Below are 57,034 nucleotides of genomic sequence, written 5' to 3' on the forward strand. Positions count from 1 at the left end.
AGCGCCAGATCGGCGTGGTCCGCCAGCAGATCGCCACGGCCCTGGCCGACCTGGGCGGCTCGCCCGACGCCCCGACCGAGCGCCAGCCCAAGGTGCTGGAAGCCCAGGCCCGCCTCGAGCGCGCCAGGCTCGACCGCTCCTACGCCGCCGTGGTCGCCCCCGCCGACGGCGTGGTGGCCAAGGTCGAGCAGCTGCAGGTCGGCGCCCGCGTCACCGCCTCGCAGCCGGTGTTCTGGCTGATCTCGGGCAAGCCCTGGGTCGAGGCCAACTTCAAGGAAGACCAGCTGGCCCACATGCGCGTCGGCCAGCCGGCCAGCATCAAGGTCGACGCCTACGACCATCCGCTGAAGGCCCACGTGGCCAGCTTCAGCCCCGGCACCGGCTCCAGCTTCGCCCTGCTGCCGGCAGAGAACGCCAGCGGCAATTGGGTCAAGGTGGTGCAGCGCGTGCCTGTGCGCCTGATCCTCGACGAGGCCGTTCCGGGCAACCTGGGCGCGGGCCTCAGCGCCAAGGCGACGGTGGACGTCCGCTCGGGCCGCCAGGGATGAACGCCGCGCGGGCCCTTTCCGGCCACGATCGCGACGTCGCCAACCGAGGACCCATCACCGTCTCGGTGATGCTGGCGACGATCATGATCTCGCTGGACACGACGATCGCCAACGTCGCCCTGCCGCACATCCAGGGCAGCGTCTCGGCCTCGGCCGACCAGATCACCTGGGTGCTGACCTCCTACATCGTGGCCGCCACGATCATGACGCCGCTGACCGGCTTCATGACCGAGCGCCTGGGCCGCAAGATGGTGCTGAACGTCTGCATCGTCGGCTTCACCATCGCCTCGATGCTGTGCGGCGTGGCCAACAGCCTGGTCGAGATCGTGCTGTTCCGGCTGTTGCAGGGCCTGTTCGGCGCGGCGCTGATCCCGCTGTCGCAGGCGGTGCTGCTCGACATCAACCCGCCCGAGCGCCACGGCCAGGCCATGGCCGTGTGGGGCGCCGGCGCGGTGCTGGGGCCTATCCTGGGCCCGGCCCTGGGCGGCTGGCTGACGGACAATCTCGACTGGCGCTGGGTGTTCTTCATCAATCTGCCGGTCGGGGTGCTGGCCTTCTGCGGCGTGTTCTTCTTCCTGTCCGAGAAGAAGGGGACCGAGAAGAAGCGTTTCGACATCCTGGGCTTCGCCAGCCTGGCCATCGCCATCGGCGCCTTCCAGCTGATGCTGGATCGCGGGCCGGGCCAGGACTGGCTGGGCTCGGCCGAGATCTGGACCTACCTGATCGTCTGCGGGATCTCGCTGTGGGTGTTCGCCGTGCAGCTGGCGACGGCGGAAAAACCGTTCGTCTCGCGCGCCCTGCTGGCCGACGCCAACTTCCTGACCTGCTGCTTCTTCGGCTTCTTCATCGGCATACTGCTCTACAGCACCCTGGCCCTGCTGCCGCCGATGATGCAGACCCTGCTGGGCTATCCGGTGGCCTTCACGGGCCTGGTCTCCATGCCCCGGGGCCTGGGCTCCTTCATCGCCATGTTCGCCGTCGGCCAGCTGGTCGGGCGGATGAACATCAAGCTGATCCTGGCGATCGGCATGGCCGTCAGCGTCGTGTCGCTGTGGCAGATGAGCCATTTCAGCCTGGGCATGGACACCCACCTGATCATCATCTCCGGCTTCCTGTCGGGGGCGGGAACCGGCCTGATCTTCGTGCCGCTCAGCACCATCGCCTTCGCCACGGTGAAGCCGGAGCTGCGGGCCGAGGGCGCGGGCCTCTTCACCCTGGTGCGCAACATCGGCTCGGCGGCCGGCATCTCGATCATGCAGGCCCTGTTCGTCAGCGGCATCGAGAAGCACCACGCCGTGCTGGTCGAGCACGCCCGGCCCGACAATCCGCTCTACCAGGCCTACGCCAAGAGCGTGTTCCTGAGCCAGAACGCCATGGCGGCGTTCAACGGCGTCATCAACCGCCAGGCCTCGATGCTGGCCTATCTCGACGACTTCCGCCTGATGCTGGTCATCACCGTGGCCTGCTCACCGCTCATCCTGCTCATGCGAACCCCGAAAGCCAAAGGGGGCGAGACCGTTCATGTCGCCGACCACTAAGACCTCCCGCCTGGCCGCCCTCGCGGGCGTCGTCAGCCTCGCCGCGCTTGCATCGGCTTGCACCACTGTCGGCCCGAACTTCCAGGCGCCGCAGGCCCCGAAGACGGCCGGCTACCTGGCCAGGGACGAGGCCGCTCCGGCCGCCGCCACGCTGGACCAGGCCGGCCTCGGCCCCTGGTGGACCGCGCTTGGCTCGCCCGAGCTGGACGCGGTGATCCGCCAGGCCCTGGCCGACAACCCGACGCTGGTCGAGGCCGACGCCACCCTGGCCCAGGCGCGGTCGGCCCTGGCGGCCGTTCACGGCCAGGCCGGGCCGCAGGTCAGCGCCAACGCCGGGATCGACCGCGAACGCGCCAATCTGCAGGCCTTCGGCTTCACCAGCTTCGGCGACGTCACGCTCAGCAACCCGACCTTCAGCCTCTATTCGGTCGGCGCCGGGGTCGGTTACGACCTCGACCTCTGGGGCGGCCAGAAGCGCCGGATCGAGGGCGCGACGGCCCGGACCGAGGCGCAAGGCCGGCGCGCCGAGGCGGCCTATCTCAGCCTGACGGCCAATATCGCCTTGCAGGCGGCGACCATCGCTGCGCTCCAGGCCCAGATCGCCAGCGTCGAACAGATGATCGCCGACGACGAGGCCAACATCGTCCTGGTGCGCCGCGCCGACGCCCTGGGCGGGGCGACCCGCCAGGCCGGCGTCTCGGCCCAGGCCCAACTCGAGCAGGACCGCGCGCAGCTGCCGCCGCTGCAAGGCGAACTGGCGGCCGCCCGCCACGCCCTGGCCATGCTGGTCGGCAAGGCCCCGGCCGACTGGACGCCGCCGGCCTTCACGCTCGACACCCTGAAGCTGTCGGCCCCCGTGCCGGTCGTCCTGCCATCGGCCCTGGTGCGCAGGCGTCCGGACATCCTGGCCGCCGAGGCCGAACTGCACGCCGCCACCGCCGATATCGGCGTGGCGACGGCCGACCTCTATCCGAACCTCAAGCTCAGCGCCTCGCTGACCCAGGGCGCGCTGAAGCCGAAGGACATCTTCAGCTACGACGCCAGCGGCTGGGATGTGGGCGCGGGCCTGACCGCCCCGCTGTTTGACGGCGGAACGCTGAAGGCGCGGCGCGAGCAGGCGAGGGCGGCCGCCCGCGTCGCCTCGGCCCGCTACCAGCAGACGGTGCTGAGCGCCTTCGGCCAGGTGGCCGATGCGCTGGCGGCCCTGTCGGCCGACGAGGCGAGCCTGGCGGCGCAGGACCGCGTCGAGGTCCAGGCCAGCGAACGCCTGCGGCTGGCGCGCTTGGCCGTAGATCGCGGCGGCGGCACGATGCTGGAGGTGATCGACGCCCAGCGGGCGCTGAACGGGGCGCGGTCGGGACGGGCCCGCGCCGAAGGGCGCCGGCTGGCCGACGCGATCCGGCTGTTCGCCGCGACCGGCGCCGACTGGCGGCTCAGCCGGCCGTCTTGAGGATGTCGGCGATCCGCGCGGCGTCGGCCGCGTCGAGGTCCATGTAGAACGGCAGGCCCAGCGTCGATTGCGCCAGGCGCTCGGTGTTGGGCAGGTCGGTGCGCGGGCAGTCGGCGAAGGCGGGCGAGGCGTGGCAGCCGTCGCCCCACCATTGGCGGGTGTCGATCTGGGCGGCGCGCAGGGCGGCGGCCAGCCGCGGCGCGGCGCCGTCCGGCGTGCCGACCACGCAGACGCTGGTCGTCCAGTCGTGGCCCCAGCCCGGCTGGAAGCCCAGGTCGGACGAGAACAGGGCCTGCCGCAGGGTCTGGGCGGCGGTGAACCAGCGCAGCCGGTCGCCCGGCCAGGCGTCGAGCGCGGCCAGGCCCACCGCCGCGGCGTACTCGCTGATCTTGGCGTTGGTGGCGGCGTGCTGCGACAGGCGCGAGCCTTCGAAGCCGAAGCCCGTCAGGCGGCGCAGCCGGCTGGCCATGGCCGGGTCGTCGGTGACGACATAGCCGCCTTCGCCCATGCCCAGGACCTTGGTGGCGTGCAGGCTGACGACCGTCGGCAGGCGCGCGTCGCCGGCGGCGTCGAAGGCGGCGGCCGCGTCGAGGATCACCTTGACGCCGGTGCGGTCCTGGAAGGCCAGCCAGGCGGCGACGTCGGGCATGCGTCCGAACGGGGCGACGATGATCACGGCGCTGACCGGGCCGGGCGCGCGCGGCAGGGCCGCCTCCAGCGTCTCCGGGGTCAGCATCCAGCTGTCGTGGTCGGCGTCAAGGAACCAGGGCATCAGCCCGGCCTGCACGGCCGCGTGGGCGGTGGCCACGAACGTCCAGGACGGCATGGCGCACAGGGTTCCGGGCGTCGCGCCCAGCGCCTTGAGGACCAGGGTCAGGCCCTGGGTGGCGTTGCTGCAGGTGACGGCCAGGGCGCTGGGACCGAATCGATGGGCCAGGCGCTCTTCCAGTTCCTGCACCAGCGGACCGAAATTGGAGTACCAGCGGGCCGTGTCGATGCGGCGAAGATAGGGAAGGATCGCATCGGCCTGGGGCAGACGAGGCTTGGCGACCGCGATCGGCGTAATGATGTCGGCGCGCGGATTGCGGGCGGTCTTGGCCATTGAGAATCCCCGAATGCGGTACGTAGCCTGCGCGTCACATGGTTAACGGACGCTAACCGGAGCCGTGTACGGGTTGCGACGGATTGCCTCGTCGCCCAGAAGCGGTATTGGGTGGCGGTATTCATCTCATCCGTCGCCGTCCCGTTCGGCGGACATGGAGAAGCTTTCGATGTCGGCTACGTCGCCCGGCCCCGTGCGGGATCTGATCGAGCGCGGCTATCACGTGCTTCCCGGCGGCCTGGACGCCGATGCGGCGGGCCGACTGCTCGCCCGCATCCGTGATCTGCGCAGCTTCGGTGAAGAGCTGTTCCTCAGCGAAGAGGAATTCGACGCCAACCCGCAGTATGTCGGCGTCAATCCGGCCCCCGGCCGCAACCTGCTGGAGCGCTTCGACGAGGAGCTGGCCTTCGTCGAGAAGGACGCCGGCCTGACCGGCGCCGTGGCCGGCCTGCTGGGCGACGACTACGAGATCCTGCTCAAGAAGCTGATCTGCGGCGTGCCGGCCTCGGCCGTGCCCCAGTGGCTGAAGACACGGATCCACGGCAACCCGGTCAACAACCTGGGCCCCTACGTGAAGCCGCAGTACCGGGACGTGACCTATTTCTACGGCATCGACTTCCACCAGGACCTGATCGACTACAAGGACCGGGAAGCCGACTTCATCACCCTCTATGTCTACCTGCACGACGTGGGCGAGCGCGATGCGCCGCTGTTCCTGCTGGAGAACAGCCAGACCCTGGGCGGCACGCTGTTTCCGCACGACCTGACCAAGGACGAGACCGGCTGGACCTACAGCGACCGCAAGGGCGGGCAGGTGCACTGCCCGCAGCACCTGCTGGTCGGCCCGGCCGGCTATGCCGCCATGTGGCACGCCTGCACCCTGCACGGCACCCAGCCCGACGCCGCCGATCACGAGCGCCTGTCGCTGCGCTACCTGATCGCCCGCAAGGCCTCGCGCAAGGACACCGGCATCGACGCGGTCAACGCCACGCTGAAGGGCCCGCTGAGCCTGACGGCGACGCGCAACGATCTCGACGAGGCCGGCGCGGCCAAGGTGAAGTCCAACAGCGTCAACGAGGCGTAGGGGCGTCTCCAACTCCGGAGCCTCCCCTCAGCGAAGGGTCGCGCAGCGGACCGCAGACCCGGGACCCAGGGGCGGCCGTACGGCGATGGCCAACGCTTACGAGGCTGAGTTTGACCGACACGCCCAGTCCACTGGGTCCCGGCTCTCCGCTTCGCTACGGCCGGGATGACGAGGAGTTCGGGGCTGAGTTCGTCGAAGGACGAGGATCACGCACGGCGCCGGCCATTCGCGTCACCACCACCCCGAACAGCGCCGCCAGGGGGAAGGCGGCCACGCCGTAGACGGCGGCCGGGAGGCTGACCTCGGGGCGTTGCAGCACCGACTGGGCGATGACGATGGCCAGGGCGGCGTTGTGCAGGCCGACCTCGAAGGCGCTGGCGATGGCCTGGGCGCGGGGCACGCGCAGCAGGCGCGGCACGACGAAGCCGAGGGTCAGGCTGGCCAGGCAGAAGACGACGGTGACGCCGGCCAGGGCCAGGATTTCGTCGCGCAGTTCGGCCAGGTTCGAGGCCACGGCGCCGATCACCAGCATGGCCAGGAACAGGCTGGAGGCGATGCGCACCGGCTTGTCCATGGCGCGGGCGAAGCGCGGCTTGAGATGTCTGGTCAGCATGCCCAGCGCCACGGGGACCAGCACCACCAGGAACACCTCGACCGTCTTGTCCAGCCGCAGGCCGACCCGGGCGTCGCCGGGCTCGAACCCGGCTATGGCCAGGTTGACGACCAGCGGCAGGGTGACGACGGCCAGCACCGAGTTGATCGCCGTCAGGCTGACGTTCAGCGCCACGTCGCCGCGGAAGAGGTGGCTGTAGAGATTGGCCGCCGTGCCGCCGGGCGAGGCCGCCAGCAGCATCAGCCCGACCGCCATGGCCGGCGGCAGGTCGAACAGCAGCGCCAGGGCGAAAGCGACGAGCGGCAGGATCAGCACCTGGCAGGCCAGGGCGACCACGGCCGCGCGCGGCTGGCGGGCCACGCGGGTGAAGTCGGCCGGGGTCAGGTCGAGCCCCAGCCCGAACATGATGATCCCCAGCGCCGCCGGCAGGCCGGTGGTGATCAGGGGCGAGGCCAGGCCCTCCAAGGCTCAGACCCCGCCGGCCAGGGCCAGGCCCGCCGCCCGTCCCGAGAAGATGCAGCCGCCCAGGAAGGTGCCCTCCAGGGCGTTGTAGCCGTGCAGGCCGCCGCCGCCGAAACCCGCCGCCTCGCCGGCCGCATAGAGTCCCTCCAGCACCTGGCCGTCGGGGGTCAGCACGCGGCTGGAAAGGTCGGTCTGCAGCCCGCCCAGCGACTTGCGGGTCAGGACGTGCAGCTTGACCCCGATCAGCGGTCCGGCGGCCGGGTCGAGGATCCGGTGCGGCGCGGCCGTGCGGGCCAAACGGTCGCCCAGCGACCGGCGGCTGTTGTGGATGCCCATGACCTGCAGGTCCTTGGCGAATGGGTTGGCGATCTGGGCGTCGCGATCCTCGATCTGGCGGCGGACCAGGGCGGCGTCGAGCAGGGGCGTCTTCGTCAGCCCGTTCATCTTGGCCACCAGATCCTCCAGCCGCTCGGCGACCACGAAGTCGGCGCCGTTGCGCTTGAAGGCGTCGACCTCGGGCGGCGCGCCCTTGCCCAGGCGGGACTTCAGGAGAGCCAGGCGCCGGCGGTTGGTGATGTCGCCGTTCTGCTCGGAACCGGAGAGGGCGAACTCCTTCTCGAGGATCTTCTGGGTGACGATGAACCAGCTGTGGTCGTGCTGCGCCAGGTCCGGCGTCGTGCGCAGGTGGCGCAGGGTGGCGACGGTGTCGTAGCCGGGCAGGGCGGGGAAGGGCAGGCGCCGGCCCAGGGCGTCGAACCACATCGACGAAGGGCCGGGCAGGATACGGATGGCGTGGCTGGGCCAGATCGGCGCCCAGTTCCGCACGCCTTCCACGTAGTGCCACATGCGGTCGCGGTTCACGAGGCGGGCCCCGGCGTCGCCGGCGATGTCGAGCATGCGGCCGTCCACATAGGCCGGCACGCCGGTGATCATGCTGGCGGGCGCGGTTCCCAGGCGCTCGGGCCAGTAGCGGCGGACGAGATCATGGTTGCCGCCGATGCCGCCGGTGGCTAGGACGACGGCGTGGGCCTTCAGCGTGAAGTCGCCCACGACCTCGCGATTGGACGGCGCGCCGCGCGGGGCGTCGTCGGGCGCAAGCACCGCGCCGGAGACGCCCGTGACCCGGCCGCCCTCGACCAGCAGGTGGTCGACCCGGTGGCGGTGATGGAAGCTCAACTTGCCGTCGGACGCCGCCTGGCGGGCGCTGTCGGCGAAGGGCTCGGAGACGCCCGTGCCGGTGCCCCAGGCGACGTGGAAGCGGGGCACGGAGTTGCCGTGGCCCCTGGCCTGGCCGGCGCCGCGCTCGGCCCAGCCGACCATCGGCGTCAGCGAGATTCCGTGGCGGCGCAGCCAGTGGCGCTTCTCGCCGGCGGCGAACTCGACATAGGCCCGGCCCCAGCGAACCGACCATTCGTCCTGCGGCAGGGGTCCGTCCAGCCGGTCCCAGCCGGCGCTGCCGGTCCAGTCGCGCCAGGCCAGGTCGAGGCTGTCGCGGATGCCCATGCGCCGCTGCTCGGGCGAGTTCACGAGGAACAGCCCGCCGAACGACCAGAAGGCCTGGCCGCCCAGGTTGGCGGGGTTCTCCTGGTCGAGCAGGGCGACCCGCTTGCCGGCCCGGACCAGCTCGTCGGCAGCCACCAGTCCGGCCAGCCCGCCCCCCACGACGATGACGTCCGCGTCCATGTTTTCGCCCCTCCGTTTCGGCGCCGAACCTTGGATATTTTTACAGTGATGTAAATATTAATTCGAGGTCAGGAAGCGACCCGATCATCCGACCGCGGAAGGTCGGCGAACGCGGCTTTCGACGCGCGAGGCCTTGCCCGAAAAGGCGTGTCGCCAGGCTGCCGTAGCGTAACTGAACATCGATGTAAGTAATGTATTGACATGCTAGTGAATAGGTAGATCGTACAACCCAGCCGTGGGGCGGAGCCGCCATGCCGCGCGGAGATTGATGAGGGGCGGGGGAAACGTTCACCGGGCCAGACGCAGAGCTGGCCGGGGCAGGGGAGGATAGGGCATGGCTGCAAAAGCCTGCGTACGCGCGCGTCTGGCCGTCACCGCATCCGCCATGGCGCTCGCCGTGGCGGCGGGACCGGCCTTGGCGCAGGAAGCGACCCAAGTCGAAGACATCGTCGTCACCGCGCAGAAGCGCGAAGAGTCCATCCAGCAGGTGCCGATCGCCGTAACGGCCCTGTCTTCGGAAGCGCTCAACGAACGCAAGATCGAAGGCGGCTCCGAGCTGATGCGCGCCGTGCCGAACGTCTCCTTCTCGAAGGCGAACTTCAGCATGTACAACTTCTCGATCCGCGGGGTCGGGACCAAGGCGATCTCGGCCAGCAGCGATCCCGCCGTGGCCGTCAGCTTCAACTCCGCGCCGCTGATCCGCAACCGGCTGTTCGAGCAGGAATACCTGGACGTCGCGCGCGTCGAGGTGCTGCGCGGGCCGCAGGGCACCCTCTACGGCCGCAACGCCACGGGCGGCGTGGTCAACATGATCCCGAACCTGCCGGGCCGGGAATTCGAGGGCTTCATCAAGGGCGAAGCAGGCAACTACGACAGCCGGCGGATGCAGGCCGTGCTCAACGTGCCGATCGGCGAGACCTTCGCCCTGCGCCTGGCCGGCTCGTCCACCAAGCGCGACGGCTTCGACTACAACAGCTTCAACGACACCAAGGTGAACGACCGCGACCTGTGGTCCACCCGCCTGTCGGCGGCCTGGGAGCCGACCAGCCGCCTGCGCACCAACGCGATCTGGGAGCACTTCGAGGAAGACGACAACCGCTCGCGGACGGGCAAGCAGCTCTGCACCACCGATCCGGGCCCGACCAAGGTCGGGGCCGTGACGATCACCTCGGCGCTGATCCGCAACCGCCTGAGCCAGGGCTGCCTGCCGGGCTCGCTGTACGAGGACTCGGCCTACGGCGTGCCCAACGGCGGCGCCTTCGCCCACATCTTCCTGGCCTCGGTGTCGCTGGGCCAGAACGGGGCCGGCCAGACCGTATTCGCCGTGCCGCTGGGCACCGATCCCTATGCCGGCCTGACCCAGTCGCGCGACCTGCGCGAGATCGCCACCAGCTACGACCCGGTCTTCCGGGTGAAGAACGACGTCTTCCAGTTCAATGTCGAGTTCGACCTGACCGACAAGCTGAAGCTGATCTCGCAGACCTCCTACGCCAAGGACGACTACTACTCGACCCAGGACTACAACCGCTTCGTCTCGAACCCGATCTTCAGCAGCACGGACGGGCTGTTCGACGTGCTGGGCCAGCCGATCGTCGGCAAGTCGGCGCTGCCGGGCGGCTACTACACCGATCCGCAGCTGGGCACGTCGAACCGGATGATCTCGGCCGACCTCAGCCGCTCCGACAATCGCCAGTGGACCCAGGAACTGCGGCTGCAGTCGGCCTTCGACGGGCCGTTCAACTTCAGCCTCGGGGCCAACTACATCGACTTCAAGTCGGCCGACGACTACTTCGTGTTCAACAACGTGTTCACGTTCCTGGCCGAGTACTACTACAACGTCGACGTCACCCTGCCGAGCAACCAGGGTCGCCAGACTTCGCTGTGCACGCCGACGACGGCCAAGGAATGCGTCTATGTCGACTATTCGTCGCTGGATAACCTGGCGGGCGACGGCCACAACTACTTCCGCAGCAAGAACGCCATCCACACCCGTTCGTGGGGCGTGTTCGGCGAGGCCTATTACGACCTCTCGCCCACGTGGCGGCTGACCGCGGGCCTGCGCTACACCGACGACCGCAAGGTCAGCACGCCCTATCCGAGCCAGCTGCTGCTGGGCGCCGACCGCGGCACGCCGGGCACCTCGTCGGGCGGCTATGTCAGCCGCGGCTATCCGGCCCTGCCGGACATCGACCAGCAGTGGGACGCTCTGACCGGCCGCCTGGTCGTCGACTGGAAGCCGGAGTTCAGCTTCACCGACGCCACCCTGATCTACGCGTCCTATTCGCGCGGCTACAAGGGCGGCGGCGCCAACCCGCCGCGGGTCGACATCAACCCGACGGTGATCCAGTACCAGCCGCTGGCCGAGACCTTCGATCCCGAATACGTCAACGCCTTCGAGATCGGGACCAAGAACACCCTGGCCGGCGGCATGATCCGCCTCAACGCCACCGCCTTCTACTACGACTACAAAGACTACCAGGTGTCGCAGATCGTCGACCGGATCTCGCTGAACGAGAACTTCGACGCCCGCACCTGGGGCGTGGAACTGGAGACGGTGTTCCGGCCCACCCGCGACTTCCGCCTGGACGCCAACCTCGGCTACCTGAACACGCGGATCGCCGACGGCGAGGGCTCCATCGACGTCATGAACCGCACCCAGGGCAACGCCGACTGGATGGTGCTGCGGCCCTGGCTGCAGGTGCCGTCCAACTGCGTGGCCCCGACCAAGTACGTCGAGACCGTGCTGTCGCGGCCGTTCCCGGTGGAACTGCAGACCCTGGCGCTGCAGGCCCTCTGCGGCGGCTCGCTACGGACGGGGACGTTCAATCCGAACTTCACCTCGTCGCTGCCGTTCTGGAGGCTGTTCGGCTTCACCTACGACCCGTTGACCGAGGCTCCCAACGGCGGCCGCGGCTTCGAGGCCGATCTCAGCGGCAACGAGTTGCCCAACGCCCCCAACTGGACCGCCAACATCGGCGCCCAGTACACGTTCCACAAGGACGACTGGGCCCTGACGCTGCGCGGCGACTACTACTACCAGGGCAGCAGCTACGCCCGCGTCTACAACACCGAATACGACCGGCTGAAGTCGTGGAACAACGTGAACGTCTCGGTGACGCTGGAGAAGCCCTCCGACGGGCTGGTCTTCCAGGCCTACGTCAAGAACCTGTTCGACAAGACCCCCATCACCGACAGCTTCACCAACAGCGACGACACCGGCCTGACGGCCAACGTCTTCACCCTCGATCCAAGGCTCATCGCGGTCAGCGTGTCCAAGCGCTTCTAGGCCCTCTCGGTGACTCGCCGCCCCGGCGTTCGGGGCGGCGATTTTTTAGCCCGACGCTCTTGGGAGAGAGCGCCGGGCGCTGGCGCGACTCTCTATATAAGCCATTGAAAATGCTGTATTATTTTGTTTGACTCCCTGCGCGTTTGAGGGTTGCATCACCCCGCCGCCCCAATGCGGGGTTGCAATAAAAAAACATCGGAGGAAGACGTCATGTTGAAGACCGCTTCTGTTCTCGCCGCCGCCGCCCTGGGCCTCGCCGGCCTGGCCGGCGCCAGCTCCGCCTCGGCCGCGACCATCGCCCCGGCCGGCGCCAGCTTCACGCTCGGCGGCACCCTGACCCTGAGCCAGACCACGACCGTCAACTGCGTCGTCACCCTGAGCGGCACCGTCGATCCGTCGGGCAACTTCGCCACCATCACCGGCGGCTCGTTCGCGCCGGGCAGCTGGCAGTGCGGCTGGCTGGTGGTGCCCTCGGGCTTCCCGTGGACCGTGACCCCGAACTCGACCACCCAGATCACCGTGTCGGGGATCGCGGCCAGCTCGATCGCGGGCAGCTGCTCGGGCACCATCGCCCTGGACTGGAGCAACGCTTCGCCGGGCAGCGCGACCTTCAAGGCCGCCCCGAACAACCAGATCGGCGGCAGCCCCAGCGTCTGTACGCTGGCCGGCACCCTGAAGGTCACCAGCAGCACGCCGCTGGTCATCTCCTAAGCCTCGGCTTGGGAAACTGGTTGGAAAGTCCCATCCACCCCTCGACTCGCCGGGAGCCTTCGGGTTCCCGGCGTTTCTTGTTCAAGAGAGCGGCGGCTCCGCTCCAGCGACAGGTCATGCGGGAGAAGACATCATGTCGAAGAGCGTTCGCCTGGCGGTCGCCGCCAGCCTTGCAGTCGCCAGTCTTGTAGTCACAGGCCTCGCATCACCCGCCGCGGCCGCGACGATCCTGCCCAACAATCCCACCACCACCGTTCCGATCAGCTTTTCGGGCAACCTGACCCTCAGCGGCGGGATGACGGTGACCTGCGCGGTCAGCCTGAACGGGGTGGTCAATCCGGGCGGAGCCAGCGCCAGCATCACCGGGGCGTCGTTCGCGCCGGGCGACTGGCAGTGCGGCTGGCTGGCCGTGCCGCAGGGCCTGACCTGGACCATCACGCCGATCTCCTCGACCGTCGTCACGCTGTCCTCGTTCGGGTTCGTGGACGGGATCCACGACTGCCTTGGCACGGTGGTCGTCCAGTGGTCCAACCCCGGCCGGCTGGTCTTCTCGTCGACCTACGTTCCAGCCAACGCCGGCTCCCCCGGACCTTGCTACGTCACCGGCACGCTCAGCAGCGCTCCGACGCTGTCGATCTACTGACCCTCTGGTCGTAGAGATCGACCATGTTCGATAGCGCCTCGAAGGCCGCCATCAACTGACGGCCAAGCGAACGCTTGACGCCGCGGCCCGTCCGACCGACCGTTGAAGCGAGGCGGCCCGGCGCGGCCGCCAGGGTCGGGGGAGGTCGCCGTGTCGTTCTTCAAGTGGGGCCTCGCCGCCTTGGCGATGCTGATGCTGTCGTCGGCGACCCTGGCTCTGGCTCAAGCGCCAGGCCCCGACATCTTCGGCGTCTGGCGCAATCCCAAGGACAGCGTCCATGTCGAGATCAAGCCGTGCGGCGGCGAGGTCTGCGGCTATGTGGTCTGGGCCAATGACGAGGCGCGGACGGACGCCCGCAAGGGGTCGGGCGGCGAACTGCTGGGCCGTCAGCTGCTCAGCGACTTCTCGCGCGGCGACAAGGGCGAGTGGCGCGGCAAGGTCTTCGCGCCGGACGTCAACATGACCTTCTCGGGCCGGGTGCTGGTGCTCGACGCCGGCAAGCTCAAGGCCCGCGGCTGCGTGCTCGGCAACTTCCTCTGCAAGACCCAGGTCTGGACGCGGGTGGCCTGAGGGTTTGGGCCCTTAGTTCAGTCGAATAAGTTGTCGTCATCCCGGCCGGAGCGCAGCGCAGAGCCGGGACCCAGGGGACTGGGCGCAGGCGGCGCGGCCGGCTCCCGGCGTTGGCGGATGCGATGCGGCGGCCCCTGGGTCCCGGGTCTGCGGCCCGCTTCGCGGCCCTTCGCCCGGGATGACGAGTTGAATATCGAGCAGACCCTAGACCTGCGGCCGCACGCCGGCGAGGAAGGCCCAGCGGACGGACAGGCCGGGCTGCAGGGTGCCGGCGTCGACGAAGGCGTGGCCGAAGCGGTCGTCGGCCTTGCGGTAGGCCAGTTCGATCATGCCGCCGCGCGTGCATAGCACCGAGGCCCGGGCCCGGTAGCCGCAGCGGAGCACGACCTCGACGGTGTCGCCGTCCGCCACGGGGAAGGGTGTCTTCTGGGGTTTCTTGCGAGCAAGCATGGCGGGTACTCGTGAAAGGGGCCGGGGACGGATCCCCGGCGTTTCATCCACGATGAACGGCGCGTGATTAATCGCACCTGAACAGCGGCTTAAGGCCGCGGCCTCATGCTCAAGCTTTGGAAAGATCAGGCTTCGTCGACCACCGTGTTCGACAGCAGGCCGACGCCCGTGATCTCGACCTCGACGACGTCGCCGGCCTTCATCCAGAGCGGCGGCTCGCGCTTGGCGCCGACGCCGCCCGGCGTGCCGGTCAGGATCAGGTCGCCCGGTGACAGCGGGGTGAAGCCCGACAGATAGGCGATGATGGTCGGCAGCGGGAAGATCAGGTCGGCCAGGCTGGCGTGCTGAACCTGCGCTCCGTTGAGGCGGGTGGTGACGGTGACGGCGTTGAGGTCGTCGATCTCGTCGGGCGTGACCAGCCAGGGGCCAAGGCCGCCGGTGCCAGGGAAGTTCTTACCCGGCGTGAACTGCTGGGTGTGCCACTGCCAGTCGCGCACCGAGGCGTCGTTGGCGCAGGCGAAACCGGCCACGTGGCTCATGGCGTCGGCCTCGCTGATGTGGCGGCCGCCCTTGCCGATGACGATGGCCAGCTCGCCCTCGTAGTCGAGGCTGGTCGAGCTTTTCGGTCGCACGATCGGGCCGCCGTGCGGGGTCAGGGTGTCGGCGAAGCGGGTGAAGATCGACGGGTGGCCGACCTTGGCCCGGCCGGTTTCCTGGCGGTGCGTCTCGTAGTTGTGTCCGACGCAGAAGATCTTGCCCGGGGTGGTGACGACCGGCAGCAGCTGGATCTCGGAGACCGGCACGTCGAAGGGCGCCTCGGCGGCCAGGGCCGGGATGGCGTCCAGGCGCAGGGCGGCGACGAGGTCGTGCTCGTCCGGACCGGCGATGGCCCCGAAGTCGGCGACGCGATCGCCCTGGATCGCGCCGTAGGAGGCGACGCCGGCACGCAGGAAGCTGATCAGTTTCATAAGCTTGGTCTCGATTCTTGAGGTGCGCTGCGGACTAGGCGGCGGGAAGGGGCGCGTGGCCGAAGGTGCGCTCGGCGGTGTTGAGGGCGGCGAAGTCCTTGCCCGACAGCCCCCACTGGTCGATGCGGCCCTCCGGCCAGGTCCAGTCCTCGGGCGCGCCGACCTTGTAGTCGTCGGGGATGATCTCGACGGCGGTCGAGAACTCCACGACCGCGCCGAACGGGGCGATGAAATAGGCGAAGACGTTGTCGCCCGGGCCATGGCGGCCGGGGCCCCAGGCCGGGACGGCGCCGGTGTCGCGCAGGCGGCCGACGCCGCGCATCACCGCGTCCAGGTCGGCCATCTCGAAGGCGATGTGGTTCAGCGAGGTGAAGCCGGCGCGGGCGAAGGCGGTGGAATGGTGCGAGGCGTTGCAGCGCACGAACACCATGCCCTTGGTGCGGTCGGAGACCTTGAAGCCGAGGGCCGCCTCGGCGAAGTCGGCCGTGGCCTCGGCGTTCGCGGCGTTCATCACCACATGGGTCAGCTTGACCGGCAGGTCGCGGCCCTCGATCGGTTCGGCCAGGGCCGCGCCGTGCAGGAAGCGGAACACCTCGCCCTCGGGCAGCTGGACCAGGATCCCCCGGCCGCCGCCGAGGTCCTCAGACACGGTCTCGACCACCGGCGCGCCGGCCGCGCGGGCCTTGGCGGCGATGGCTTCGACCTCGGCTTCCTCGCCGACGAAGGTGGTGCAGCGCACCGACGGGCCGGCCGTCTCGGTCATGGCCACGAGGTAGGGGAAGGCGCCCGAGCCGCGCAGGTAGCGGGTCTCGCCGGCGGTCCCGGCGTCGGCCAGGCCCCAGATCCCGGTCAGGAAGTCCACGGCCGCGGCGGTGTCGGGCAGGTTCAGTTCGATGCTGCGAAGGCGCATGGTGAGGAACTCTAAGCTTGCGGAGCGGGCGCGCCGCCGGGATCGGGGGTGAGGGCGGCGGCGATGACGCCGGCGATGGCGCAGGCCTCGTCGGCGTCGCCGGTGTCGCCGCTGATGCCCACCGCGCCGATGATCCGGCCGCCTTCGTCGCGGATCAGCACGCCGCCGGGCGAGGGGGCCATGGCCCCGCCGCTGATGGCGAACAGGGCCGAGTAGAACACCGGGGCGGCGTTGGCGCGCTTGGCCAGCTCGCGGCTGCCGTAGCCCATGCCCAGCGCGCCCGTGGCCTTGGCGACGGCGATCTGCGGCCGCATCAGGCTGGCGTCGTCCTCGCGCTTGAGGGCCACTAGGTGCGCGCCGGCGTCGAGCACGGCCACGGCTAGCGGCTGGTAGCCGTCGCGACGGGCTTGGGCGAGCGCCGCGTCTACGATGATGGAGGCGGCCTCCAGGGTCAGGCGGGACATGCGGTCTCCTCGGGCGCTTCGACCTTGAGCGAGAGGTCGGCGCATAGCTGGTCGATCAGGGCGGGCAGGGCGTCGGCCGTTTCGGCGATCCCGTAGACGTAGCGGTCGGGGCGCAGCAGCACGGCGGCCGCGCCCTTGGCGTCGAGCCAGGCGGTCAAGGCGCCGTCGGCGTCGTCGAGACCGGCGCCGATCACGTGGATCGAGCCGCCGATGCGGGCGAAGTCCGGCGATGCGGCGACCGGTTCGCTGGCGATGACCGCAAAGCCCTCGCCCAGAACCTCGTCGAGCAGCACGCCGCCGACACGGGGATGGATGAAGCGCTCACCGGAGCCGGGGCGGACGACGCCGGCCTGGTAGGCGGGGATCAGGTCGGCGGCTGTGGTCCCCGGCTTGGCGGCGGCCATGACCTCGCGCATGTGGGCGTCGCGTTCGGCGGCCTTGGCGGGGTCGAGCTGGCAGATGTAGCGGCCCGCGTTCACGGCGGCGCCGATGACGCCGCGCACGTGCGGGTCGCGCTCGGGCTGGTAGGTGTCGAGCAGGGCGTCCTCGGCCAGGCCGGAAATCACCAGCGGCAGCTTCCAGGCAAGGTTGGAGACGTCGCGCAGGCCGTGGCACATGCCCTGGCCGAAGAACGGCGGGGTCTGGTGGGCGGCGTCGCCGGCCAGGAACACCCGGCCCACACGCCAGCGCTCGGCCACCAGGCCGTGGAAGCGGTAGGTGGCCGCGCGCACCAGGCGGTAGGTCGAGCCCTCGACCCACGGGGCGATCAGGGCCTCGACCTGTTCGGAGGCCATCATCGCCTGGTCGTCCTCGCCGGGCAGCAGCATGAACTCCCAGCGGCGGTGATTTCCGCGGCCCGGCACGATGGTGGCCGGACGGCGCGGGTCGCACAGCATCACCGACAGCTGCTGCAGGTCGGCGCCCGACGGCAGGCCGGGAATGTCGGGGAAGACGATCGGGCCGTCGACTTCGGCGTCGACGACCAGCCAGGGCTCCTCGAAGTCCAGGTCGTCGAGCTTGACGCCCAGGCTCTTGCGGACGGCGCTGCGGGCCCCGTCGCAGGCGATCACCCAGCGGGCGCGCAGGGTTTCGCCGCCGGCCAGGACGAGATCGGCGCCGTCGGCGTCCTGGGTCAGGCTCTCCAGCTTGGCGCCCAGGCGTAGGGTGACGGCCGGAAAGCGCGCCAGGGCGTCACGCAGCTGCGCCTCCAGCTCGGGCTGGTAGAAGAAGTAGTCGTTGGCCCAGCCGAAGCGCTTGGCCTGGCCGGCGGTGCCCATGTAGCGGATCACCCCGCCGTCGGCCCCGATGTGCAGGTGGCCCTGCGTCTCGCGCATCAGCGGATGCAGGCGATCGACGAGGCCCGCGCCCTGGAAGATGCGCATCATCTCGTGGTCGAGATGGACGGCGCGGGGCAGGGGATGCGGGTCGCGTTCCTGCTCCAAGACGAGAACGCTGAGGCCCGCCTGGCCCAGGAGGTTGGCGGCCAGGGCCCCGACGGGGCCGCAGCCGACGATGGCGACGTCGTAAATCATCACAGGTGCTTGTCGAGGAAACGGACGATGGCGGGAGCGACCCGGCCGGCGGCGGTGTGGGACGTGTCGACCTCTTCCTCGCTGAACCAGAAGTGGCCGGCGTCGGGCACGGGCAGGGTGCGCACGAAGAAGCGGGCCTGGCGCAGGGCGCGGGCGAAGGCCTCCGACTGGCTCGGAGCGATGTCGTGGTCGTTCTGCCCCCAGATCACCAGCGCCTTCAGGGCGTTGCGATCGTAGCGCACGTGGTGCAGCGGCGAGGCGGCGACATAGAGCTGCGGATCCTCGTAGGGATCAGCGCCCAGCATGCGGTGGGTCGGATCGGTCCCCGGCGCGGCGTTCTTGTCGAGGTCGGCCTGCCAGTGGGCGAAGAGGTCGTAGACGCCGTAGACCGCGACCAGGGTCTTGAACTGGACGGTCTCGCCATAGAGCCAGGGCTGGCCCTGGGCCAGGGCCGCCAGCGCCGTCAGGTGTGCGCCGGCCGAGGCGCCGAGCAGGCCGATACGGTCGGGGTCAACACCGAGGCCAGAGGCCTCGCGTTTCAGAAAGCGGGCGGCCTCGACCACGTCCTGGACGTTGCCTGGGAACGACTTGCCTTCGGTGGAGCGGCGATAGTCGATGGCGAAGACGGCGTAGCCCCGGGCGGCGAGATACTTTCCCCAACGCGCCAGCTGGGCCTTGTCGTTGCGCAGCCAGGCCCCGCCGGGAGCGGCGACCAGCACGGGGTGCGGGCCGGGCGCGTCGGGCAGATAGAGGTCGCCCTTCAGCTGCGCCGAACCGGCCGCGCCGAAGACGATATCGGACCGGACGCTCATCAGGCGGCTGCCCGGGCCAGAGGCTGGGCCGGCGCCTTGTGCATCTTGCCGTCCTTCATGATCATCAGGAGGCGGTCGCGGCGCTGCAGGATCGAGACGTCCTGCGTCGGGTCGCCGTCGACCAGCAGCAGGTCGGCCAGGTAGCCCGGCTCGACCAGGCCCAGCTCATCGGCGCGGCCCATCAGCTCGCCGCCCAGCTTGGTGGCGGCCACCAGGGCCTCGGTGGGGGTGTAGCCGAACAGGTCGACGAAATGTTGCAGGTCGCGGGCGTTGGCGCCGTTGGGATTGAACGGGAAGCCGTAGTCGCCGCCGGGCAGCACGCGCACGCCCCGGCGCTTCAGCTCGGGGATTAGCACCTTGCACTTTTCGACAACCGGAACAGCGGCTTCCTTCATCGAGGTCATGTCGATGTGGGGCGGCGGCTTGGCCTCCAGGGTGGCGACGATGACGCCGATGGCGGGCGCGACGAAGATCTCGTCCTTGTGCGCTTCCAGCAGGTCCAGCGCTTCCTCGTCGGCGTAGGTGCAGTGGTAGAGCACCCGCACGCCGGCCCGCAGGGCCATCTTGATCGCCTCGCCGGCCTGGGTGTGGGCCGACAGCCAGATATCGCTCTCGCGGGCCTGCTCGCCGGCCGCCTGAACCTCTTCCTCGGTGTAGAGGATGTGCTGCGAGGAGCCAGGCAGCAGGGCGTCCTCGCCCGAGATGACCAGCTTGACCTGGTCGATGCCGATGGCCTTGCAGTGCTTGACGAAGGCCTTCATCGCCTCGGGACCGCGGCCGTGCTCGACAGCGCCGGTGTCCTGGCCCTCGGGGCTGCGCTCGATGGTCGAGGCGCGCAGGCGCGGACCCGGCGTCCAGCCGCCCTCGATCTCGTTGCGGACCACCACCTCGATGCGCTCGCCCAGGGCGCCGGCCGAATAGGCGCTGGTGAAGCCGCTTTCCAGCAGGACGCGGGCGTTGCGCATCGTCGCCAGCAGCTGCTCCTCGGGGGGCAGGATGAATTCGGGAATGAAGCGCTCGATCGACGAGGGCCACGACAGGTGGGCGTGGGCCTCGATCAGGCCCGGCATCAGGGTCGCGCCGGCGCCGTCGATGATCGTTGCGTCGGCCGCCTCGATGCGGCCCTCGGTCTGCGTCGCCGCCACGCGGGCGATACGGTTGTCCTCGATCAGGACCTCGCCGGCGAAGGGCGCGCGGCCCGTGCCGTCGAAGACCTGGATATTGGTGATGAGCGTACGCGCCACGTGGATTCCACCCTGACAGTCTTGTTGCGGGCGGCGGTCGATGATGCGCCGCGCCCCTTGCCGCCATTTACGGGGAGCGGACCGGCCGAAAAAAATTCAATCGGGGAATGTCTCGCATCACCGGCGATGATGGGGCCGCCGACGCGCGGGAAGCCTTCATGCGGCTTATGGTCGCCATTCAGCGATTGAATTGGCGGATCGTCAGTATCGCGAGGAAGCTCCTCCCATGCCGCCGTCAGAGCGGTCTTGGGAGGAAACAGGACATGACCATCGACATGGTCTCGCGCCGCCAGCGCCGCGCGCACGGGCTGACCAGCAGCCTCTTCTGCTTCACCACGATCATCGCCGGCCTGACGGCCGCCGCGGTCGTGCTCAAGATCCTGATCGGCCTGGCGACCTAGAGCCGTTCACCGGCGCTTGTCTCCAAGACGCGCAGGGCCCTAAAGGCTCTGAGCGTGCTCGATCAGGAAGTCGCGCAGCCACAGCGTGCCCGCGTCGGTTTCCTTGTTCTTGTGCCACTGCAGGAACTCGGTGAACGTCGCGATCTCCACCGGCGGCGCCAGCACCTTCAACGGCAGGCGCTTGGCCAGGATGGCCGCGTTGCGGGCGTGGACGGTGGCGATCATGTTGGTGCCCACCACGATCTCGGCGACGCAGTTGAAGGTCGGCGCGTGGACGACGATGTTGCGCTCCACGCCCTGGGCGTCCAGCGACTCCTGCTCGATGTGCGGCGGGTTGTGCGGACCCAGCGTCACCGACACGTGCTCCAGCTCGAGGTACTTTTCCAGACTGAGGCTGGCGCCGACCAGCGGGTTGTCGCGCCAGGCGATGCAGGCGAAGCGGTCGCTGAACAGCGGGCTCTTCGGATGGCCCGGATCGCACTTGCGCTCGGGCGAGATCATGAAATCGATCTTGCCCTCGCCCAGCAGGGCCGCGCTCTGGTCGGACGTCAGCAGCACCACGATCTTCAGCCGCGGCGCGACGGTCACCAGCTTGCGGATGGCCCCGGTCATCAGAACGTTGAAGACATAGTCCGAGCAGACGAAGGTGAAGGTGCGGTCGGCGGCGGCGGGGTCGAACTCCGAGCGGGTGACGACGATGCGGCGCAGGCCGTCCAGGGCCTCGCTCACAGGACCGGCCAGGCTTTCGGCGAAGGGCGTCGGCACCATCTTGCGGCCGACCTGGATCAGCAGGTCGTCCTCGAAGTGCATGCGCAGGCGCGAAAGGGCGTTGCTGATCGCCGGCTGGGTGAGGCGCAGGGCCTGGGCCGTCTGGCTGACGCTGCGTTCCTGCAGCAGGGAATCCAGCACGACGAGCAGGTTCAGGTCGAGATTGTGAAAGCGCACGGCGGATCCTCCTGCGGGCGTCGGGCCTTCTGCGGACCCTGACATTTCATCGGCCTTAGACCGAGCGGCGCCATTGGGGCAAGCGCGATATTGGTTTCATTATGTGAAACGCAGTCCCGGATAATCTTGAGTGATAGTTGCTGTTCAACGATTGAATTAGTCGGTGCGAGACCCCCTCGCTACCGTCCAGCTCAAGACCAAACGCCGGCGGCAAGCCGGGGTCCAGGGAAACGGAAACGAAGCCGGACGACGAAAGATCGCCGGCTCGCAGGGAAGGGGAACCCCCATGAACGCATTCAAGCTCAGCCTGCTGGCCGCCACCGGCCTCAGCGTCGCCGTCGGCGGCGCGGCCCACGCTCAACAAGCCTCGCCCGCCAATGGCGCGACCACCGAGTCGCCGATCGCCATCGAGGAAGTGGTGGTCACCGCCACCCGCCGCTCCGAGCGCCTGCAGGACGTGCCACTGGCCGTCTCGGCCGTCAGCGGCGACCAGCTGGCCGCCACCGGCGCCAAGGCCGTGACCGACCTGCAGTACTCGGTCGCCGGCGTGCAGTTCGGCACCACCCCCAACGACTCCGGCTTCCGTCTCCGCGGCGTCGGCTCGGCCGGCGGCTTCACCTCCAGCTCGGAATCGCCGGTCGGCCTGGTGGTCGACGGCGTCGTGGTGCCGTTCGGCTCGCCGGTCGACAGCCTGGGCGACCTGGAGCGCGTCGAAGTGCTGAAGGGTCCGCAAGGCACCCAGTTCGGCAAGAACGCCTCGAGCGGCGTCATCTCGATCACCACCCGCAAGCCGAGCCTGACCGCGGCCACCGGCGACTTCTTCGCCTCCTACGGCTCCCTGAACGAACGCGACATCCACGGCGGCGTCACCGCGCCGCTGTCGGACACCCTGGCCGTCGGCATCTTCCTCTACGACAAGGCCTATGACGGCTATGTCCGCAACGTGGTGCGCAACGAGGACTGGGGCGGCATCCACAACAACGGCGCCCGCGGCAAGCTCTACTGGAAGCCCAGCGACACCTTCAGCGCCTATCTGATCGGCGACTATTCGCGTCAGCGCCAGAAGGGCCCCGGCCAGCTGTGGACCCTCAACAAGGCTCCGACCATCGACGCCAACTTCCTGGCTCCCTTCACCAGCCTGTCGGCGCTGGGCGTCACCCCCGGGGCTTCCAACGACAAGTCCATCGAGGACGGCGGCGGCAGCCTGGCCACGACCAACTACGGCGCCTCGCTGGAGCTGAACTGGGAACTGGGCGACTACACCCTGACCTCGCTGAGCGCCTATCGCGGCTACAAGGACGATCCGTACAACTACTCGATCGACGCCTCGCCGCAGGCCAAGTTCACCGCCCAGGCGCGCGGGCAGGTCAAGACCCAGGCCTCGCAGGAATTCCGCCTGACCTCGCCCAGCGGCGACCGGCTGTCCTATGTGGCCGGCCTGTTCGTCTCGCGGCTGGAGACCGAGAACACCGGCGAAAGCGCCCAGCTGCGCCCGGCCACGCCCTACAGCACCGCCCCGGTGGTCTCGATCACCGCCGGCCTGAACCACGGCAAGACCAAGACCGACAGCGCCGCGGTGTTCATCGACGGCCGCTACAAGCTGACCGACAGCCTCAGCCTGCTGGGCGGCGCGCGCATGACCAAGGACAAGGTCGAGGCCTCCAACTGGTCGGAGCTTGATCCGTCGCTGCCGGCCTTCCTGACGGCCGGCGGAACCACCGTGCCCTATACGCCGCGCGCCCTGCAGACAGGCTCGACCTCGAAGTCCAGCCCCTCGGGTCGCATCGGCCTGGACTGGAAGCCTTCGGACAACGTGCTGATCTTCGGCACCGTGGCCCGCGGCTATCTCGGCCCGACGGTGACCTTCTCGGCGCTCAGCGGCACCAAGACCAACGTCGCGCCGCAGACGGTCGACGACATCACCATCGGCGCCAAGACGACCCTGCTGGACCGTCGCCTGACCCTGAACGGCAACATCTTCTACGACAAGTACACCGACCTGCAGACGGCGGTGCTGCGCAACAACGAGTTCGTCACCGAGAACGCCGGCGGCCTGGAGGCCAAGGGCTTCGAGATCGAGGCCAATCTGCGGGTCAATTCCTCGCTGAAGCTGAACGCCTCGACCACCTATTCCGACGCCAAGTACACCGACTACGTCACCAGCTGCCCGAACAACCTGATCCTGGCCGGCTATGTCGGCTGCACCCTGACCAACGGCACCTACGTCTATCAGGCCAAGGGCCAGACCCTGGCCGGCGCGCCGAAGGTCACCGTCGTGCTCGGCGCCAACTACGAACACGCGATCACCGACGCCCTGACGTTCGACGCCTCGGCCAACTACTCCTACCGCACCAAGACCCAGAACAGCGTCGGCGATCCCAACACCATCCAGAAGGGCTACGGCGTGCTCAACGTCTCGGCCGGGATCGGTCCGGAAGACCGCCAGTGGCGCGTGGGCGTCTTCGCCCGCAACCTGCTCAAGCAGGACTTCAACGCGGCGATCATCACCCTGCCGTTCCAGAGCGGCTATGACGGCTACATCAACTGGCGCACCCGCGAGGCCGAGCGCACCGTCGGCGTGACCCTCGAAGGCCACTTCTGATGCGGGGCAGACTCTTCCTTCTGGTGGGCGCGGCTCTCGCCGCGTTCGCCGGGAGCGCCTTGGCCCAGGGCATCCCGCAGCGCGTCGAGGTCCGCACGATCCCGGCGCCGCCCCAGCCCGGCGCGATCCCCCTCTGGCCCGGCGTCGCGCCGGGTTCGGAGGGCGCGACCCAGGTCGAGCACTGGAACTACCTGATCGACGGGGTGGCCGTACGCAACGTCACCAAGCCGACCCTGACGCCGTATCTGCCGGCCAAGGGCAAGGCCACCGGCGCGGCGGTGATCGTCGCCCCCGGCGGCGCCTACATGCTGCTGTCGATGGAGTGGGAGGGCGAGAAGGTCGCCCAGTGGCTGGCCGATCACGGGATCGCCGCCTTCGTGCTGAAGTACCGCCTCGACCCGACTCCCGCCGACGACCAGGAAACGCTGAAGGTGCTGGGCGCGCGCTTCGGTGCCGCGGCCAAGGCCGGGGCCGACAAGGCCCCGCCGATCAGCCAGCCCCTGGCGCTGGACGACGCCCAGCAGGCCCTGCGCCTGGTGCGCTCGCGCGCCGGCGAGTGGGGCGTGGATCCCAAGCGGGTGGGGCTGATGGGCTTCTCGGCCGGGGCCATGACCACCCTGGGCGCGACGTTGCGCAATGCGCCCGACGCCCGTCCGGACTTCGTCGCCCCGATCTACGGCCCGATGAACACGGTGAGCCCGCCGGCCGATCCGCCGCCGATGTTCACCGCCATCGCCAATGACGACCCGCTGTTCGGCAACACCGACTACGGCCTGGTCCAGGGCTGGAAGAAGGCCGGCGGCAAGGTCGAGATGCACGTCTACGAGAAAGGCGACCACGGTTTTGGCCTGCACAAGCGGGGCACGACCAGCGATCTCTGGATCGACCAGTTCTACGCCTGGATGGCCGCCCGCGGCCTGCTGAAGCCCGCCGCCTGACGTCCTTTCTTTTCCGAATTTTCCAGTTCGAGTTCCGGAGCCTTCTATGTCTATCCGTGACGCAGACTTCTCCCGCCGGGCCCTGCTGGCCGCTGGAGCCGCTGGGGCCGCCGCCGCGGCCGCTGCTCCGGTCGCCGCCCCCGCCATGGCCGCGGGGGCGGGCGACTTCCCCAAGGGCTTCCTCTGGGGCGCGGCCACCGCCGGCCACCAGGTGGAAGGCAACAACGTCAACAGCGACACCTGGCTGTTGGAGCAGCTGAAGCCCAGCCCGTTCATGGAGCCGTCGGGCGACGCCTGCGACCACTATCACCGCTACGAGGCCGACATCGCCCTGCTGGCGAAGCTGGGTTTGAACACCTACCGCTTCTCGCTGGAATGGGCGCGGATCGAGCCGGCCAAGGGCCAGTTCTCGGCCGCCGAGCTGGAGCACTATCGCCGGGTCGCCCAGACCTGCCGCAAGCACGGCGTCACGCCGCTGATCACCTTCAACCACTTCGTCGTGCCGCGCTGGTTCGCGGCCCAGGGCGGCTGGGAGAACCCGGAAAGTCCGGCCCTGTTCGCGCGCTACTGCGCCTATGCGGTCAAGGGCGTGGGCGACCTGGCCGGCGGGGCCGCCACCTTCAACGAGCCCAATATCGGCCTGCTGCTGCAGTGGATTTTGCCGCCGTTCATCCTCGACCAGATGAAGCAGGCGATGGTCGACGCGGCCAAGGCCTGCGGCACGCCGCTTTTCTCCAGCGCCCAGTTCGGTCGCCAGGACGTGATGCTGCCCAACCTGATCGAGGCCCACAAGCAGGGCTACGCCGCCATCAAGGCCGGTCCCGGCGACTTCCCGGTCGGCGCCACCCTGGCGATGTTGGACGACCAGGCCGTGGGCGAGAACAGCCGGCGCGACGAGAAGCGGGCCCAGTGCTATGATCCCTGGCTGGAGGCCATCAAGCAGACCGGCGACTTCGTCGGCGTGCAGACCTACAGTCGCGCGCTGATCGACGCCAAGGGCCAGATGCAGCCGCCGCAGGGCGTCGAGCTGACCCAGACCGGCGAGGAGTTCTCGCCCCAGGCCCTGGGCCAGACCGTGCGCTACGCCCACGCCCTCTCGGGCAAGCCGATCTATGTCACCGAGAACGGCGTCGCGATCGAGGACGACACGCGTCGCGTGGCCTATATCAAGATCGCGCTGCAAGGCCTCAAGGCGGCGATGGACGACGGGATCCCGGTGAAGGGCTACGTCCATTGGTCGCTGCTGGACAATTTCGAGTGGGTGTTCGGCTACGGGCCGAAATTCGGCATCGTTGCGGTGGACCGCGCCACCCAGGCCCGCACGCCCAAGCCCAGCGCCGTGCTGCTGGGCCAGATCGCCCGCGCCAACCGGATCTGAGGCCATGAAGAACGCTCTCATCGCGGGCCTCATCGGCGGCGTCATCGGCGCGGTGATCAGCGCCGCCGTCGGCTACGTCGTCCCGCTGCCGCCGCACGCGGCCGCCAACGCCTTCGGCAACGGGATCAGCGGCTTGTTCAGCGGCTTCTTCGGCGGCTTCATGGCCCTGCTGGTCGAGGGCCTGAAGGCCCGTCGCGCCGCTTCTGGCCTGAAGTCCGCCTGATCTGATCTTTGTTCGGGCGGCCGGCGCCGGCCGCCCCTGGAGTACACGCCCATGACCCTGGCTCGACGCCTGATCGCCGGAGCGGCCCTGGCCGCCATGCTCGCCGGATCGCCGGCCCTGGCTCGGCAGGAAGAGCTTGCGAAGAGCTTCGTCGATCCGCCCAACACGGCCCGGCCGCGCGTCTGGTGGCACTGGATGAGCGGCAACGTCACCCAGGACGGCATCGACAAGGACCTGGCCTGGATGAAGCGCATCGGCCTGGCCGGGGTGCAGAACTTCGACGCCGGCTTCAACGACGGCGGCTTCTTCGACACCCCGCACATCGTCGACAAGCGCCTGGTGTTCATGACGCCGGAGTGGCGGGCGGCGTTCAAGCACGCCGTCCAAACGGCCGACGCCGACGGCTTCGAGTTCGCCATCGCCGGCTCGCCCGGCTGGAGCGAGACCGGCGGTCCTTGGGTCAGACCCGAACAGGCGATGAAGAAGCTGGTCTGGAGCGAGACGATCGTCGAGGGCGGGCGCAAGCTCGACAAGCCCCTGGCCGCGCCGCCGTCGGTGAGCGGTCCGTTCCTGGGCGTGCCGGGCGGCGGCTCGGCGATGGCGGCGATCAAAGGGGAGCTGCCGACCTATTATCGTGACGCGGCCGTGGTCGCCTACCGCCTGCCGGCGGCCGAGCAGGCGCCTGTCGCGCCGGCCAGGATCACCGCCAGCAATCCCATCAATGTCGCCCTGCTGACCGACGGCGACCTGGTGCGCCAGGTCGAACTGCGCTTCGCACCCGACAAGGAGACCTGGATCCAGGTTGAATACGCCAAGCCCCAGACCCTGCGGGCGCTGCGGCTGGTGGCCGCCCATGCCGGCGGCTTCGGCGAGTTCGGGGCCACGGCGCCCGAGGGCCGTATCGAGGCCAGCGACGACGGCAAGGCCTTCCGTCCGATCGTCAAGCTGCCGGTCCACGGCGCCTTGCAGCAGACCGTAGCCTTCCCGGCGACGACGGCGCGCTACTTCCGGGTCGTCTTCCTGCCGCGGCCGTCCAACCCGGCCCTGGCCATGGCCGGGCTGAAGGACCCGACCAGCCACCAGATCGCCGAGCTGGCCTTCGAGGCCGGCGCGCGGGTGCACCGCTTCGAGGACAAGGCCGGCTGGTCGTCGGCCGGCGGCCTGGACGAGGATCCGACGCCCCAGGCCTCGGCCGACACCATCGTGCATCGCGCCGACGTCGTCGACCTGACCGATCGTCTGAAATCCGACGGGACCCTGGACTGGACGCCGCCGGCCGGCCGCTGGGAGGTGCTGCGCTACGGCTATTCGCTGACCGGCCGCCAGAACAGCCCGGCCTCGGCCGAAGGCACCGGGCTGGAGGTCGACAAGCTCAGCCGCGAGCACGTCACCGCCTATGCCGACACCTATCTGGACCTCTACCGGCAGACCGTCGGCCCCGAGCTGATGGGCAAGCGCGGCGTCCAGGCGATGATCACCGACAGCTGGGAGGCCGGCTCGGCCAACTGGACCGAGAAGATGCTGGCCCAGTTCCAGGCCCGGCGCGGCTATGACCCCCGGCCCTGGCTGCCGGTGCTGAGCGGCCGGGTGGTCGAGAGCGCCGCGGCCAGCGACGCCTTCCTGTGGGATTTCCGCAAGACCATCGGCGACCTGATCGCCGACGAACATTACGGCGCGCTGTCGGACGCCCTGCATGCGCGGGGCATGAAGCGCTACGGTGAGTCCCACGAGACCGGCCGCGCCTTCGTCGGCGACGGCATGCAGGTCAAGAAGAGCGCCGACGTGCCGATGGGCGCGACCTGGACCGAGGTGCCGGTCACCAACGATCCCTTCAGCTACGACGCCGATATCCGCGAGAGCGCGTCGGTGGCCCACCTCTACGGCCAGAACCTGGTGGCGGCGGAGTCGTTCACCAGCGCCAGCAGCCCCTTCGGCTACGACCCGGCCAAGCTGAAGCCGACCGCCGACGCGATGATGGCCAACGGCCTCAACCGCTTCATCATCCACACCTCGGTGCATCAGCCGCTCGACACGGCTGGACCCGGCATGACCCTGGCCATCTTCGGCCAGTGGTTCACCCGCAAGGAGACCTGGGCCGAGCAGGCGGGGCCGTGGATCGACTATCTGTCGCGCAGCTCGCTGCTGCTGCAGCAGGGCCGCTTCGCCGCAGACGTCGCTTGGTTCTACGGCGAGGACGGCAACATCACCGAGCTCTACGGCAAGGCCATGCCGAAGATCCCGGCCGGCCACGCCTACGACTTCGTTAACGGCGACGCCCTGGTGAATCTGGTCGAGGCCCAGGACGGCCAGGTCGCCACGCCTTCGGGCATGCGCTACCGGGTGCTGGCCATCGATCCGTCGGTGCGCCGCATGACCGTTCCCGTCCTGCGCAAGCTGGCGGCCCTGAAGGCGGCCGGCGTGCCGATCGTCGGCGTCCGCCCCGACGCCACGCCCAGCCTGTCGGACGATCCGGCCGAGTTCCAGCGCCTGGCCGACCAGGTCTTCGCGGGCGTGAGCGCCGACCTCGGCGCGGCCCTGGCGGGGATCGGTCCGGACGCCGACGACGGCGGCGCGGGCCTGCGCTTCGTGCACCGCCAGTTGCCGGACGGCGACCTCTACTTCGTCAGCAACCCAGGTGAAGCCAAGACCGCCGAGGTCAGCTTCCGGGCCAGCGGCCGCGAAGCCGAAATCTGGCGGGCCGACACCGGCTCGATCACGCCGGCCAGTTACAAGACCGTCGGCGGCCGCACAACCGTGCCGCTGGCGCTGAACGCCCACGACGCCGTGTTCGTGGTGTTCCGCAAGGCTGGACCGCCTGAACGCACAGTCCCGGCCAAGGTCCGCACCGTGGCCGCCACCATCGATGGCGGCTGGACGCTGAGCTTCCCGCAAGGCCCGACCTTGAAGGACGTCAAGCCCGGCTCCTGGACCGAGAATGCGGATCCGGCCGTGCGCTACTTCTCCGGAACGGCCGCCTATACCACCACCTTCAAGGCTCCGAAGGCGAGGAAGGGGGCTCGCGTCGTGCTCGACCTGGGCGCGGTCAAGAACCTGGCCAGCGTCAGCGTCAACGGCAAGGACCTGGGCGTGCTGTGGAAGGCGCCGTTCGAGATCGACGTCACCGACGCCCTGAAGGCCGGCGACAACAGGCTGGAGGTCAAGGTCGTCAACCTGTGGCCCAACCGCCTGATCGGCGACAAGCAGCCGGGCTACGCCGGCGCCAAGACCTTCGCCACCTTCGATCCCTATCCGCCGCAGGCGCCGCTTTCGCCGTCGGGTCTCCTCGAACCCGCCAGGCTGATCGTGGAGCGCCAGGAGTAGTCATGGGCAATCCGCTTCTCGGGCTCGTCTTCCACTGGCTGGGCGGGCTGTCCTCGGCCAGCTTCTACGTGCCCTACAAGGGCGTGCGGAAGTGGTCGTGGGAGATCTTCTGGCTGACCGGCGGCATCGTCAGCTGGCTGATCGCGCCGTGGCTGTTCGCCAGCCTGCAGACCAAGGACCTGCTGGCCGTGCTGGCCGCCACACCGCGCGCGACGCTGTTCTGGTGCTGGCTGTTTGGGGCCCTGTGGGGCCTGGGCGGCCTGACCTTCGGCCTGACCATGCGGTATCTGGGCCTCTCGCTGGGCATGGCCGTGGCCCTGGGCCTGACGACCGCCTTCGGCACGCTGGTGCCGCCGCTGTTCGACGGCACCTTCGCCGACAAGCTGCTGGCCAACACCAGCGGCCGGGTGATCCTGGCCGGCGTCGTCGTCACCCTGCTGGGCATCGTGCTGGTGGCCCTGGCCGGCAAGGCCAAGGAGGCCGAGCTGTCGCACGAGGCCAAGACCGCCGCCGTCGGCGAGTTCGACCTCAGGAAGGGCCTGGCGGTCGCGGTGTTCTCCGGGATCATGAGCGCCTGCTTCGCCTTCGGCCTGGCCGCCGGCGAGCCGATCCGCAGGCTGTCGCTGGAACACGGCACGGGCGTGCTGTGGCAAGGCCTGCCGGTGCTGTGCGTGGTGCTGCTGGGCGGTCTCTCGACCAATCTGGTCTGGTGCGGCGGGCTGATCCTCAAGAACCGCAGCGCCGGCGAATGGCTCGGGCGAGGGCAGGGCGCCGGCGCGCCGCTGGCCCTCAACTTCGGCCTCTGCGCCCTGGGCGGCCTAGCCTGGTACCTGCAGTTCTTCTTCTACACGATGGGGGAGAGCCAGATGGGCCGGTTCGGCTTCTCCAGCTGGACCCTGCACATGGCCAGCATCATCATCTTCTCGACGCTGTGGGGCTTCGCCCTGAAGGAGTGGGCGCCGGCCAGCAAGCGGACGCGCGGCCTGGTGGTGATGGGCATCGCCGTACTGGTGGCCTCGACCGTCGTCATCGGTATCGGCAACGCGCTGGCGGGGTAGGATGACCTGATGACCGACAGCGCCCAGAAGCTCTCCCAGACCCTGCATCGCGGCCTCGACATCCTCGAGGCCGTGGCCGCCGGCTGCGCCAGTCCGGCGCAGATCGCCGAGCGGCTGTCGCTGAGCCGCAGCACGACCTACCGGCTGGCGGCCCTGCTGGCCGAGCGCGGTCATCTGGACGTCGGCGGCCAGGGCTACAAGCTGGGACCGCGCATGTTCGCCCTGGGCGCCAGCGCCGCGCGCGCGGTCGATTTGCCCAGGCTCGCCCAGCCGATCCTCGAAGGCCTAACCCGCGACACCGGCGACGCGGCCAATCTGGGCGTGCGCGACGGCGAGGAGGTGATCTATGTCGCCCAGTCGCCCGGCACGCGCCGGCTGGTCGTCCGCCACGGCGTCGGCGCGCGCAACCAGCTTCGCCAGACGGCCATGGGCCAGGCGCTGATGCTCGACGGCAGCGACGAGGCCGGCGAGACGCCCGAATGGGCCGCCGTCATGCGCCAGGCGCGGACCCGGGGTCTGGGCTTCCACCGCGACGAGTTCGGCGACGCCATCGTCTGCATCGCGGCCCCCGTGCGCGACGCCGCCGGCGCGATCGTCGCGGCCATCAGCCTGTCGACCATCCCACAATATCTCGACGACGAACGCCTGGAGCGCCTTAGGACCCAGGTCCGCGAAGCCGGCCAGGCCCTGAGTCGCAGGATCGGCGGCGAATAGGGCTCCCCTTGGCGAGTTTTCGGACGCCGCCGCCCTGGCGAAAGCCTAGGGCGTTTCAATGATTGATTTTTGACTGCAAAATTATGGTGACGGCTGAGACGTTATCCGTAATGCATCCTGCATGACGTCTTTTCATTGCTAAGGCCGAGTTATTGACGCGAGGCTGAACTAGGCAGATCGGTAACCGCTGTTTCGCTTCGCGTAGGCGTCTCGCGTTTCATGAATGTCTCAACGGCGACAGGGGAGGCGGAGGACCGCATCCCGGAAAGCCGCCGCGAACTTCAGGTATCCGCGCCAACGCTTCCTGCGCCGACCCTGGACCCGCCAACCCCGTCTCCCCCGTCGACGTTGTGATCGAGGCCTTCCTTTGGATCGCGCGGACGGGCCTTGCGGCTCCCGCGCGAAGCGTTCGGGAGCCAGTCATGGCCGACATAGACATCACCGCACCAGGCAGTACGACCACGGTCAACGGCGTGATCATCACCTACGGAAGCCCAATCGGATCGGGCACCGGCCTCTACGCCCCGTTCCTCGCCATCGGCGACAACGACGGCAACGAGAACGGCTTCAACACCGACGCCAGCGGCGTGCTGAACACCAACGCCGCCAAGACCAGCAGCCTGACCTTCAACCAGATCCCCATCCGGGTGATCGACGGCGTGCAGTACCTGGAATTCCGGCTCGACCTCAATGAGACCAACGCCAATCCGCTGACCGCGCTCAACGCGATGAAGATCTACTATTCGTCCGCCCCGGCGACGGGCGCGGACTATGTCGCCGGCACGCAGGAACTCGACGCCGACTTCACCAAGATCTTCGATCTCGACGCCGGCGGCGACAAGACGCTGCTGATGGACGCCCACTCCTCGGGCAGCGGCAACGACGACTACGTCTTCTACGTGCCGGTCTCCCTGTTCGGCGGCGCCGACCTGAGCACGGCCTACATCACCATGTACGCCGAGTTCGGCCGGCCGGGCACGGCCTACGGCGCCGACGACGGCTTCGAGGAGTTCAACACCGAGCAGGCCGCCATCATCAGCGGCGTCAAGTTCCTCGACGCCGACGGCGACGGGGTCAAGGACGCGGGCGAGGCCGGCCTGTCGGGCTGGACGATCTTCGTCGACGACAACAAGAACGGCGTGCTGGACGCGGGCGAACGCTCGACGGTCACCGGCGCCGACGGCTCGTTCCAGATCGGCGGCCTGCCGATATCGCTGGGTACGGTCCAGGTCGACGAGGTGCTGAAGGACGGCTGGAGCCAGACCACCGGCGCCTTCGAGACCGTCACCCTGAGCGCGGCCACCACCTACAATGTCGAGATCGGCAACCAGCCGATCCCGCCGCATGTCGACGTGGTCAAGACGGCAGGAACCCGCACCGACGGCGACGGCAACGGCGATGACGCGGGCGACACCCAGCTCTTCAATTTCACGGTCACCAACACCGGCACGATCAACCTGCTGAACGTCACCCTGACGGATGACAACGGCACGCCCGGAAACACGGCCGACGACATCCCCGTGACGCTCACGGGCCTCACCGACCGCGACGGCGACGGCCAGGCCGACGACCTCGCGCCCGGAGCGGCGGCCACCGGCAGCCTGCTCCACGTCTTCAGCCAGGCCGAGATCGAGGCCGCCGGCTACACCAACACCGGTACGGCCACGGGCGTCTCGGCCAGCGGCCTGACGGCGTCGGACACCGATCCCGAGACCGTCGCCCTGACCCGCAATCCCGCGCTCAACATCACCAAGGACGCCAGCGTCCCCGGCGGTACGGCCGACGCGGCCGGCGAGCAGATCAGCTACGTCATCACCGTCGCCAACACCGGCAACGTGATGCTGGACGGCGTCACCGTCACCGACCCCTACGCCGACGCCGGCTCGATCGTGCGCGGCGCCGATGTGGTTGGCGACAATGACGGCCTGCTGGAGGTCGGCGAAACCTGGGGCTACACGGCCAAGCACACCGTGACCCAAGCCGAGATCGACTCCAACGGCGGCGGCGACGGCGCTCTGGAGAACACGGCCACCGCTGACTCCAACCAGACCGGTCCCGATACCGACGACGCCAGTGTCCCGGTCGATCGTCGGCCCAGCCTCAACATCGTCAAGGACGCCACCGTCCCCGGCGGCACGGCCGACGCGGCCGGTGAACAGATCAGCTATGTCATCACGGTCGCCAACACCGGCAACACCACGCTGGACGGCGTCACCGTCACCGATCCCTACGCCGACGCCGGATCCCTGGTCCGCGGCGCCGACGTGGTTGGCGACAATGACGGCCTCCTGGAAGTCGGCGAAACCTGGGGCTACACGGCCAAGCACACCGTGACCCAGGCTGAGCTGGACTCCAACGGCGGCGGCGACGGGCAACTGGAGAACACGGCCACCGCCGACTCCAACCAGACCGGCCCGGACACCGACGACGCCAGCGTCCCAGTCGCCCCCCGACCCAGTCTGAACATCGCCAAGGACGCCACCGTGCCTGGAGGCACGGCCGACGCGGCCGGTGAGCAGATCAGCTATGTCATCACGGTCGCCAACACCGGCAACACGACGCTGGACGGCGTCACCGTCACCGACCCCTACGCCGATGTCGGATCCCTGATCCGCGGCGCTGACGTCTCCGGCGACAATGACGGCCTGCTGGAGGTCGGTGAGACCTGGGGCTACACCGCCAAGCACACCGTCACCCAAGCCGAGATCGACTCCAACGGCAGTGGAGACGGACAGCTGGAGAACACAGCCACCGCCGACTCCAACCAGACCGGCCCCGACACCGACGACGCCACCGTGCCCGTCGATCGTCGGCCCAGCCTCAACATCGTCAAGGACGCCACCGTCCCCGGCGGCACGGCCGATGCGGCCGGTGAGCAGATCAGCTACGTCATCATCGTCGCCAACACCGGCAACACGACGCTGGACGGCGTGACGGTGACGGACCCCTACGCCGATGTCGGATCCCTGGTCCGCGGCGCCGATGTCTCGGGCGACAACGACGGCCTGCTCGAAGTCGGTGAAACCTGGGGCTACACGGCCAAGCACACTGTCACCCAAGGAGAGCTCGACTCCAACGGCGGCGGCGACGGACAGCTGGAGAATACGGCCACCGCCGACTCCAACCAGACCGGTCCCGACACCGACGACGCCACCGTGCCCGTGCAGCAGAAGGCGAGCATCGACATCGAGAAGTACGTCTCGATCGATGGCGGCGCGACCTGGAACGACGCGGACAATCCGATGGGGCCGATCGCCACCTCCGGCGCCAACATCATGTTCAAGTTCGTGGTCGCCAACACCGGCAACGTCACCCTGACCAACGCCTCGGTGACCGACTCCGTGTTCGACCTGAACGGCGCGGCGGCAGGCACGGCGCGGACGCTGGGAACCCTGGGGGTCGGCGCCAGCACCGAGTTCCAGATTTCCGCGCCCTGGACCGCCGGCCAGCACGTCAACGACGCCACCGCTTCGGGCAGCTATTCCGGCGGTCCGGTCAGCGACCATGACCTGGCCTACTACTACGGCCTGATCGACTGCGTCGGCACGCGCACCCCGGGCTTCTGGCTGTCGCCCAACGGCCTGACCTTCTGGGACGGCACGGTGGGCAACGAAACCAAGTCCGGCCCGGACTTCCCGAACGGCGAACTGCTGGCCTTCAACAACGGCATCACCGACGGCCCCGACCCGGGCAGCAGCAACAAGGAAGAGCGCTACATCCTGCTGGGCGACTACAACGGCAACGGCGTCACCGACGCCGGCGAGGACACCCTGAAGATGTCCCTGGCGATGGCTCTCAAGGTCATCGACGCCTCGCAGAAGCCGTCGCAGGACGCGCGCTATGTCCTGGGTCGCGACGTCATCGCCGCCTGGCTGAACTTCGAGGCCGGCAACGGCGCTGGCGGGGCGCTCGATCCAAACAGCCCGACCTACAAGATGAACAAGGCCATCGACTGGCTGCAGCAATACGCCGACGCCAACCATGACGGCGTGGCCGACTTCAACGGTCTGGCGATCAAGCAGAACAGCGCGGCCTGGCAGGGCTCCGGCTCGGCGTTGCACACGGCGCTCGACGAGTACAACAACCACGGCACGATCAATGGCGTGGCCTATTCGTGCAGCGCCGACGACCACCTGTTCGTGACCATGCTGACCCGCTTCCACGAGGACGCCCTCGCATGAGCGGCCGGGGCGGCGAGGGCAGGGCGGGAGGCTCGGGGCGGCGCGCCCTTCCCGAGCCGCTGGCCGGCGCCTTGAAGACCTGCCGGCGGCACCTGCTGATCGCCGCCGGCTTCAGCGCCCTGGTCAACATCCTCTACCTGGCGCCGACCCTCTACATGCTGCAGATCTACGACAGGGTCCTGCCCACCGGCGGGCTCCTGTCGTTGACGTTTCTGACCGTGGCGGTCGTCTTCGCCCTGGCCACCCTGGCCCTGCTGGACAGCCTTCGCCAGCGCATCCTCGTGCGCATGGGCCTGCGCCTCGACCGCCAGTTGGCGCCCGAGGTGCTGACCCGGCTGACCGGGGGCCTGGCCCCCGACGCCGGGCCGCGACTGCGCCAGGCCATGCGCGAGTTCGACGCCTTCCGCAACGTCGTCTCGGGTCCGGCGTCCACGGCGATGCTCGACGCGCCCTGGACCCCGATCTACCTGATGCTCTGCTTCATCCTGCACCCGCTGCTGGGCGTCATATCGGTGATCGGGGCGGGGGTCCTGCTGCTGCTCGCGATCCTCAACGAGCAGGCCACGCGCGCCAAGCTCGAAGCCTTGAACGAGGCCTCGGCCGGGGCCTACGCCACGCAGGAAGCGATCACCAGCCAGGGCGGACTGGTCAAGGCGCTGGGCATGCGCGAGCCCCTGATCGTGCGCCAGTTGCTGGATCGTCGCGCCGCCGTGGGCCTGCAGGCCGACGCCCAGTTCACCGGCGGCGTCTATACCGGCCTAATCCGCTTCCTGAGGCTGACGCTGCAGTCCCTGGCGCTGGGGACCGGCGCCTGGCTGGCGGTGCGCCACGAGATCTCGGCCGGCGGCGTGATCGCCGCCTCGATCCTGCTGAGCCGCAGCCTGGCGCCCGTGGAGCAGATCGTTGGGGCCTGGAAGAGCGTGATCCAGGCGCGCGACGGCCTGCGCACCCTGGTGGAGCTTTTCGAGCGCGCCCCGGCCGCGCCGATCCGCACGCGCCTGCCCGAGCCCAAGGGCCGGCTGCGGGCCGAGCAGGCCGGCGTCCGCGCCGCCGACGGCGCGGGCATGATCCTGCGCGGCGTCTCCTTCGACCTCAATCCCGGCGAGATCATCGGCGTCGTCGGCCCCAGCGGCGCGGGCAAGACCACCCTGGCCAGGGTGCTGGTCGGCGCCCTCACGCCCGACCAGGGTTGCGTGCGCATCGACGGCGCGGACCTTTCCGACTGGCAGTCCGAGCGCCTGGCCGCCCACATCGGCTATCTGCCGCAGAACTGCGGCCTGTTCGCCGGCACGGTGAAGGAGAACATCGCCCGCTTCGCCAGCATCACCGAGACCGACCCGCGCGAGATCGACGAGCGGGCGGTGGCGGCGGCGACTGCGGCCGGCGCGCACGAGATGATCCTGCGCCTGCCCCAGGCCTACGACACGCCGCTGGGACCGGGCGGGGCGGGGGTGTCGGCCGGCCAGGCCCAGCGCCTGGCCCTGGCCCGGGCGCTCTATGGCGGACCGCAGGTGTTCGTCCTCGACGAGCCCAACTCCAATCTCGACTTCGAGGGCGAGACGGCGCTGGAGCATGCGATCGCGGCCCAGAAGGCGAGGGGGGCGGCCCTGGTGGTCATCGCCCATCGCCTCAACATCCTGGGCGTGGCCGACAAGCTGCTGGTGCTGCGCGACGGCGCCATGGACCTCTACGGCCCGCGCCGCGAGGTGCTGCAGGCCCTGGAGGCCCGGGTCGCCGGACTGCCCCGGCCGGCCAACGCGCCCCCCGATCTGCGGGTCACCGGGGGCGCGCCATGACCGCTTCGCTCACCATCAGAAAGGCCGGGGCGCTGATCACGGTCGACGCCTACAAGGAAGACGGCCCCAGCGACGGGACCCATTGGGAGCTCCGCGTCGGCCTGGCCGCCGCCGGCCTGTTCTTTGTCGGCTTCATGGGCTGGGCGGCCTTCGCGCCGCTCGACGCGGGGGCCTATGCGCAGGGCGTCGTCGTGGTCTCCGGCAGTCGCCAGGCGGTGCAGCATCGCGAGGGCGGGGTGATCTCGGCGCTGCGGGTGCAGGAGGGCGACAAGGTCCGCCAGGGCCAGGTGCTGCTTGAGCTGAACGTCCAGGAGGTGCGGGCCCAGGAACGGGCGCTGGCCGCCCGGGTCTTCGCGGTCGAGGCGCGCAGGGCCCGGCTGATCGCCCAGCGCGACGGCCTGGCCGAGCCCGTCACGCCGGTCGCCTTCGCCGCTTTGCCGGCCGAGGACCAGACGCTGGCCGACGAGGCCATGGGCCTGGAGCGCCGCCAGCTCGCCGCCCAGCGCGCGGCCCTGGCCTCCAGGCGCGGCGTGCTGGGCGAACGGGCCAGCCAGTTGGCCGAGCAGATCAACGGCTATAATCGCCAGCTGGCCGCGAACCGCGAGCAGCAGCGGCTGATCGGCGAGGAGCTGGATGGCATGCGCAAGCTGGCCGCCCAGGGCTATGCGCCGCTGACGCGGGTGAGGGCGCTCGAACGGGCCGCGGCCGACCTCGTGGGAACCGACGGCGCCTATCGCGCCCAGGCCGCCAGCGCCCGCGAGGGCATCGGCGAGACCCGCATGCAGGCCCTGCAAGGCGACCGCGAGCACATGGACGAGGTGATCACCGACCTGCGCCAGTCGGAGATCGAGCTCAACGACCTCAAGCCAAGGCTCACGGCGGCGCGCGACCAGCTGTCGCGCGGCATGGTCCGCGCGCCGGCCTCGGGTCAGGTAGTGGGGCTCAAGGTGTTCACGGTCGGCGGCGTGGCCGCGCCGGGCGATGTCCTGATGGAGATCGTGCCGCAGCGCGCGCCGCTGGTCATCGAGGCCCGGGTGTCGCCGAACGACGCCGACGACATCCATGTCGGCCAGACCGCCGATGTGCGGCTGACGGCGTTCCACGACCAGCATCTGCCGCTGCTGCAAGGCACGGTGACCAAGCTCTCGGCCGACGGCTTCACCGACGACAAGACCGGCGCGCGCTACTTCCGGGCCGAGGTCGCGGTGCCGCCGGAAGAACTGGCCGCGCTCAGGCAGCCGGGCCGGGAACCGCCCGCGCTGAAGGCGGGCTTGCCGGTCGAGGTCGTGGCGCCGCTGCGCAAGCGCACGGCGCTGCAGTACCTGCTGGAGCCGCTGCAACAGCGGCTGTTCAGGAGTTTCCGGGAGCAGTGAGGACGGCGGGCGTTTCGCGCCCGCATCGAAAGGGGAGGGCGGCGCCGCTCGACCAACGATCGATGAACGCCGTCTCGCGCCGCGGCTGTCCGTCGCGCGGTTTTTCCGCTACGCCGTCAATGAGGTTGGAGACGGCAGCGGATGGCGACGACGCGGCGCAGGATCGGCGATCTTCTTGTGGCGCGGGGCCTGATCTCGGAACGCGACCGGGCGGCGGCTCTGACGCTGCAGCAGGAGATCGGCGGCCTGCTGGGACAATTGCTGACCCGGATCGGCGCGTTGTCGGAAGGCGACCTGCTGCGCACCCTCGCCGAGCAACTGGACATTCCCGTGCTGCGCGACGACGAGCGCCCGGCGGCGGCCGAGATCGCGGCCCTGTTCGCCGAGGTCCGCGCGCCGACCGCCTGGTGGATCGATCGCGGCGCCGTCGCCTGGCGAACGGACGAGAGCGTGATCTGCGCCGCCGCCCAGCCCCTGGATCCTGCCCTGCGCGAGCGCATGGAGCAGGCGTTCGCGGGGCCGATCGCCTATCGGCTCGCCGCACGCGCCGAGATCGCCGCCATGCTGGCCGACCTGGCCCGAGGCGCGCACGAGACGGTCGAGGCCGGCGGCCCGGGCGAGGCCGCCAGGCTGCGCGAGCTGGCTCAGGAGACCCCGGTCGTCGAGTTCGTCAACGGCCTGTTCGCCGAAGCCCTGGCGCGCCGGGCCTCCGACGTCCACCTCGAGCCGTTCGAGAACCGCTTCGTGGTCCGGCTGCGGATCGACGGCCTGCTGACCACCGTCCGCACGGGCGCACGGGCCGAGTTCGACGCCGTCTGCTCGCGCATCAAGCTGCTGTCGGGCATGGACATCGGCGAGCGCCGCCTGCCGCAGGACGGGCGCCAGTCGATCCGCGCGGCGGGCCAGGAGCTGGACCTGCGGGTCTCGACCCTGCCGTCGGCCTGGGGCGAGTCGGTAGTGCTGCGCCTGCTGGGCAAATCGCACCGCCTGCCGCAGCTGGCCGAGCTGGGCCTGGGCGAGGCGCAGGCCGCAGACCTGCTGAGCTTGATCGCCAAGCCGAACGGGGTGGTGCTGGTCTCGGGTCCGACCGGTTCGGGCAAGACCACGACCATCTATCGCCTGCTCAGCCATCTCAACGACCGGCGCAAGATCGTCACTGTCGAGGATCCGATCGAGTTCGACCTGCCCGGCGTGGTGCAGGTGCGGGCCCGGACCGACATCGGGCTGAGCTTCGCGGCCGGACTGCGCGCCATTCTCCGGCAGGACCCCGACGTGATCATGGTCGGCGAAATCCGCGATCCCGAGACCGCCCGCATCGCCGTCCAGGCCGCCCTGACCGGGCATCTGGTGATCTCGACCGTCCACACCAACACCGCCCTGGGCGCCGTGACGCGTCTGGCCGACCTGGGCGTCGAGGACTTTCTGCTGGCGGACGTGCTGCGCGGACTGGTCGGGCAAAGGCTGGTGCGTCGCCTCTGCCCGCACTGCTCGCGGCCCAGCACGGCGGCCGAGGCCAAGGTCCACGAGCGTGAGGCCGGCGGGCCGGGGCAGGGCGCCTGGCGCGAGCCCGTCGGCTGCGAGGCCTGCGGCGGCGCGGGCTATCTGGGCCGGCTGGGCCTCTACGAGATCGTCCGCTGCGATCCCGCGCTGGAGACCCAGATCCGCGCCCGCGCGGCGCCGGACGCGCTGGAACGGACCGCCCGCGCCAACGGCTTTTCCAGCCTTCGTGAGGACGGCTACGGCAAGGCGCGCGCCGGCTTGACGACCCTGGCCGAGGTGAGGCGGGGCGTCGGTGCGGCCGACGAGCCGGCGGCGGCGGAGCGCGAGGCGTGAGCGCGTCCGAGGCGCCTGGCGAGGCCTTCCGCTACCGCGCGGTCGACCGGGAGGGGCGGATGGTCAGCGACGTCGTCCGCGCCGAGGACCCGGGCGCGGCCCTGCGCCGCCTGACCGCCGAGGGCCTGACCGTGACCGAGTTGAAGGCCGCGCCCGCCGCGTCCGGCGGGGCGGACCGCGACCTGCGCCTCGCCGAGCGCGTGCTGGTCATGCGGCAGCTGGCGATCATGCGTCGCGCCGGGGTGCCGTTGCTGGAGGCGCTGGAGACCGTGGCGTCGGGGTTGCAGTCGGTGCGCGGGCGGGCCCAGTTCGCGGCGGTCGGCCGGGCCCTCAGGCAGGGCGAGCCGTTCGCCGACGGCCTGGCCGCGCATGCGCCGGGGTTTCCGCCCTACGTCTACGCCATGGTGCGGGTCGGCGAGGCGTCGGGGCGCGGCGCAGAAGTGCTGGCCGACGCCGCCGACCAGATGGCCTACGAGGACCGCCTGCGCCGCGACATCGTCAACGCCCTGACCTATCCCGCCTTCCTGGCCTTCGCGGGGGCCGCGGCGGTGACGTTCATCTTCGTCGAGATCGTGCCGCGCTTCGCGACGATGATCGGCCCCGAGCGGCCGCAGACGCCCTGGATCTCGAAGGCCGTGCTGGCCGTCGGCGCCTTCGTCAACACCCACGCGGCCTTGCTGGGCGCGGGACTGGCGCTGGTGGCGATCGCCGCGGCCCTGACCGCCACGCGACCGGCGGGGCGGGCGTTTCTGTACCGGACCGCCCGTGGCGCGCCGCTGATCGGCGGGGTGCTGAGAGCGCGGGAGATAAGCCTGTGGGCGCGGTTGCTGGGCCTGGCCCTCGGCAACGGCGTCGGCCTGCTGCCGGCCGCCGCCCTGGCCCGGGCGGGCGCCCCGCCCGGCGACTTCACCGAGGGGCTGGAGAAGGCCGAGGACGATCTGCGCGCCGGCCAGTCGCTGGACGCCGCCCTGCGTCGCCACACCCGGCTCACGGCCATGGACCTGAGCCTGCTGCGCGCCGGCCAGCGCTCGGGAAGCCTGCCGGCGATGTTCGGCTACATGGCCGACGCCCACGACGAGCGGCTGAGGGACGACGTCAAGCGGATCACGGCCCTGATCGAACCCCTGGCCGTGGCGGTGATCGCCGGCGTGGTCGGGGTCGTGGCCCTGGCCTTGGTCATGGCCTTGGCCAGCGTCTACGAGACCGTCTATTGAGCGCCGGCCTCGAGGCCTGGCTCTCGGCGGGCGTTCTCCTGGTCGTGGCGATGGTCGCGAGCCTTGTCCCGGGCCGTCTGATGCGCGAGGCGCTGGACGGCGGCTGGACCCAGGGCGACGCCTGGCGGCTGGTCGCGACGGCGTTTCTGGTCGGCCTGCTGGTGCTGGCGGGATTGTGGATGACGGCCCCCGGGCGCGATGGCGCGACGGTCGCCACCCTGGCGGTCTGCGGCGTTCTGCTGACGGCGGTGCTGGTGCTGGACGCCAAGGCCCTGGTCGTGGCCGACCTGCACGTCTTCGCGTTGCTGTTTCTCGCCTTCGTCGGTCCGCTGGCGCCGCCGTGGCGCGAGGCCTTTGCGGGCGCAGCCGTCGGCGGCGGGCTGCTGTGGGTGGTGCGCTGGGCGTTTCGCCGGGCTCGCGACGTCGAGGGGCTGGGCCTGGGCGACGTCAAGCTGATGACCGCGCTGGGCGCGCTGACCGGACCCCAGCGCGTGCTGTGGGTGATCGTGGCCGGCGCGCTGCTGGGCCTGGCCTGGGGCCTGGTCCGAAGCCGGCGCCGCAAGGCGGGCGAGGGCGGCGGGGCCGTCGTCGTGCCCCTGGCCGCGGCCGCGGCCCTGCCTGCCCTGGCCGTGCTGCTTCTGGGCGCGTTGCGGCCATGAGCGCTCGTCTTCGCACGGCCGGCTTCAGCCTGGTGGAGGCGCTGATCGCCCTGATCGTGGCCGCCCTGGTGCTGATGGCGATCTTCGAACTGCAGCGTCAGCTGTCGCGCGACCAGGCCCGCTACGAGCAGGCGACCGCCGCAGCGGACCGCCGCCGCAACGCCCTGGTCCTGCTGCGCGACCTCAATCCCACCGAACGGCCGGTCGGGGCCGCGCCGCTGAGCGGCGGCCGATGGGTGCGCTGGACCGCCGCGCCCCTGACCCCGGCCCGGCCCAATCGCGACTATCCGACGGGGCAGGGATCCTACGAGATGCGGCTCTGGCGGCTGGACGTGCGCATCGAAACCGCCCAGGGGCGGGCGATCGACGCCTTCCAGCTGGATCGGCTGGGCTGGCGGGCCGTCAGCGGACCGGGTCCGGGCGCGCCTTCGACAGGTCCAGCCCGCCCCTGAACGGCGTCAGGGTGTAGGACCAGCCGCGTCCCACCCGGAAGGCCGCGTCCATCTCGCCGCCATAGCGGCCGGCCCAGCGGTTCATCTCGTCGGCGTCGCGCAGGATGTAGGGCGTGACCAGCATCACCAGCTCTGTCTTGCCGCCGTTCAGGGTGTCGGCGCGGAACGCCGTGCCCAGCACCGGAATGTCCTTCAGGAACGGCACGCCGGTGTTGCCCTTGGTGTAGCTGTCGTCGATCAGCCCGCCCAGCACCGCCGTCGCCCCCTCGGCCAGCGACAGCTGGGTGGTGATGTTGCGGTTGAGGATCAGCGGGCTGCCGATGGCGGCGTTGGGATTGGCCTGCTGGCTGGAGACCTCCTGGCTGATCTCCAGGTCGACGCGGTCGTCGCCGTAGACGATCGGCCGGATCTGCAGGATCACGCCGGTTTGCCGGTACTGGATGGTCTGCAGGATGTCGGTGCTGCCGCCGGTCGTGGTCGAGCTGTTGGCGCGCGAGGTGATGATCGGCACGTCGGTGCCGACCTGGATCCTTGCCGCGCCGCCGCTGCGCGCCACCAGCCGCGGTCGCGACAGGATGTTGACCTTGTTGTTCGAGGCGAAGGCGTTGAACGCCGCGCGCACGTCCGTGCCGTTGAAGGTCAGGCTGAGCCCCCCGGTCGACAGGCCGAGATTCCCCAGCGTGCCGCCGCTGGTCGTCCCGTTCGAGCCGGAATGGGTGAAGAACCACTCCAGGCCCAGGCGGGTCTCGTCGGTCAGGGTCACCTCGGCGATGGTCACCTCGACCAGCACCTCCCGGGCCGGCGTGTCGAGGCTGGCCAGCAGGCCGCGCAGCTGGGTGAACTCGTCGGCTTGCCCCGTGAACAGGATGCGGTTGCCGCCCTGGTCGACGATGATCCGGCCGTTCATGAACGCTGCTCCGCCGCCGCTTCCGGCCAGCAGGGAGGAGGCGGCGGGCGCGCCCGCATTGTTCAGGGCCGCGGTCATCGCCGGCGGCGCTCCCGGCGCGCCGGGGGGCGAGGAAGGCAGGGCGCCGATGCTCCCGGCGCCGCTGGTTCCGACCATGGCCGCCAGGGACTGAGCGTCGGTGTTGCGGACCTGGTAGATGAAGGTCGACGGCCGGTCGCCGATCGCCGTGGGCTGGTCCAGCCTGGCGGCCCAGACCCGCGCCCGCTCCAGCACGGCCGGGTCTCGGGCGAAGACCAGCACCGTGTTGGCGGCTCCGAACGGGACCACCAGCATCGAGCGGGGCGCGCCGGGCGCATCGGCGCCGGCGGCGAAACCTTCGCCTTCCAGGCTGTCCGACAGCGAACGGGCCAGGCTCTCGGCCGACCAGTAGACGGGCTCGATGCGGAACACCCCGACGCCGGAAAAGCGCGGCTGGTCCAGTTGCAGCAGGGTCTGCTGCACGGCCGCCACGTCGCGCGCGCCGCCGTTCAGGGTGACGGTGTTGGCGGCCGGATCGGTGGTGAACTGCACGCGCCGGGCCTGGGGCAGGACCGCCTGGGTCAGGGTCGTCAGCGCATCGACGGCGATCGACTGCACGGGCACGAACTGGGTGACGGGCCGGGCCGATTCCGGCGTGTCCGAGGCGGGCCGCCCGCGAAGCGCCATGGACGGCGAGGCCGCGCCGGCGGCGGGCAGGGCGTTGATCACGCCCTGGCGCAGCTCCAGGCGCACGCCGTAGGTTTTCAGCGCCGCCTCGGTCAGCCGGAAGAACGCTCGGCGGCTCATGCCCGGCGCGCCGCGCAGGGTGACGACGTCGGTGCGGCTCGCCACCTCCGGCGCCATCACGAAGGGCAGGCCCAGCAGGTCGCCCAGCGCCGTGTTGATCAGCTGCGGCAAGGGCTGGGGCGGCAGGGAGACGTTGATCGCGCCGGGCGAGACCAGGCCCTCCAGGACCTCGTCGGTCACCGCCCCGCCCGTCGGGACGCCGCCGGTCGCGGCGTCGGCCGAAAGCGGCAGGTCCAGGCCGCGCGGCGCGGTCGCGGACGGCTTGTCGCCGGTCGCGGCCTGCAGCGCGGCGTCGCCGTGCAGCACGGTGCGCATCGATTGATAGGAGGCGCAGGAGGCCAGCAGCATCGAGACGGCCGCTCCGGCCGTCGTCTTCAGGCCGGCTTTGGTCTTCAAGCCGACTCTAGTCTTCAAGAAGGTGCTCAAAGCTCGGACTTGCTCCCCGCTGTCCCATAGAAGGGCACGCGCCGCGTCTGGCGTCCAGACCGCAGCACGGCCTCGCTGGAGCTCAACGCCTCCAGCCGCCAACGGCCTTCGAAGATGTCGCCCGGCCGCAAGAGGCGCGTCGCGCGCCCCTCCTGCGACGGATCCAGGACCAGGGCGGCCAAGCCGGCCGGACCTTGATCGACGACGGCGGTCAACCGGCTGCGGAAGACGAGCGCCACGTCCGGCGGCGGAGGAGGCGGGGGAGGCGGTGGCGGCGGGACGGCCGACGCTTCGGGAGGTGGAAGCGGATCGCCCTGCATCTCGGCCGGGTTCAGGTCGGGTCCGGCGCCGCCGTGCGCGATCACGTCGATCTGGAGATCGTTCAGGGCCGCGAGCGTGGTCTCGTTGGGACTGACCAGCAGGCCCGAGGTCGCCGCGCGCGGAAACCGGCTGAGCCCCAGCGGCTCCACCGGCAGGCCGGGCGCGCGGTAGCCCACCAGGAAGGCGGTCAGCATCGCGAAGATCAGGGCGATCGCGGCGGGACTGGTCATGAAGGCCGCCCGGTCCCGACGTCGATGGGAAACAGCAGCGACAGGCGGTAGCTGGCCGCGTCCGTGTCGCCGATCTCCAGCCGCTGCACGACCATCGCGCGCCGATCTTCGGCCAGGTTGCGCAGGAGGGCGGCGAAAGGCGCGGCGACGTAGGGACCGCTGACTTCGACCCGCACCAGGGGCAGGGCGGGGTCGCCTTCCAGGTCCGGGGCGACCTGGATCTCCAGCTCGGGCGCGCCGGCCCGATCGGCGGCCGCGGCGATGGCCTGCTCGAGCTGGATGCGCGCCAGCCAGACGTTGCGGTCGCGCGTGCTCCAGTCGGACAGGGCGGCCAGCTGGGCGCGCTGGGCCCCGTCGAGGCCGCCGCGAGCGGCATGGCGGACCTGGCGGGTCAGCAGCAGGTCGGCCTGGGCGGCGGCGTAGCGCTCGCGCTGGTCCTGGCTCCACCCCAAAGCGGAAAAGGCCCCGACGGCCAGGGCCAGCACCACGGCCAGCACCGCCAGCCGACGTTCGCGGTCGCTCAGGCGGGCCAGGGCGCTTCGAAACCAGCCCGCCAGGTCCGCGCCGAACGGATCGATCGCGCGTGCGGTCTTGCCCTCTGCACCCAAACCTCGACCTCCCGTCAGTGCGCCCGTAAGAATGTATAGTCCGCTCAAGGCCGTGGGCGAGCCGGAATTGCGCGGACGCGAACAGCAACCGGCGGGTGCGAGATGGGAGAGCGGGCTTGATGACCATTCGGCAGGAGCGTCGGCGACGTCGCGGGCTCGAAGCGAAGGCCGGCTACAGCCTGCTGGAGATCCTGATCGTCCTGACGATCATCGCCCTGATCGCGGCCCTGGTCGGCCCCAGGCTGTTCGCCCAGCTGGACCGCTCCAAGGTGACGACCGCCCGGGTGCAGGTCCGGGCCCTGGAGACCGCCCTGGCGACCATGCGGCTGGACCTGGGCCGAGATCCCACCCAGGCCGAGGGACTGGAGCTGCTGGTCAAGGCCGATCGCGCCGTGGCCGGATGGTCGGGACCCTATCTCAGCGGCGGCCTGCCGCTGGATCCCTGGGGACACCCTTACGTCTACCAGGCGCCGGCCGACGATCAGCAATCGGCCAAGGTCATCAGCCTGGGGTCGGACGGCAAGACGGGCGGAACCGGCAATGCGGCAGACATCGACAACCGGGCCGGCGTCTAGACCGCCGCGCCTGCATTCGCGCACGGGCTATTCCGTGCTCGAGGTGCTGGTGGTGCTGGCGATCATGGCCCTGGCCGTGGCGCTGGTCATGCCGAAGGCCACGCTGATGATCGACCGGATGACCGCCCACGCGGTGTTCTTCGACTTCCAGCGGCGCGTGCTCGACCTGCGCCGCCAGGCCTATGCCGAACAGACCCCCGTGGTGCTCTACGACGACGCGGCGGCGGCCGGGCGCGACCCGCTGGGGCGGTCCCTGGTCCTGCGCGCGCAATGGACCTATCGCCTGCGGCGGCCGATGCGGATCAGCGAGGGCGGCGCCTGCCTGACTGACGGCGTCGAGATCCTGAAGGCGGGCCGGCCGGTGATGCGGCTGGCGCCGGGCGAGGGGCCGTGCCGCTTCATCCGTCTGGATTGAGCGCCGCCCGAGCCGGGTCCGGCCGCCCGGTCAGGCGCATGCGCAGGCGGATCGTCCGGCTGGAGGCGTCGGTGACGGGGCGGACGTCGGTGAACACGCCGCTGGCCTCCATGTCCCGCGCGATGCGGTCGACGCCGACGAGCGCCGAATAGGGCAGGGTCAGGTCCATCTGATCGTCGTGGGCGTCGACGGCTTCGATCCCCACGCTGTACAGCCGCAGTATCCGCGTCGCCATGTCCAGCGCCGCCACCAGGTTGGGCCGGTTGGACAGGGCGGTGAAGGCCGCCAGGCGTCGGCTCGCGACGTCTCCCCCGGTGGCGGTCGGCGGCGTGGCCTGCCGCTCCGCGGCGGCGAGGCGGGCCATATCGCGGGCTTGCGACCGCAGCTTGAGGCCCTGGCCCAGCCAGAAGGCCGCCGCTGTCAGCAGCAGCACGGCCGCGACGGCCGGCGCGGCCCGCAGCAACTGGTCCGGCGACAGGGCAGGGCCGCCCGCGCCCTGTCGGGGAAAGGGCGCGCGAAGGCCGACGACGGCGGCCGGCGGCTCGGCGGGAGCGTCGGCCGCCCCCGGCTGGACGCGCGTGAAGGCTTTCCAATCGGCCCGGCCGAACGGCGTGCGTCGCCACTGCGAGCCGACCAGCCCGCCGTCGCGCCAGAGCTGGGCCTCGAAGCCGTCGCTCAGCCGTAGCACCCGCCAGCCGCCGCCCATCGGGGGCTCGAAGAGCTCCGGCGCCATGGCCGGCGACCGGTCGCCGAACCGCTCGGCCAGCATCGGCCCCAGCGCCTCGCTATCCCACCACCAGATCGAGAAGCCTCGGCCGCTGCGTTGCACCAGCACGCCGGCCGAGACGAACGGAGCGGCGGTCCGGGCGTGGAGCCGCGCCGCCGCCCAGGCGGCCGAGCCCCGCGCCGCGCCGGGATCGAAGACCTGATAGGCGCACAGCGCGCGGGCCAGCCATACATCGGGCCGGGCAGGGGCCAGGACGCCCCCGGCTTCAACCGTCTCGAAGCGGCCGTCCGGGGTCAGCAGCACTTGGGGCGGGGTCAGGAAAGGGAGGCGCATTCGTGAGCCGTTCCGCCTTTTCGACAGCTGGCGAGAGAGTAAGGCCCGGGTTCTCGATCCACACCGGCCGCTCGCGGTCGCGCGGGGTCAGCACGATCCGCGCGCGGTAGTCCAGCCCCGCCCGCCGTGCGGCGATCTTTAGGGCAAATCGCCCGTTGGGGAAGCCGTAAACCCGTTCGGCGTCACCGCTCAGGCGCAGGCCGGCGGCCCGTCCCAGATCCTCCAGGCCAACGAACGGCGCACCCCGACGGCGACCCAGCGCCGCCGCGACCTGGCCGTCGTCGAGGCCGTACATCACCTTCAGCGTGACCGGCGTGGCTGTGTTGAGGTTGATCGCGGTCGAGGTCGGATCGGCCGTCAGGTCGTCGCGCAGGGCGCGCCAGCGCTCCCGCGGCACGGCCGCCTTCCAGCCCAGCACGCCCAGCGCCTGGTCGATCGTCCGCAAGGGGGCGTTGGGCGGCGGCGGCAGTCCTCGGTCGCGATAGGCCGCTGTCTCGGCGCCGTCGACGCGGACGAGATCGTCGACATCGACATAGTCGCTGAACCGGTCGAGCAGGGCGGCGCGCTGGCCGACGGGCGCGCCCAGGGCTTCCAGCAGCCGCCCGGTCGCCGGCGCGGGCAGGTTGTCGAGATTGACCAGGCCGGCCTCGTCCTGAAGCGACAACCGCAGCGACGGCGCGCCTGACGTCTCATAGGGCGTCGCATAGGGCGTTCCGTCGATCCGCAGCCGGGCGTCCGCGCGGCGGTCGAGGTCAGGCACCAGCACCGCATCGGCCGTCGGCGCGCCGACGGCGGCGGCGTAGGCGGCATGGGCTTCCAGGCTCAGGGCCTGGGTCTCGAACCGGCTTGTTTCGACCGCCCGACGGGTCTGATCGGCCAGGCTGTCCAGCGCCAGGATGGCGACCAGGAACACCAGGGTGACGATGGCCGTCACCGCCAACACGGCGGGCAGGGCGAAGCCGCGCTTGGCGGACGGCGGCCTCACGGTTCGAACGTCCCGGCCGGCGCCGCGGCGGCGACGGGCGCCAGGGTCGGCCGGCCCGAGGTCGCGCGTTCGATCACCTCGATCCGGCCATCATCCGTGGCCAGCCGCACATAGACGCCCTGGGCGCGCGGAGCACGGGCGCGGTCCATCAGGTCGGGCGTCGCGCGCCACGCGTCCCGCCAGCGCGCGCCGTCCGTGGAATAGCTGAACCGGGCCCGGCGAGGCCTCAGGTCGGCCAGGATGACGGCCGGACCGCCGTCGGCCTGGCACGCGACGACATCGCCCTCGGCGCCGCCGACCAGGAACACCGCGATCCGCGCCGACGGCCCGGATCCGGCGCAGGGCGTGGCGGCCGCCAGCACCGCCGGACCGCCGAAGCCGCGCGGCGCGCCGGACGCCTCGATCACTCCGGAGCGAACCTCCGGACCGGCAGGCGGACCCGCAGGCGGGATCGTGAGACCGCGCACGACCACGCGCAGGGCGTCGGTGGAGACCTGGCGGTCGGCCAGGTCGAGGGCGCGGCGGCCCAGGCGAAAGGCGATCTCCGTCGAGCGCACGCCGACCGAAAAGATCAGCATCAGCGCCGCGCCGGCCACGGCCAGAACCACCAGGGCCTCGATCAAAGAGAAGCCCCGTCGCCGGGCCGTGCTCAACCGCTGTCGCGCCATGTCTCCGACCTCTTGGCGACCTTGATAGCTCAAAGCGAGCAGGCGGCGAAACGGCACAGGCGACTGCGATCAGTGAGCGGGAAGTGAGATAGGAATATATTCCCATAAGCGCGCCACACGTCGCGCATCAATATACATCGCCTAAGGAATATTATCAGAAATAATATGTAGAGCTGGAACGACGCCGGTCCAGGCCCAGCGATCAAAAACCGCTCTCTCACGCCAGACAAGATACGCTACGGCCAGAAACGCCGCATGCGACGGCCATTCGTGAACGCTGACGGTATCGGACGTCAGCGCGCCGACCAGCACCGTACCGTGGCGGCGTCCTGCGCCGGCGACCGCGCTCGATGATCGCACGACCGGCCAACCCAGCCGCGCATTGACAGATCCGGCCGACGCGCCGACCATCTCACCAATTAGAACAATGTCTCAAATTACGGGAGTGAGCGTTGAATCCGTTGTTGGGCGTCCTTTTCCATTGGCTGGGCGGTTTGGCGTCGGCCAGCTTCTACGTGCCCTATCGCGGCGTTCGGCGCTGGTCCTGGGAGATCTACTGGCTGACCGGCGGCCTGTTTTCGTGGCTGCTGGCGCCGTGGCTGTTCGCCTCGCTGCAGACCCGCGACCTCTTGGGCGTCATGGCCCAGGTTCCGTCGAGCGTGGCCGGCCTGTGCGTGCTGTTCGGCGTGCTCTGGGGCTTCGGCGGCCTGACCTACGGGCTGACGATGCGATATCTGGGCCTGTCGCTGGGCATGGCCGTGGTGCTGGGCCTGTGCACCGTGTTCGGCACCCTGATCCCGCCGCTGGTGCGCGGAACCTTCGCCGACGCCCTGCTGGCCACGACCTCGGGTCGGATCATCCTGCTGGGCCTCTTGATGACCCTGAGCGGCATCATCGTGGTGGCCTGGGCCGGCGCCAAGAAGGACGGCGACCTGTCGCCCGAGGAAAAGCGCGCGGCCGTGGCCGAGTTCGACTTCCGCAAGGGCCTTGCCGTGGCGGTGTTCTCGGGCGTCATGTCGGCCTGTTTCGCCTTTGGCCTGGCGGCCGGCGAGCCGATCAAGGCGATCTCGGCGGCGGCCGGCACGGGTCCGCTGTGGACCGGCCTACCGGTGCTGTGCCTGGTGATGTTCGGCGGCCTGATCACCAACGGCGTCTGGTGCGCCTTCCTGATCGTCAGGAACCGCAGCGCCGGCCAGTGGCTGGGCCGCGCGCCCGACAGCGAAACCGGCGCCGAAACAGCATCCAGGCCCCCTGCCGAAAAACCGCCGCTGCTGGCCAACTATCTGCTCAGCGCCGTGGCCGGCACGGCCTGGTACTTCCAGTTCTTCTTCTACACCATGGGCGAGAGCCAGATGGGCAAGTTCGGCTTCTCCAGCTGGACCCTGCACATGGCCAGCATCATCATCTTCGGCACGCTGTGGGGCTTCGCCTTCAAGGAATGGAAGGACGCCCGCCCCGCCGTGCGCAACATGGTCTGGGCCGGCGTCGCCTTGCTGGTCGGCGCCACGGTGGTGATCGGCTACGGCAACATGCTGGGGGCCTGAGGCCGCGCGAGATCGGTCCTAGGCCGCCCGAAGCGCCTTTCTGGCGATCCGGCCCATCGGCTACAATCGATGGTTAGGTGACTCGTTTTCGTCCATGGGGGGCGGCGTCTCACCCGAGACGATCGCAACCCATGGCCGCGCCCGAGCAGGACCTTCTTCGCACCCGCAACGCCCTGCTGACGGGCAAGCCCGCCGTGGCCCTGCACACGGCCAAGGCGGCCGTCGCCAAGGCGCCCGGCACCGCCGAACCGCTCTACTGGCTGGCCTCGGCCCAGGCGGCCAACCGCGATCCCGCCGCCGGACAGACCCTGAACGACGCCCGCCTGACCCACGGCCTGGCGGTCATCCGCGGCATCGGCGGCGACGCCAAGCGACTGACGACCGACGGCGAGTATGCGCTGCAGATCGGCCACCGCCTCTACAACGCCAACTACCCGGCCTGCGCGTCCGTGGCCTTCGGCTTGGCGGTCATCGCCGGCAGGGACGAACCGCAGTCCTTGGTCTCGCTGGGGCTGGCCTTCCTGCACCAGGGCCGCGCCGAAGAGGCCAACAACATCTTCCGCGCGCTTTCGGAAGCCATGCCGAACAGCGGGCCGGCCCAGCAGTTCGAGCTCTACAGCCTGTTCATGGTCCAGGACGGCGTGGCGCGGCACGCCCAGGCCGCCAGGGCCTGGGCCGAGCGGTTCGAGACGCCGGTGCTGACGCCCGCCCAGCCCCCTCGCCCGTTGGCCGGTCGCCGCCTGCGCGTCGGCTACGTGGCGCCGGTGTTCTCCAGCGGCCAGATCCGCCAGTTCATGACCCCGCTGCTCGACCACCATGACACCGAGCGGTTCGAGATTTTCCTCTATCCGAACGAGGCCGACACGACGGACTGGGCCGCCAGGCCGACCGTCCGCGCGATCGGGGCGCTGAAGGACGACGAAGCCGTCGCCCTGATCCGTGAGGACCAGATCGACGTGCTGATCGACGCCTGGGGCCACACCTCCGGCTCGCGGCTGGGGATCTTCGCTCGCCGGGCCGCGCCGGTGCAGGCCACATGGCTGAACTACCAGCAGACCACGGGCCTGCGCGCGATGGACTTCGCCATCCACTCGAAGTCGATCCTGACCCCCGGCATGGAGACGCTGTTCACCGAGACCGTCTGGCCGGTGGAGCCGATCTCGGCCCCGTTCCGCGCCGATCCGGCCGCGCCCTCCCCCGCCCCGAGCCAGGCCAGCGGAAGCGTCACCTTCGGCAGCTTCATCAATCCATCCAAGCTGAGCGACGAGACGGTCGCCGGCTGGTCGCGACTGCTGCTCGCCGTCGAGGGCTCGCGGCTGCTGCTCAAGTACCGCTATTTCGAGGACCCGGTGCTGGCGCGGGCGACGACGGCGCGCTTCGCCGCCCATGGCGTCGCGCCCGAGCGGCTGGCCTACGAGGGTCATTCGCAGGGCGACGACTACGAGAAGGCCTTCACCAGGATCGACCTGTCGCTCGACCCCTCCCCCTGCCCCGGCGGCACCACCACCCTGGAAGCCCTGGCCCGCGGCGTGCCGGTGATCAGCCTACGCGGGCCGACCTTCTACAGCCGCATCGGCACACAGCTGGTCGAGGGCGCGGGCCTGCCCGACCTGGTGGCCGACAGCTGGGACGACTACGTCGCCAAGGCCGCGACGGCGGCGGCCGATCCGGCGAGCCTGCAGGCGCTGCGCGACCGCGCCTGGGCGGGCTTCGCCACGGCCGCGTTCCGCGACGAAGCGCTGGTCACGCGGACGCTCGAGGAGGCCTATCTCGGGATGTTCGCGGCGAAGTGGCCGGAGCAAATCTGATCCCTCTCTCTTTGAGAGAGGGAGGGGCCCGCGCCGAAGGCGTGGGAGGGTGAGAGGTGACAAACTCTCCGAACGAGGCGCGGCGTCGCGTTACGCGAGATTTTGATACTTATCCGATTATTTTTCAGTCACTTACCGACATATAATCTCTTATCAGGATTTACCTGCCAGCGGTGAAACCTCTCACCCTCCCACCGCTTCGCGGCGGGCCCCTCCCTCTCTCTAAGAGAGAGGGGTTTTCAGTCCCGCCAGCCGCTCGTGCAGCAGCCGCAGCCGCTCCTCGGATCGCGCAAACGCCCGCTGGGGCTTTTCCAGGTCGTAGGCGGGGCTGACGCGTTCGCAGATCGCGCGGTCCTCTTCGAAGATCCGCCGGTTCATCTCGGCGCTGGAGTCGAGGAAGGCCTCGACCGCCCGTTCGGCGCCGGGGCGCACGCGGCCGTCGAGCAGGCGGGTGCAGAAGTGCGTGCGCCGGGCGTCCCTGGCCGGGAAATAGGTCTGCACGGCGTAGGAATAGCCGAAGGTCGACGAGATCATCGCGAACGGAAAGACGTGGATCGTCCAGTAGCCCTGATAGGCCTCGGCGGCGTCGAAATAGCGGCCCAGGGCGGAAAGGCCGCGCAGGGTGCGCTTGTCGGTGACCTCGCCTTCCCAGGTCAGGTTGGGACCGTCGATCACGAGGTTCTTTTCGACCATGGCGAGGCTGGCCAGGGTTTCGCCATGTATCAGGTTGACGTGGTAGGTCTCCAGCGCGTTCTCGACCGCCACCCGCCAGTCGCATTCGAACGGCAGGGCGTGGAAGTCTCGGCGCCGGGTGATCAGCTTCGAGACCGTCTCCAGTTGCGCCGCGGCGCCGCCCAGTTGATCGGCCAGGTCCTGCTCAGGCTCGATCCCGACGAACAGGAAGTCGCCGCACCAGGCGGTACGGTGGCGGCCGATCGTCTGGGCCGCCAGGACTTCGGGATCGAAGCTCTTGGCCAGGGCCGGCTTCAGCGCGCCGCCGCCATAGCGCCAGCCGTGATAGGGGCACAGCATCGGTCCGACGCCATGGTCGCCGACGAAGAACCGCGCGCCGCGATGCGGGCAGACATTGTCGAAAGCCCCGATCTCGCCGTCGTCGTTGAACACCAGCAGGTCGCCGAACGCCCAGTCCAGGCGCAGCCAGGCACCCGGCTCGGCGACTTCCGAGCGGTGGGCGACCAGGTGCCAGTAGCGGCGGTAGAGCGCGTCGACCTGAGGCGTCATCAGAGCTTTCTGGCCTAGAGCTTCCGGGCCGGCGCGGCGAAATAGGTCGCGCCCGGCGTGGCGTCACGGACGATCACCGCCCCTGCCCCGATCGTGCAGCCCGCGCCGATGCTGACACCCGGCAGCACGCGCGCGCCGGAGCCGAAGAACACCCCCTCGCCCACCTTCACGCGGCCCGTCAGGTCGACATGGCAGCTGAGGGTGGAACCCGCGCCCAGCACCACGTCGTGGCCGACGCCGGAGTGGCCATTGATGGTGACGAGGTCTTCCACCTTGCTGTCGGACGAGACGTTCACGAACGGCCCCACCAGCACGCCCTCGCCCAGCCTGGCCGAGGCGGTGACGAAGGCCAGGTCGTGGACCAGGGTGGCGAACTTGCCGCCGGCCGCGCGCAGGGCCTTGCCGACCGCCGTCTTGCCGGCCGGCGTGCCGATGCCCATCACCAGCTGGACCCCGGCGGTCGGGACGTGGCCGGCGATCTTGCCCAGCTGCGGCAGGTCGCGACCGAAGGCGGCCATCGGGGCGTCGCCGTCGTCGAGATAGCCGACGAAGCGGTCACCGCTTTTGGCGAACTGCGGACCGAACCAGTCGAGAATTTCCCGGGCGAGCGCGCCGCCCCCGACCATCACGTAGTCCATCTGTCGTTCCTCCCGTGACTTTGGTCAGGCGGCCTTGTAGCCGCCGTCGACGTCCCAGATCGCGCCGGTGACCCAGGCCGCGGCCGGGGTCAGCAGGAAGGCGGCGACGGCCGCCACATCCTGCGGCCGGCCGAATCCCAGCAGGTGGCGCGCGCGATAGGCCTCGATCCCGTCGCCGGTCAGGCCGCGGGTGATCCGTTCGTGCATCTCGGTCTCGACCGCGCCGGCCGCCAGACCGTTGACGCGGATGCGGCGCGGCGCGAGCTCGCAGGCCAGCGATCGCACGAGGCCCTCCACGGCGGCCTTCGAGGCGGCGTAGGCGGTCATGCCCGCCCGGCCGCGCTCGGCGGCGACCGAGCTGACCACGACGATCGAGCCCTCGTCCTTCATCACCTTGGCCTTGGCGGCCGCCCGGGCCACCGCATAGGCGCTGCCGAAGGAGGCTCCCATCACCTCGTCCAGGCGCGCGTCCTTGGTCATGCGGATGGGCAGCACCATCTCGACCCCGGCGGCGTGGAAGATCCCGTCAAGCCCGCCGGCGTCGATGGCCGCCTTGGCCACCGCGTCGGTGGCGGCGTCGCCTTCGGATAGGTCCTGGATCAGGGAGACGTGGCCTTCGCCGGAGAGGCTGGCCAGGGTCTGGTCGAGCCGCCCGGCGTCGCGGCCGGCGGCGATCACCCGCGCGCCGACGGCGGCCACGGCCTGGGCCGTCGCCCGCCCCAGGCCCGACGAGGCGCCGGTGACGAGGATGGTCTTATCCGCCAGGGCTTCGGGATGCAGGCTCACAGGTACAGCGTCTCCGCGCAGTCGAGAGGGCCGAAGCGGCCGGCGACCGCGCCCCAGGAATAGCCGACGCCGAAGCCGGCCAGGACAAGGGTCGCGGCCTGCGCCGACAGGGTCTCGGCCACGGCGTCGGTCAGCAGCAGCGGCAGGGTGGCGGAACTCGTATTGCCGAACTTGCCGATGTTGATCGGCAGGCGTTCGGGCGGGGCCTTCGCCTTCTTGCCGATGTGGCGCAGCATGAACTGGTTGGCCTGGTGCAGCAGGTGGAAGTCGACGTCCTCGGCCGTCAGGCCGGCGTCGGCGCGCACCGCCTCGATCAGGGCCGGCACCGCGCGCAGGGTGAAGGCGAAGACGGCGTTGCCGTCCATCTTCAGGGTCGGGGCGATCTCCGCTCCGCACGGCGAGCGAAAGCCGCCGTCCTGCACGATCAGGTCGGTCGCGCCGGTCCCGTCGGTGCCCAGGCGGAAATGCAGCGGCGCGGCGGACGCGTCGCGCTCCAGCGCCGTGGCCGAGCCGGCGTCGCCGAACAGCACGGCGGTGGCGCGGTCGTCGGGATCGAGCAACGGGCTGATGGTGTCGCCGGCCAGCAGCAGCACGCGCTTCAGGCCCGCCTGAAGAAGGCACGACGCCAGCCACAGGCCGTAGACATAGCCCGAGCAGCCCATGCCGACGTCGAAGGCCTGGGCGTGCGGCGAAAGACCAAGCTTCCCGTGCAGCAGGCAGGCGCTGGCCGGCAGGGCGTGGTCGGGGGTCTGGGAGACGAAGATCACCCCGTCGATCGAGGCGCGGTCCCAGGCCAGGCGCTCGATCAGCCGCTCGGCGGCGGCCTGGCAGAGGTCGG

Annotated in this window: 48 protein-coding genes and 1 pseudogene (2 of these 49 cut by a window edge); 28 read left to right on the forward strand and 21 right to left on the reverse strand. The window is 70.1% G+C overall.

What is annotated here, in order from left to right; translation table 11 throughout:
* The 3 genes in view from AC07N1_RS12205 to AC07N1_RS12215 are tightly spaced (each overlapping or abutting the next) and all read left to right on the forward strand, a layout consistent with a single transcriptional unit that may run on beyond the window.
* On the forward strand, window positions 1-548 hold the 3' portion of the coding sequence (locus AC07N1_RS12205) for an HlyD family secretion protein (RefSeq protein ID WP_494672064.1). The gene continues 544 nt to the left of window position 1, outside the view; the window shows 548 of its 1,092 coding nt (coding positions 545-1,092); its start codon lies off the left edge, out of view; it ends in the stop codon at window positions 546-548.
* Window positions 545-2,086, forward strand: a complete 1,542-nt coding sequence (locus tag AC07N1_RS12210; RefSeq protein WP_494672065.1) for an MDR family MFS transporter — start codon at window positions 545-547, stop codon at window positions 2,084-2,086. Before AC07N1_RS12205 ends, AC07N1_RS12210 begins: the two co-directional genes overlap by 4 nt.
* Complete coding sequence (locus tag AC07N1_RS12215) at window positions 2,070-3,536, forward strand: efflux transporter outer membrane subunit (RefSeq protein WP_494672066.1); 1,467 nt, start codon at window positions 2,070-2,072, stop codon at window positions 3,534-3,536. Before AC07N1_RS12210 ends, AC07N1_RS12215 begins: the two co-directional genes overlap by 17 nt.
* Here AC07N1_RS12215 and AC07N1_RS12220 read toward each other — a convergent pair.
* Window positions 3,520-4,638 (reverse strand): DegT/DnrJ/EryC1/StrS family aminotransferase, encoded by a 1,119-nt coding sequence (locus AC07N1_RS12220; protein ID WP_494672067.1) that lies wholly within the window; start codon window positions 4,636-4,638, stop codon window positions 3,520-3,522. The genes AC07N1_RS12215 and AC07N1_RS12220 overlap by 17 nt on opposite strands.
* A 169-nt stretch (window positions 4,639-4,807) precedes the next feature.
* Here AC07N1_RS12220 and AC07N1_RS12225 point away from each other — a divergent pair, with 169 nt between their 5' ends.
* On the forward strand, window positions 4,808-5,722 hold the full coding sequence (locus AC07N1_RS12225) for a phytanoyl-CoA dioxygenase family protein (RefSeq protein ID WP_494672068.1): 915 nt from the start codon (window positions 4,808-4,810) through the stop codon (window positions 5,720-5,722).
* Between the two features lie 154 nt (window positions 5,723-5,876).
* On the opposite strand, the gene AC07N1_RS12230 is transcribed toward AC07N1_RS12225, so the two are convergent.
* On the reverse strand, window positions 5,877-6,800 hold the full coding sequence (locus AC07N1_RS12230) for a bile acid:sodium symporter family protein (RefSeq protein WP_494672069.1): 924 nt from the start codon (window positions 6,798-6,800) through the stop codon (window positions 5,877-5,879).
* A 3-nt stretch (window positions 6,801-6,803) separates the two neighbouring features.
* Entirely contained in the window at window positions 6,804-8,480 is a 1,677-nt protein-coding gene (locus AC07N1_RS12235) for an FAD-binding dehydrogenase (RefSeq protein ID WP_494672070.1), read from the reverse strand.
* Window positions 8,481-8,814: 334 nt separating this feature from the next.
* Between AC07N1_RS12235 and AC07N1_RS12240 the strand changes: the two genes are divergently transcribed.
* The 5 genes and pseudogenes from AC07N1_RS12240 (at window position 8,815) to AC07N1_RS12260 (ending at window position 13,872) form a co-directional block, all read left to right on the forward strand.
* Complete coding sequence (locus AC07N1_RS12240; RefSeq protein ID WP_494672071.1) at window positions 8,815-11,766, forward strand: TonB-dependent receptor; 2,952 nt, start codon at window positions 8,815-8,817, stop codon at window positions 11,764-11,766.
* 210 nt (window positions 11,767-11,976) lie between these two features.
* Window positions 11,977-12,477, forward strand: coding sequence for a PraA/PraB family alkane oxidation protein activator (locus AC07N1_RS12245; protein WP_494672072.1), 501 nt, complete (start codon window positions 11,977-11,979; stop codon window positions 12,475-12,477).
* 133 nt (window positions 12,478-12,610) lie between these two features.
* Window positions 12,611-13,120 (forward strand): PraA/PraB family alkane oxidation protein activator, encoded by a 510-nt coding sequence (locus tag AC07N1_RS12250; protein WP_494672073.1) that lies wholly within the window; start codon window positions 12,611-12,613, stop codon window positions 13,118-13,120.
* Between the two features lie 150 nt (window positions 13,121-13,270).
* Window positions 13,271-13,690: a DUF2147 domain-containing protein gene (locus tag AC07N1_RS12255; protein WP_494672074.1), complete on the forward strand. Its 420-nt coding sequence runs from the start codon at window positions 13,271-13,273 to the stop codon at window positions 13,688-13,690.
* A gap of 25 nt (window positions 13,691-13,715) precedes the next feature.
* Window positions 13,716-13,872, forward strand: a pseudogene (locus AC07N1_RS12260) (hypothetical protein).
* Window positions 13,873-13,894: 22 nt separating this feature from the next.
* Here AC07N1_RS12260 and AC07N1_RS12265 read toward each other — a convergent pair.
* From AC07N1_RS12265 to AC07N1_RS12295, 7 genes are all read right to left on the reverse strand, one after another.
* Window positions 13,895-14,140 carry a hypothetical protein gene (locus tag AC07N1_RS12265; RefSeq protein WP_494672075.1) on the reverse strand — a complete coding sequence of 82 codons (246 nt, stop codon included), beginning with the start codon at window positions 14,138-14,140 and terminating at the stop codon, window positions 13,895-13,897.
* A 125-nt stretch (window positions 14,141-14,265) separates the two neighbouring features.
* Complete coding sequence (locus tag AC07N1_RS12270; RefSeq protein ID WP_494672076.1) at window positions 14,266-15,108, reverse strand: fumarylacetoacetate hydrolase family protein; 843 nt, start codon at window positions 15,106-15,108, stop codon at window positions 14,266-14,268.
* Window positions 15,109-15,142: 34 nt separating this feature from the next.
* The gene (locus AC07N1_RS12275; protein WP_494672077.1) at window positions 15,143-16,018 is read right to left on the reverse strand and encodes a VOC family protein; all 876 of its coding nucleotides are present in this window, start codon (window positions 16,016-16,018) and stop codon (window positions 15,143-15,145) included.
* An 11-nt stretch (window positions 16,019-16,029) separates the two neighbouring features.
* Entirely contained in the window at window positions 16,030-16,482 is a 453-nt protein-coding gene (locus AC07N1_RS12280; RefSeq protein ID WP_198575576.1) for a GlcG/HbpS family heme-binding protein, read from the reverse strand.
* On the reverse strand, window positions 16,470-18,014 hold the full coding sequence (mhpA, locus tag AC07N1_RS12285) for a bifunctional 3-(3-hydroxy-phenyl)propionate/3-hydroxycinnamic acid hydroxylase MhpA (protein ID WP_494672078.1): 1,545 nt from the start codon (window positions 18,012-18,014) through the stop codon (window positions 16,470-16,472). The genes AC07N1_RS12280 and mhpA overlap by 13 nt, the downstream gene beginning before the upstream one ends.
* On the reverse strand, window positions 18,014-18,826 hold the full coding sequence (locus tag AC07N1_RS12290) for an alpha/beta hydrolase family protein (protein ID WP_494672079.1): 813 nt from the start codon (window positions 18,824-18,826) through the stop codon (window positions 18,014-18,016). The genes mhpA and AC07N1_RS12290 overlap by 1 nt, the downstream gene beginning before the upstream one ends.
* Window positions 18,826-20,070, reverse strand: coding sequence for an amidohydrolase family protein (locus AC07N1_RS12295; protein WP_494672080.1), 1,245 nt, complete (start codon window positions 20,068-20,070; stop codon window positions 18,826-18,828). Before AC07N1_RS12295 ends, AC07N1_RS12290 begins: the two co-directional genes overlap by 1 nt.
* 263 nt (window positions 20,071-20,333) lie before the next feature.
* On the opposite strand from AC07N1_RS12295, the gene AC07N1_RS12300 reads away from it, so the two are divergent.
* Window positions 20,334-20,471, forward strand: a complete 138-nt coding sequence (locus tag AC07N1_RS12300) for a hypothetical protein (RefSeq protein WP_158285872.1) — start codon at window positions 20,334-20,336, stop codon at window positions 20,469-20,471.
* Window positions 20,472-20,510: 39 nt separating this feature from the next.
* Here AC07N1_RS12300 and AC07N1_RS12305 read toward each other — a convergent pair whose 3' ends face one another.
* Window positions 20,511-21,416 carry a LysR family transcriptional regulator gene (locus tag AC07N1_RS12305; protein ID WP_494672081.1) on the reverse strand — a complete coding sequence of 302 codons (906 nt, stop codon included), beginning with the start codon at window positions 21,414-21,416 and terminating at the stop codon, window positions 20,511-20,513.
* A 286-nt stretch (window positions 21,417-21,702) separates the two neighbouring features.
* Here AC07N1_RS12305 and AC07N1_RS12310 point away from each other — a divergent pair, with 286 nt between their 5' ends.
* From AC07N1_RS12310 to AC07N1_RS12375, 14 genes are all read left to right on the forward strand, one after another.
* Window positions 21,703-24,018, forward strand: coding sequence for a TonB-dependent receptor (locus AC07N1_RS12310; RefSeq protein WP_494672082.1), 2,316 nt, complete (start codon window positions 21,703-21,705; stop codon window positions 24,016-24,018).
* Entirely contained in the window at window positions 24,018-24,956 is a 939-nt protein-coding gene (locus AC07N1_RS12315) for an alpha/beta hydrolase (protein ID WP_494672083.1), read from the forward strand. The genes AC07N1_RS12310 and AC07N1_RS12315 overlap by 1 nt, the downstream gene beginning before the upstream one ends.
* A 46-nt stretch (window positions 24,957-25,002) precedes the next feature.
* On the forward strand, window positions 25,003-26,334 hold the full coding sequence (locus AC07N1_RS12320; protein ID WP_494672084.1) for a glycoside hydrolase family 1 protein: 1,332 nt from the start codon (window positions 25,003-25,005) through the stop codon (window positions 26,332-26,334).
* 4 nt (window positions 26,335-26,338) lie between these two features.
* The gene (locus tag AC07N1_RS12325) at window positions 26,339-26,557 is read left to right on the forward strand and encodes a hypothetical protein (RefSeq protein ID WP_494672085.1); all 219 of its coding nucleotides are present in this window, start codon (window positions 26,339-26,341) and stop codon (window positions 26,555-26,557) included.
* A 51-nt stretch (window positions 26,558-26,608) separates the two neighbouring features.
* Window positions 26,609-29,878: a glycosyl hydrolase gene (locus AC07N1_RS12330; RefSeq protein WP_494672086.1), complete on the forward strand. Its 3,270-nt coding sequence runs from the start codon at window positions 26,609-26,611 to the stop codon at window positions 29,876-29,878.
* A 2-nt stretch (window positions 29,879-29,880) separates the two neighbouring features.
* Window positions 29,881-30,936: an L-rhamnose/proton symporter RhaT gene (gene rhaT / locus AC07N1_RS12335; protein ID WP_494672087.1), complete on the forward strand. Its 1,056-nt coding sequence runs from the start codon at window positions 29,881-29,883 to the stop codon at window positions 30,934-30,936.
* A 9-nt stretch (window positions 30,937-30,945) separates the two neighbouring features.
* Window positions 30,946-31,650 carry an IclR family transcriptional regulator gene (locus tag AC07N1_RS12340; protein ID WP_494672088.1) on the forward strand — a complete coding sequence of 235 codons (705 nt, stop codon included), beginning with the start codon at window positions 30,946-30,948 and terminating at the stop codon, window positions 31,648-31,650.
* 422 nt (window positions 31,651-32,072) lie between these two features.
* Complete coding sequence (locus tag AC07N1_RS12345; protein WP_494672089.1) at window positions 32,073-35,831, forward strand: beta strand repeat-containing protein; 3,759 nt, start codon at window positions 32,073-32,075, stop codon at window positions 35,829-35,831.
* Entirely contained in the window at window positions 35,828-37,627 is a 1,800-nt protein-coding gene (locus AC07N1_RS12350) for a type I secretion system permease/ATPase (RefSeq protein ID WP_494672090.1), read from the forward strand. Before AC07N1_RS12345 ends, AC07N1_RS12350 begins: the two co-directional genes overlap by 4 nt.
* Window positions 37,624-39,000, forward strand: a complete 1,377-nt coding sequence (locus AC07N1_RS12355; protein ID WP_494672091.1) for an HlyD family type I secretion periplasmic adaptor subunit — start codon at window positions 37,624-37,626, stop codon at window positions 38,998-39,000. Before AC07N1_RS12350 ends, AC07N1_RS12355 begins: the two co-directional genes overlap by 4 nt.
* Window positions 39,001-39,141: 141 nt before the next feature.
* Complete coding sequence (locus tag AC07N1_RS12360) at window positions 39,142-40,833, forward strand: GspE/PulE family protein (protein ID WP_494672092.1); 1,692 nt, start codon at window positions 39,142-39,144, stop codon at window positions 40,831-40,833.
* Window positions 40,830-42,047 (forward strand): type II secretion system F family protein, encoded by a 1,218-nt coding sequence (locus AC07N1_RS12365; protein WP_494672093.1) that lies wholly within the window; start codon window positions 40,830-40,832, stop codon window positions 42,045-42,047. The genes AC07N1_RS12360 and AC07N1_RS12365 overlap by 4 nt, the downstream gene beginning before the upstream one ends.
* Window positions 42,044-42,706 (forward strand): prepilin peptidase, encoded by a 663-nt coding sequence (locus tag AC07N1_RS12370; RefSeq protein ID WP_494672094.1) that lies wholly within the window; start codon window positions 42,044-42,046, stop codon window positions 42,704-42,706. The genes AC07N1_RS12365 and AC07N1_RS12370 overlap by 4 nt, the downstream gene beginning before the upstream one ends.
* A complete protein-coding gene (locus AC07N1_RS12375; RefSeq protein ID WP_494672095.1) occupies window positions 42,703-43,158 on the forward strand; it encodes a type IV pilus modification PilV family protein in 456 nt (151 codons plus the stop codon). Before AC07N1_RS12370 ends, AC07N1_RS12375 begins: the two co-directional genes overlap by 4 nt.
* On the opposite strand, the gene AC07N1_RS12380 is transcribed toward AC07N1_RS12375, so the two are convergent.
* Genes AC07N1_RS12380 through AC07N1_RS12390 form a run of 3 tightly spaced genes read right to left on the reverse strand, consistent with a single transcriptional unit; the run spans window position 43,109 to window position 46,475 of the window.
* On the reverse strand, window positions 43,109-45,286 hold the full coding sequence (locus AC07N1_RS12380; protein ID WP_494672096.1) for a secretin GspD/PilQ domain-containing protein: 2,178 nt from the start codon (window positions 45,284-45,286) through the stop codon (window positions 43,109-43,111). The two genes, AC07N1_RS12375 and AC07N1_RS12380, sit on opposite strands and share 50 nt — an antisense overlap.
* Window positions 45,287-45,312: 26 nt before the next feature.
* On the reverse strand, window positions 45,313-45,867 hold the full coding sequence (locus tag AC07N1_RS12385; protein ID WP_494672097.1) for a hypothetical protein: 555 nt from the start codon (window positions 45,865-45,867) through the stop codon (window positions 45,313-45,315).
* A complete protein-coding gene (locus tag AC07N1_RS12390) occupies window positions 45,864-46,475 on the reverse strand; it encodes a hypothetical protein (RefSeq protein ID WP_494672098.1) in 612 nt (203 codons plus the stop codon). Before AC07N1_RS12390 ends, AC07N1_RS12385 begins: the two co-directional genes overlap by 4 nt.
* A 119-nt stretch (window positions 46,476-46,594) precedes the next feature.
* Here AC07N1_RS12390 and gspG point away from each other — a divergent pair, with 119 nt between their 5' ends.
* Both gspG and AC07N1_RS12400 read left to right on the forward strand, forming a co-directional pair.
* Entirely contained in the window at window positions 46,595-47,050 is a 456-nt protein-coding gene (gene gspG / locus AC07N1_RS12395) for a type II secretion system major pseudopilin GspG (protein ID WP_494672099.1), read from the forward strand.
* The gene (locus AC07N1_RS12400; protein WP_494672100.1) at window positions 47,016-47,465 is read left to right on the forward strand and encodes a pilus assembly FimT family protein; all 450 of its coding nucleotides are present in this window, start codon (window positions 47,016-47,018) and stop codon (window positions 47,463-47,465) included. Before gspG ends, AC07N1_RS12400 begins: the two co-directional genes overlap by 35 nt.
* Here the strand turns inward: AC07N1_RS12400 and AC07N1_RS12405 are convergent.
* From AC07N1_RS12405 to AC07N1_RS12415, 3 genes are read right to left on the reverse strand one after another with little or no spacing between them, the layout of a single operon-like run.
* Window positions 47,449-48,525 carry a hypothetical protein gene (locus AC07N1_RS12405; protein WP_494672101.1) on the reverse strand — a complete coding sequence of 359 codons (1,077 nt, stop codon included), beginning with the start codon at window positions 48,523-48,525 and terminating at the stop codon, window positions 47,449-47,451. The genes AC07N1_RS12400 and AC07N1_RS12405 overlap by 17 nt on opposite strands.
* Entirely contained in the window at window positions 48,458-49,510 is a 1,053-nt protein-coding gene (locus tag AC07N1_RS12410) for a type II secretion system minor pseudopilin (protein WP_494672102.1), read from the reverse strand. Before AC07N1_RS12410 ends, AC07N1_RS12405 begins: the two co-directional genes overlap by 68 nt.
* Entirely contained in the window at window positions 49,507-50,178 is a 672-nt protein-coding gene (locus AC07N1_RS12415) for a prepilin-type N-terminal cleavage/methylation domain-containing protein (protein ID WP_494672103.1), read from the reverse strand. The genes AC07N1_RS12410 and AC07N1_RS12415 overlap by 4 nt, the downstream gene beginning before the upstream one ends.
* A 461-nt stretch (window positions 50,179-50,639) precedes the next feature.
* Between AC07N1_RS12415 and rhaT (AC07N1_RS12420) the strand changes: the two genes are divergently transcribed.
* Both rhaT (AC07N1_RS12420) and AC07N1_RS12425 read left to right on the forward strand, forming a co-directional pair.
* A complete protein-coding gene (gene rhaT, locus AC07N1_RS12420; protein WP_494672104.1) occupies window positions 50,640-51,722 on the forward strand; it encodes an L-rhamnose/proton symporter RhaT in 1,083 nt (360 codons plus the stop codon).
* 131 nt (window positions 51,723-51,853) lie between these two features.
* Window positions 51,854-53,530: an O-linked N-acetylglucosamine transferase, SPINDLY family protein gene (locus tag AC07N1_RS12425; protein ID WP_494672105.1), complete on the forward strand. Its 1,677-nt coding sequence runs from the start codon at window positions 51,854-51,856 to the stop codon at window positions 53,528-53,530.
* Between the two features lie 222 nt (window positions 53,531-53,752).
* Here AC07N1_RS12425 and AC07N1_RS12430 read toward each other — a convergent pair whose 3' ends face one another.
* The 4 genes in view from AC07N1_RS12430 to AC07N1_RS12445 are tightly spaced (at most 24 nt apart) and all read right to left on the reverse strand, a layout consistent with a single transcriptional unit that may run on beyond the window.
* Window positions 53,753-54,772, reverse strand: a complete 1,020-nt coding sequence (locus AC07N1_RS12430) for an aromatic ring-hydroxylating oxygenase subunit alpha (RefSeq protein WP_494672106.1) — start codon at window positions 54,770-54,772, stop codon at window positions 53,753-53,755.
* 14 nt (window positions 54,773-54,786) lie between these two features.
* Window positions 54,787-55,410 (reverse strand): DapH/DapD/GlmU-related protein, encoded by a 624-nt coding sequence (locus AC07N1_RS12435; RefSeq protein ID WP_494672107.1) that lies wholly within the window; start codon window positions 55,408-55,410, stop codon window positions 54,787-54,789.
* 24 nt (window positions 55,411-55,434) lie between these two features.
* Window positions 55,435-56,196 (reverse strand): SDR family NAD(P)-dependent oxidoreductase, encoded by a 762-nt coding sequence (locus AC07N1_RS12440; protein ID WP_494672108.1) that lies wholly within the window; start codon window positions 56,194-56,196, stop codon window positions 55,435-55,437.
* Window positions 56,193-57,034, reverse strand: partial view of a 3-oxoacyl-ACP synthase III family protein gene (locus AC07N1_RS12445; RefSeq protein WP_494672109.1) — the 3' portion only. 187 nt of this gene lie beyond the right edge of the window; only the last 842 of its 1,029 coding nucleotides appear in the window; its start codon lies off the right edge, out of view; its stop codon occupies window positions 56,193-56,195. Before AC07N1_RS12445 ends, AC07N1_RS12440 begins: the two co-directional genes overlap by 4 nt.

This window comes from Caulobacter sp. GW821-FHT09B11 (genome assembly GCF_059418205.1).

Coding starts and splice junctions, on each gene's coding strand:
- AC07N1_RS12210 (WP_494672065.1), top strand. CDS start 545: ATGAACGCCGCGCGGGCCCTTTCCGGCCACGATCGCGACGTCGCCAAC.
- AC07N1_RS12215 (WP_494672066.1), top strand. CDS start 2,070: ATGTCGCCGACCACTAAGACCTCCCGCCTGGCCGCCCTCGCGGGCGTC.
- AC07N1_RS12220 (WP_494672067.1), bottom strand. CDS start 4,638: ATGGCCAAGACCGCCCGCAATCCGCGCGCCGACATCATTACGCCGATC.
- AC07N1_RS12225 (WP_494672068.1), top strand. CDS start 4,808: ATGTCGGCTACGTCGCCCGGCCCCGTGCGGGATCTGATCGAGCGCGGC.
- AC07N1_RS12235 (WP_494672070.1), bottom strand. CDS start 8,480: ATGGACGCGGACGTCATCGTCGTGGGGGGCGGGCTGGCCGGACTGGTG.
- AC07N1_RS12240 (WP_494672071.1), top strand. CDS start 8,815: ATGGCTGCAAAAGCCTGCGTACGCGCGCGTCTGGCCGTCACCGCATCC.
- AC07N1_RS12245 (WP_494672072.1), top strand. CDS start 11,977: ATGTTGAAGACCGCTTCTGTTCTCGCCGCCGCCGCCCTGGGCCTCGCC.
- AC07N1_RS12250 (WP_494672073.1), top strand. CDS start 12,611: ATGTCGAAGAGCGTTCGCCTGGCGGTCGCCGCCAGCCTTGCAGTCGCC.
- AC07N1_RS12265 (WP_494672075.1), bottom strand. CDS start 14,140: ATGCTTGCTCGCAAGAAACCCCAGAAGACACCCTTCCCCGTGGCGGAC.
- AC07N1_RS12270 (WP_494672076.1), bottom strand. CDS start 15,108: ATGAAACTGATCAGCTTCCTGCGTGCCGGCGTCGCCTCCTACGGCGCG.
- AC07N1_RS12275 (WP_494672077.1), bottom strand. CDS start 16,018: ATGCGCCTTCGCAGCATCGAACTGAACCTGCCCGACACCGCCGCGGCC.
- AC07N1_RS12280 (WP_198575576.1), bottom strand. CDS start 16,482: ATGTCCCGCCTGACCCTGGAGGCCGCCTCCATCATCGTAGACGCGGCG.
- mhpA (WP_494672078.1), bottom strand. CDS start 18,014: ATGATTTACGACGTCGCCATCGTCGGCTGCGGCCCCGTCGGGGCCCTG.
- AC07N1_RS12290 (WP_494672079.1), bottom strand. CDS start 18,826: ATGAGCGTCCGGTCCGATATCGTCTTCGGCGCGGCCGGTTCGGCGCAG.
- AC07N1_RS12300 (WP_158285872.1), top strand. CDS start 20,334: ATGACCATCGACATGGTCTCGCGCCGCCAGCGCCGCGCGCACGGGCTG.
- AC07N1_RS12310 (WP_494672082.1), top strand. CDS start 21,703: ATGAACGCATTCAAGCTCAGCCTGCTGGCCGCCACCGGCCTCAGCGTC.
- AC07N1_RS12315 (WP_494672083.1), top strand. CDS start 24,018: ATGCGGGGCAGACTCTTCCTTCTGGTGGGCGCGGCTCTCGCCGCGTTC.
- AC07N1_RS12320 (WP_494672084.1), top strand. CDS start 25,003: ATGTCTATCCGTGACGCAGACTTCTCCCGCCGGGCCCTGCTGGCCGCT.
- AC07N1_RS12325 (WP_494672085.1), top strand. CDS start 26,339: ATGAAGAACGCTCTCATCGCGGGCCTCATCGGCGGCGTCATCGGCGCG.
- AC07N1_RS12330 (WP_494672086.1), top strand. CDS start 26,609: ATGACCCTGGCTCGACGCCTGATCGCCGGAGCGGCCCTGGCCGCCATG.
- rhaT (WP_494672087.1), top strand. CDS start 29,881: ATGGGCAATCCGCTTCTCGGGCTCGTCTTCCACTGGCTGGGCGGGCTG.
- AC07N1_RS12340 (WP_494672088.1), top strand. CDS start 30,946: ATGACCGACAGCGCCCAGAAGCTCTCCCAGACCCTGCATCGCGGCCTC.
- AC07N1_RS12345 (WP_494672089.1), top strand. CDS start 32,073: ATGGCCGACATAGACATCACCGCACCAGGCAGTACGACCACGGTCAAC.
- AC07N1_RS12350 (WP_494672090.1), top strand. CDS start 35,828: ATGAGCGGCCGGGGCGGCGAGGGCAGGGCGGGAGGCTCGGGGCGGCGC.
- AC07N1_RS12355 (WP_494672091.1), top strand. CDS start 37,624: ATGACCGCTTCGCTCACCATCAGAAAGGCCGGGGCGCTGATCACGGTC.
- AC07N1_RS12360 (WP_494672092.1), top strand. CDS start 39,142: ATGGCGACGACGCGGCGCAGGATCGGCGATCTTCTTGTGGCGCGGGGC.
- AC07N1_RS12375 (WP_494672095.1), top strand. CDS start 42,703: ATGAGCGCTCGTCTTCGCACGGCCGGCTTCAGCCTGGTGGAGGCGCTG.
- AC07N1_RS12385 (WP_494672097.1), bottom strand. CDS start 45,867: ATGACCAGTCCCGCCGCGATCGCCCTGATCTTCGCGATGCTGACCGCC.
- gspG (WP_494672099.1), top strand. CDS start 46,595: ATGACCATTCGGCAGGAGCGTCGGCGACGTCGCGGGCTCGAAGCGAAG.
- AC07N1_RS12400 (WP_494672100.1), top strand. CDS start 47,016: ATGCGGCAGACATCGACAACCGGGCCGGCGTCTAGACCGCCGCGCCTG.
- AC07N1_RS12405 (WP_494672101.1), bottom strand. CDS start 48,525: ATGCGCCTCCCTTTCCTGACCCCGCCCCAAGTGCTGCTGACCCCGGAC.
- AC07N1_RS12415 (WP_494672103.1), bottom strand. CDS start 50,178: ATGGCGCGACAGCGGTTGAGCACGGCCCGGCGACGGGGCTTCTCTTTG.
- AC07N1_RS12425 (WP_494672105.1), top strand. CDS start 51,854: ATGGCCGCGCCCGAGCAGGACCTTCTTCGCACCCGCAACGCCCTGCTG.
- AC07N1_RS12430 (WP_494672106.1), bottom strand. CDS start 54,772: ATGACGCCTCAGGTCGACGCGCTCTACCGCCGCTACTGGCACCTGGTC.
- AC07N1_RS12435 (WP_494672107.1), bottom strand. CDS start 55,410: ATGGACTACGTGATGGTCGGGGGCGGCGCGCTCGCCCGGGAAATTCTC.